The sequence below is a fragment of the Bifidobacterium sp. UTCIF-39 genome, assembly GCF_006408715.1.
In the GTDB taxonomy this organism is placed as follows: domain Bacteria; phylum Actinomycetota; class Actinomycetes; order Actinomycetales; family Bifidobacteriaceae; genus Galliscardovia; species Galliscardovia tissieri.
In genome coordinates, this window is record NZ_JEOG01000001.1 from 1 (window position 1) to 57,671 (window position 57,671).

Genomic DNA, 57,671 nt, shown 5'->3' on the forward strand with positions numbered 1-57,671 from the left:
GGGGGAAGACGCCCCCTATACGAGCCCCCAAAACCGAACATTTCTCGTGAGGCAATGTTCGCTTCCCGTGTTCACTCGCACATCGCGTCCAAAATTTCGAATATTACCGTTCAAAAGAGCTTGAGATTCCCGAGAATTACTGAAATTCCGCCGTTTGCGGAGTAGTCTGACACACAATGACTACATTCTCGCATAACGTGGAGGACTTATGACCGACGTCAACGGCACCGTGGCTGCCATCCGTACCGGACTCGAATCGAATCTGATCGTGCACGACGAGCAGGTTGTGTTCCAGGGCGACGATGAGGCCCATTTCACCGTGATTCAGGCCAACGTGAGCCTGGGCAACGTCGAAGACGGCAATGCGGCCGGCCTTATCGATACGAAGTCCGAGCTTGATGAAGAGGCCAAACTCGATGCGGAGTCCGTTGAATCCGATGTGGATCGCGATGCCGAGGGCAAGCGACGGGTGCATCCCATCTTCTTCGCGCAGGTCAACGGCGGACAGCCCGGTGCCGTGTGCATCGCCGTGCATGACGGTCGTCTGCTGCTCGCCCGCCACTGGCGCATCGCCACCGATTCGTTCGAATGGGAGTTCCCGCGCAGCATGGGCGCTCCCGGCGAAGTCTCCGGCGCCACCGCGGAACGCGAACTGGAAACCGAAGCCGGCGTGAAGGCCACGTCGCGCCGCCTGCTCCAGATGATGCATGCCGACACCTGCAAGCTGCGCGATTCCATCGCCGTGGTCGAGCTCGCCGTGGACTCCGAATCGCTTGACGAAGCGGGCGTACTCGCCGACGGCAGCCTCGCCGGCCTGGACGACCTCGATGGAGCCACCCTCGCATGGCTCACCCCCGAAGAAATCGACACCATGATCGCAGAAGGCAACATCATGGACGGCATCACGCTCGCCTCCTATCTGATCTGGAAGACCCGCCGCGAAGCGGATGAAGCCGTAGAAGAGGAGTAATCGCCGCCGCAGTGCGGCGTCTCAGTGCCCCTGACGTCGATACTTCTCCTCGGTGGCGGCCTTCGCGGGGCGCCACCACTCCTCATGCGAGCGATACCACTCGATCGTCTCATCCAGACCCCGCACAAAATCCGCGTGCTGCGGTCGCCAGCCCAACTCCCGCATGATCTTCGACGCATCGATTGCATATCGGCGATCACCACCCGGCCGATCGTTCACATGATCAAACGCATCCTCCGGCAGGCCCATCCGTTGCAGAATCATGCGCAGCACATCGATGTTGCTGCGCTCGCCGTCAGCGCCGATCAGGTACGTCTCGCCAACCCGACCATGCGTGAGGATCCGCCACACGGCATCGCAATGATCATCCACATGAATCCAATCGCGCACGGCCAGTCCCTGACCATACAGCTTCGGGCGAATCCCGGCGAGGATGTTCGTGATCTGCCGCGGAATGAACTTCTCCACATGCTGATACGCGCCGTAATTGTTCGAACAATTCGAGATCGTCGTCGCCAATCCATACGTGCGGTGCCACGCGCGAACCAGATGATCGCTTGCCGCCTTCGACGCCGAATACGGGCTCGACGGGTTGTATGCCGTGGCCTCCGTGAACTTGCGCGGTTCGTCGAGGGCGAGGTCACCGTACACCTCGTCGGTGGAGATGTGGTGGAAGCGGATGTCGTGGGTGTGGGGGCTGTTGGTGGTGTTAGCGGTGTGGGCGCTGTTGGGGTTGTGACGCTCGTCGTATGGTTCTGGGCCGCATCCTAGGCCGCTGCACGCACAGTGCGCGTTCCGTTCATCCCGTTCGTGGCGCACCGCTTCGAGCAACGTGTACGTGCCGGTCACATTGGTGGTGAGGAAGGGTGATGCGTCGAGGATCGAATTGTCGTTGTGCGATTCCGCGGCGAAATGCACCACCGTGTCGATGTCGTGATCGTGCAGGATGCGTTCGACGAGCGGACGGTCGCAGATGTCGCCGTGGATGAACGTGAGCTGGTTCGGATCGATGCCGTTGAGGCTGGCGCGATTGCCGGCGTAGGTGAGCGCGTCGAGCACCACCATGTGCGCGTCCGGATGATGGGCGGCGGTCCAATGCGCGAAGTTCGCGCCGATGAAGCCTGCGCCGCCGGTGATCAGCAGATTGTGGGGTGTGTGCGTGGGAGCCATAGCCATGAGGTCCATGATATTCGTTGGGGTGCGATGGGTGCCGGGTGAGGGATGAGTGTGGTGCGGGCGATGGGGCTGGGATGGGGGCGGCATCGGCGAGACTGCTGCATCGTCCATCGGAAATCGTGCGTTGAGACGTTGAGGCTGAGACATCGAGACAATATATGGCATCGTTGGTTACCGGAACGATCACGTCAGGGGATACGAGGGTATATTGGGCACTATACGTCCGATTTCGGGGGATGCGGCGGGCTCCTGTGAAGGTGCCCGGCTCGCGAGGATCGGAAGATCGATCAGAGAGATCGAGAAGGTCAAGTGTCAACGGAGGTTACCATGACCGAGGTCAACGGCGGTGCGGACGATGCCATGACGGCTATTCGCTCCGGACTGGAATCACAGATGATCGTGCACGACGAGAAGGTCGTGTTCCAGGGGGATGACGAATCCCAGTTCACCGTGTTCCAGACGGATGTGAGCGTGGATGGAGAGTCGGGTGACGGCGATGGTGAGGGTGAGCGCGAGGGCGATGGCGCGCCCCGGACGCATTCCGTCCTGTTCGCACAGGTGCGTGGCGGGCAGCCGAGCGCGGTGTGCATTCCCGTGCGTTCGGACGGTCGTCTGCTGCTGGTGCGGCATTGGCGTATCGCCACTGATTCGTTCGAATGGGAGTTCCCGCGCAGCATGGGCGTGCCAGGTGAGGTTTCCGGTGCCACTGCCGAGCGCGAGCTGTTCGCCGAAGCCGGCGTTGGTACGGACGGGCGTCGCCTGCTGCAGATGATCCACGCTGATACGTGCAAGCTGCGTGACTCCGTGGCCGTGGTTGAGGCGAAGGTGAGCGACGAGGAGATTCAGGCGGGGGCTGAGGCTGCTGCCGATGGCGCGCAGGGTGCGCAGCCGGTGCGGGCGGTCGATGATCCCTTCCGCGCCGATGCCGATGACACCGATTCCCGTCTCGCATGGCTCACGCCTGAGGAGATCGACACGATGATCGTCGAGGGCAACATCATGGACGGCATCACGCTCGCCGCCTACCTGATCTGGAAGATCCGCCGCTAAAGGTGCGTGGTCCGGTCGGCTGGCCAGACGGGGTGGTCGGGCCGGCTGGCTGGGCGGTCGGCTGGGCTGGGCAGGGTGGTCGTCGGACAGGGGGCACGCGGAATGTGGAACCTGCCTGACCGTCGATGCCCGACGAGGACGCGACGGTGAGGGCGGGCGGAATGTGGAACCTGCCTGACCATGTCCGTCGGTCGTCCTCCGGTGTCGGCTGCCCAGCCGCTCGTTGACGTTGAACCTCATCTATTTGTTGGTCCGTAGGTCCGGAGCCAAACGTCAACTATCGAACTCCGCTGCTCGGGCTATCCATCACCGCATCTCATCACTTAAATCTTTGCCCACATACTGAGCACCCGTATTCCTTAGTGTGATCACACTAAAAAATATGGGTGTTGAAATTTCAACGTTTTGAGGGTGTGGGACGTTAGTGTGAGCTCACACTAACGGGGGCTCACACTCGCGAAAGAACGGCGGCAGTATCCTTGTGAAAACTCGCGCGATCAGTCCGTGAATTCGATGCGCAGGATGTCGGCGATGGCGTCGGCCAGGCGGGCGTGGTTCTCGGGGTCCATGTGCAGCTTGTCGACGTCGCTGGCTTCGGCCACGGTGGCGGCGTCGAGGAACATCCAGTCATTCCGTTCCGCGACCTCGCGATAGAACGGTGCCAGACGATGCGAGCGTTCCACGGCATCTTCATCGAAGCCGACGTACGGACTGCGGGAGATTCCCGGCTTCACGGCGATCGGCGACACAAGCAGGATCTTCGGGGCCGGACCGCAGCCGCCATACGGATAGTCGCGGATTGCAGCGCATACCTGTTCGGCTGCGGCGGCGATGGTGCGCGGCGACGCGTGGAAGATCTCTTTGAGATCATTCGTACCGAGGCTGACGATCGCGCAATCGAGCGGACGATGAGATTGCAGCACGATCGGCAGGGCCTGAATGCCGGCGCGTTGCGGCTCCAGTGGATTGTCGAACACCGTGGTCCTGCCGCCCATACCTTCTTCGATCACGCGCCATTCCGGGTTGAGCATGGTGGCGAGTCGACCGGTCCAACGCACGCCGAACGGGTGGCGGGTGCCTGGCTGGGCGGGATTGGTGCCGAACGTGTTGGAGTCGCCGAAGCAAAGTAGGTTCTTCATGCTTCACACTGTACTGGCCGGCAAGTGGATCTGCCGCTGTTGCCCGTGTTTGGGCCGGGTTCGGATCTTATTTGGGTTTGGGCTTGGGGAGGAGCGTAGGGCGTGTGACGGATGATTCGGCTTGAGCTTCAGCAGAATCATTTTCGTTTGATGCTGGCTTGAGCTTCATCAATGCCACGGCTGAGCCCCGTCTCATTCCGTCTGGACTGGTCTGATCCTATCTAGATTCCACCGATTTGCCTAACCCGGCTTCGCTGGGCAGATATGGCCTCCTGCTGACATCTAACCATGCTTCGGTAGGTCTTCCCCAACGTAGACCTATCCGAGTATGAGCAAACATGGATATCTATATGCTCAAACCTATCCAGGGCACCCCGATTTTCGGGCATTGTCGTGAATGGTGTATTTTGCCGAGTGCCCAGCGAGGCGTGGTTAGATGTCTGCGGCGGTCTCTATCTGCCTGGCGAAGGGCACATAGGATTTGTATGTAGGTAAAGCTGAGGAAATTAGAGCCGTGGGCGAGAGCTTCGCCGGGAAAAGAAAATGGGGCAGGGGGCATTGAGTGGTCCGGTCCGATTCGGGCCAGAGACCGGGGGCATGTTGTGTTCTGCGTGGCGGTTCATGAGTTCTTGGGACGAGGCATCGGGCGTGTGATGTGCAACAGATTTGAATGTCCGAACAGAACTTTCGGAGGCCTATCCGCCGACCGGCGTGAGGAACAGGATCTGCGGGCGTCCGGATCGAACTCGTCCGGCGGCAACCCAGACCCTATCCTGGACTCGGGCCGCCGCCGGACGAGTTATTGCAGGCCGCCCTAGCTCGGCGTCGCCCTCCTCACTGCTGGCGGTAGACCTTGGTGTAGGAGCCTTCGGCGCGCGGCCGCACCACGATCTGGTCCACGTCCACGGTGTCGGGCTGCTCAAGCGCCCAGCGCACGCATTCGGCGATGTCCTCGGCCGTGAGCGGATCAGGCACGCCTGCATATACCGCCGCGGCCTTGGCCTCATCGCCGTGGAAGCGCTTGACGGAGAACTCGTCGGTGTACACCATGCCCGGCGCGATATCGATCACACGCACGGGCTCGCCGATCAGCTCCAGACGCAGCACACGAGCCATCACCCGTTCCGCGAACTTCGACGCGCAATAGCCGGCTCCGCCCTCATACGGTTCGATGCCCGCAGTGGAGGAGATCACCAGCACGCTGCCGGACGACTCCTTAAGCGCGGGCAACAGCTTCTGCGTGATGCGCAACGTCCCGAGCACATTGAGCTCATACATGGCACGCCAATCGTCCAGATTCGCCGTGGCGACCGGATCCTTGCCGATCGCACCGCCCGCGCAGTTGACCAGCGCCTTCACCGGTCCCGCCGCCAGAATCCGGTCGACCGCGGACTGTGTGGATTCCTCGTCGGTGATGTCGGTGGCGATCGGCGTGCAGCCGGTTTCTGAGGCGAGCGCGTTGAGCTTGCTTTCGCGGCGGGCGAGCGCGAACACCGTCCATCCTTCGGCGGTGAGCTTGCGGACCGTTGCGGCGCCGATGCCGCTGGACGCGCCCGTCACCACGGCGGTGCGTGCGGTGTTGGTTGCGTTGGTGAGTTCGGATTCCTGTGTCATTGCGGTCTCCTTCGGCAAGAGTTCCTTTGCGGGGGTTGCATTCGCTTCCGATTCTAGTGTTGCGAGGTTGCGATGCCGATATCCCCGTTGCAGTGAATGCGCCTAATCCCAATCAATGGGACCCGCATTGACGACGCGGTCAGTGTCGCCGGAGCGCCCTCGAATGAGGGGCCGGGCCGTTCTGGCGTGTGCCGATGTGCCCTATGCGTCCAATTCCTTCGATTACATGTCGATGCCCACGACTCTCCGTGTAACTACGTTAATTTTTGAAAAACTACGTAGAAATCAACGTTTTTTGTCGTACGATGAAAGAGCGCCGCGCGGCATCGCTGCACAATCTCACGATTGGATGTCGTGCGGTTGCTTTTGCATCATGCCGAGTTCTCACGCTGGCGAGGCTACTTGCCGACGGCTACTCTGGGTCATATGAGGATTCTCCATACTTCGGATTGGCATATCGGCCGGCGCTTCAAAGGGGTTGACCTTGTCGAATACCAGCGTCGGGCGCTCGACTGGCTGATCGACACCGTGCAACGTGAGCATGTGGACGTGGTGTGTGTGTCCGGCGACGTATACGATTCGCCGATGCCATCCGCCGCGTCGGTTGATCTTCTGGATGATGCGCTGACACGTCTGACCTCGATCATTGGCGATGAGGGACGCCCGGCAGTGGATGTGATCGTGACACCCGGAAACCATGATTCCGCGCGCAAACTCGGGTTTGGGGCGCGAATGATGCGCCCGAATCTGCACCTGCGCTGCGAGATCGCGCAGATTGCGGACCCGGTGATCGTGACACGTGGGGGAGCGGACGGCCGGGAAGATCGGCTGGCCGTGTACGCGCTGCCGTATCTGGACCCGGACGTGGCGCGGCCCGCGCTGGAGAAACTGCTGGAGTACGAGAACGCCGAGGATTTCGTCCAGCTGGATTCCTGCGCTGTGTCTCAGGAGGAAGTCGAGCATGTGGGACGAGAGGATGGGGACAACCCGCGCAACTCTGGGGATAATCCGGAGACGATGGATGGCGTCACCCCACGCCTGCGAATCCCGCGCTCGCATGAGGGCGTGATGACCGCCGCAATGCGATTGATCCGCATGGATCTGAACCGTCGCCGGCAGCAGGCAGAAGCCGAAGGCGCATCATTCCACGCGGTGCTCATGGCCCATGCCTTCGTTTCGGGCGCGGCTCCCAGCGATTCGGAGCGCAACATCACCATCGGCGGCGTGGACAGCGTGCCGGCCGCGGTGTTCTCGAACAGCGGTCTGGATTATCTCGCGCTCGGACACTTGCACCGCGCCCAGCAGGTGCGTATCCCCTCCGGCAGCGCCGTCGTTCCTGATGGACTCGATGATGACCGAGATTCGACGAACACAGAAAATGAGAAGACTTCGATTGCCGCTCATGTCGCGAACCCCAATGCATCCAAGTCCGGCGATCCCGCCGACATCGTACCCATTGAGCCGCACAAGTCCATCGGGTCTGTCACGGCTCCGCAGCGCTCCAAGACCTCGATGTTCAAGGGCGGAAATTCCGCTCCGCCTTTCGCACGGTATTCGGGATCCCTGCTCGCGTACTCGTTCTCCGAAGCATGTACGCCGCCGGTCGTGGGCAACGGGAAAAGCGTGGTGATCGTTGACATGCCGTACGTATCCGCATCGACTTCGTCAGTGGCGGCACCTTCATCGGCCCCGTCGTCCTCGCAAGCTCAGCCAACCGCGCAGACTCAACCTGACGTGTCCTCATCGACCCAGACAATCCGTCCGTCCCTGCGCACAATCCCCGTGGAATCAGGCCAGCCTGCGTTGGTCCGACTTGCCGGCTCGCCCGAGGAACTGCTCGGCGACCTCGCCGAATCGCACCGCCACGACTGGGTGTCACTCACCGTGGTATCCGACATCTACCCGCACGGCATGTATCAGAAACTCGACGCCGCGTACGAGCACGCGTTGGAAAAGAACTTCAAGATCACGCAACGATCCGCCGGAACCGCCGACTCCGCAAATGGCAGCGGACCGGATCGCGCGATGGCCAATCTCCACGAGACTCGCAGCGAACTCGACGTGCTCACAGGGTTCGTTCGCTACACGCTGGGCCGCGAGCCGAATGACGGTGAGATCGCCGTGCTGCGCGACGCCGTGGAACGCGTACATGCCACCGACGATGAGAAAGCCGATACGACTACGTCAACGGCAGCCACAACACTCGGCGCGCCCGCGCCCGTCGCAACCGACACCGCGACCGTCGAAACCGCTACGCCAGCGAACAGGAAAGGAGCCCGCGCATGAGACTGATCGGCATGCGTTTCCAAGGCATTGGCCCGTACGAAAAGGAATACTCCATCGATTTCGCGGCGCTCAACCGGTCTCGTATGTTTCTGATCGAAGGCGAGACCGGAGCCGGCAAATCCACGATCCTCGACTGCATCAGCTTCGCGCTGTACGGCGACGTGTCGGCGGACGTGGCCAGCAAGGACCGTCTGCGCTCGCGATTCCTCGGCACCGAGCAGACGCCGTCGTATGTGGATCTGATCTTTGAGCTCAACGACGCGTTCTATCGTGTGCGCCGCGAGCCGGCCTATGAGCGTCGCAAGCGTCGCGGCGAAGGCACGACGGCGGTGAATCCCAAGGGTCTGCTGTGGCAAGTGGATGATGGGATCGCCGCGCTGCTGCCGGCCGGATGGGGGTCGGATGATCGCAGTGATCATGACGTCGATAGTTCCAATCAGATCGTGGATGATTCCGATCAGGTTGCGCTTGATGGCACCGCCACGCGATATTTCGAGTACGCCGACGACGCCGATCACGCCAAGGTCCTGGCGAGTCAGGCGCGCGACACCGGCACGGAGATCCTGCGGTTGCTGCATTTGTCGCGCGACCAGTTCTCCAAGACCGTAATGCTTGCACAGGGCCAGTTTTCCAGTTTTCTGCGGTGCAAGCCGGAGGAACGTACGCAGCTGGTCAAGAGTCTGTTCGAGGCGGACGTGTACGAGTCGATTCAGAAAACGCTCGATGAGATGCGGAAAACACAATCCGATCAGGTGGCCGCGCAACGTCGTGATGTGGTGAGTGCGGTCCGCGATGCGCGCACCAACGCTGAAGAGATCGAACGACGTGGTGATGAGATACGTGATGCTGGCCAAAACGTTGTGAATCAGGATTCGGATTCGATTGATAAAACCGCCGATGGTCATGATGATGAACGCGATGCCGGTAAGGATGCCTGGGATGTCAACGATGTCAATGCACCCGAGGTTGTGAAGGACAACCCCGACCCCCTTTCCGTTATCAAGGCGAACTGGTGCCTGGACGAGCGCGGGGATCTGGCCGAACCGGCCCTGAGCCCTTCGGACATCGCAGCCGCGCTCGACGACCATTTGACCGCTGCCGGAACCGCGGCGGCGCATTTGCTCGCCCACAGCCACGACGCATTAACGGCATCGTCCACGCGACTCGACGACGAGCAGCGAAAACTCGACGCCATGCGACAGCTGTCGGCAGCCGACACGGCGTATCGGACCGCGGTCGGTCAACGTGACGAACTGGAACAGCGTCGGCCCGACGTCGACGACATCCGTGAACGATTGCAGAAATCCGCGGCGGCGGAGCCCGTGGCGCGTGCGCAGCGCGAATGCGAGGCTGTGCAGAAACGTCGTGCGCAGACCGATGCCGCATTGCGTGCCGCCAATGAGGAATTGGCCGCATGCGAATCCGCGGAGGCGTTGACCGCATCACGTGACAAGGCAAATGCCGTGGCTGCCGGACGACCCGCCGCCGAAGCCGCGTTGCGCGCCGCGCAGGAGTTGGAATCCCGTGCCGCTTCGGCCCGTGCCTCGTGGAAGAAGGCCGAGCGTGCCGATAGTCAGGCGCGATCGCAGGCCGCGGCGACGGATGCGGCCCGTGACGCATTGTCTGCGTTGGAACGAGAGCACAGCGAGTCGGATCTGCGGCAACAACTGGAGGATGTGATTCGTCGCGAGGCGGCGCAGCCCGGCCTGCAGGACCGCTTGCAGGCTGCGCGAACCGTGCTCGATCACGCGCGCAAACGACAGGCCGAGGAATCGTCTCTGGAACAACTGCAGGCCGCCGTCGACCAGGCGTTGCGGAACCAGCGGCATGCGGACGACGAGTACGAGCAGGCTCGGCGTGCGTTTTTCGCCGCGGGGGCCGCGCGGCTGGCCGGGGAACTCGTCGACGGGTGCCCGTGCCCGGTGTGCGGCAGCGTGGATCATCCGCATCCGGCCGCCACGCCATCGGATGCCTTTGCTCTGCCGGATGATGCCACTGACAATGTGGTCGCCGCTCCCGACGAGAACCGTCTGAACGAGCTCGATCAGTCCGCCCGTCAGGCCGCGCAGCAGGTGATCGCAGCCAATGCCGCCGTCGACCTGTGCAAGGCGCGCATCGCCTCGGAAAGCGAGCAGTCCCAAGGGCTGAGCGTCGAGGATGCCGAGGCTGCGGTGGCTCAGGTGCGCAAGGAATTGGACGAAGTACGCGCACTTGGCAAGACGCGCGATCAGCTGAACGCGCAGCTGCAGGCGTTGCACGATGCCGCCAAACAGGTCGACGACTGCGCTCGCCGGTTGGACGTGGCCAAGGCCGAGGCGTCTGGAGCCCTGGAATTGGTTCGCGCCGCCGTGGAGTCGTGCGTGGCATCCGCCGGTCTGTCCGAATCCGATGCCGATTCGGATGACGTGATTGATGCCGTCGGCGATTCCGGCGATTCCAATGATGCCAGCGATTCCACTGATGAACTGGCCGCGCTCGCCGTGCGCATCGACGCCGTCGAAACCCGCGCATCCGACGACGAACGAGCCGCGAACGACGCCATCGCCGTGTGCGATCGTGCGGTTCGTGAAGTCGCGCGCATCGATCGGGATATCGCGCAGCGGACCGCATTGGAACAGCGGATCGGCGAGGTCGCGGCCGCCCTGCAGGAGATCGACCGACAGCTTGCCGCAATACAGGAGACCCGCGATCAGGCGTTGTCGCACAGTGGATTCGAAACCGTCGAAGCGGCTCTGAACGCCGAACTCGACGCCAGGGAAACGCAACGATTGCAGTCCGCGGTCGAACGATTCGATCGTGACGATCACGCGACCCAATCCGAACTGCAACGCACACTGACCGCGTTGCAAGCGCTGCTGGAGTCGGACATCGTGCGGCTGACGTTAGGCGCATCGGGCGCGGAAGTGCTGACTGCGGAAGTGCCGGCTGGAGTATCGACCGGGGAGCCGTCAGGCGCGGGAACAACGTCCTCGCCCTCCTCCATGCCCTCGCCAGACGGTCTCGAATTGCTTCCCGATACCGATCATCTGCACGCGATCATCCGCGCTCTCGAATCATCCGTACGCCAGGCCGAATCCGAACGCGACGCCGCCATCCGCACGGAGGAACAGGTCAAAACGCTCGACGCGGAACGCATACGAACCGCGGAGACACTGCGAACGGCGGTCCGCACATGGTCCGAATCATCAAGCCGATTCGCACCCATCCGCGACATGGCCCTGCTCGCCGGAGGGCGTGCGGGATCGCTTGCAACCGGCACCGCAAACGAAGGCCTCTCCCTCGTCACCTACGCCGTCACCGAACGCTTCCGCGACGTGCTCGCCCGCGCCAACGAGATCCTCGGCGACATCAAAGGCGGCGTATACGAACTGCGACTCGGCGCGCATGAGGGGCGCACATCCAAAACCGGCCTGCCGATCGAGGTGTTCGACCGTCGCAGTGATCTCACCTGCGAAGCGACCACATTGTCCGGCGGAGAAACGTTCTTCGTGTCGCTCGCGCTCGCGTTGGCGCTCGCCGACATCATTCAGGCCGAGAACGGTGGCATTTCCATGGATACGCTGTTCATCGACGAGGGCTTCGGCACGCTGTCCGAGGAGTATCTTGACGATGTGCTTGATGTGCTGCGGCGGATGAGTCGGCATCGTGACATCGGCGTGATCTCGCACGTCGGGCAGCTCAAGGATCAGATCGCCGAGCGGATCAGCGTGACCCGCATCAACGAGGACTCCGCCAGCCGCATCACCGTCACGGTGTGAGATGGGTGCGAGGCGTGGCTGGCGGGAATTACGCGATCGGGTGGTTGCCCAGTTGGGTGGTTGCCCAGTTAGGTGATCAGTCTGGGTGCTTAGCCGAAGAAGCGGCCGAACAGCGAGCTGGCTGCGTCGCCGAGCGAGCTCTGCGCCTGGTCTGCCACGCCGGACAGGTTGCCTGCGGCATCGCCGAGCGTGCCGCCCAGATCGCCCGTCGCACCCTGCAGCGTGCCGCCCAGATCGCTGCCGGCTGCAGCCAGGCCGTCAAGCGCACCGCTGAAGTTGCCGCTGGTCACGCTCTCCCAGGCACCCTGCGCGGCATCGCCCAGTCCGGAGCCGGCCAGATCGCCCAATGCGGCCTGTCCTGCATCGGCAAAACCGGCACCGGCATCTGCCAGACCAGCGGTTGCGTCGGACAGACCGGCACCGGCGACGTCGGCGAACCCGGCCGTGGCGTCCTGCGCGACCGTACCCAGATCGCCGGCCGCGCCCGTCAGCCCGTCAACGGCGTCCTGTCCGTAGGCACCCAGATCGCCGGCGCCGTTCGACAGTGCGTCCTTAAGAAATCCGAATACCATGATGTCCCCCTTCTTGTCCGTTATCCATGTTCGTTTGTGCGTGGCGTGGCCGCGAATGACAAGCCGCGTCGCGCGTGCATCGCACAACTTCCGTTGTGGTCGTGTTGTGGATTCTGTTGTGATTCTGGTTTGGTTGCGATCATTCCACGCAGATCGGCATCGTTCGTGGCCGCTCTGTCACGTTAGAACGACATTTCTGCATGATCTGTTGAAATAACGACTGATATCCAGATAAACCGATCCGGCTGGGAATCTGCTGAAAATGTAAGGAAGATTACAGCCTTGGTCGTCTTTTTTGGTCGATTTGCGGCCGCCTGTCGGTTTCCTGGCCGTATGTCGAACGTCTATTGGCCGAAGTCCGTGGGGGAGTGTAGATTACGAGAGTTGCCCATTTTGGGCACGCGCTTACACACTCCTGCCATGGACCGTCCATGGCCTTTAGTCCGAAGGAGGTGGGTGATGTCTGCGCACAAGTATGAACTGATGCTCATTGCCGATCCCGAGCTGGATGAACGAGCACTGAAGAAGCTCACCGAGCAGTTCCTCACGGTTGTCACCGATGAGAAGGGCACCATCGACAGCACCGATTACTGGGGCCGTCGCAAGCTGGCTTACGAGATCGCCGGCAAGACCGAAGGCAACTACGCTGTCATCGAGTACACCGCCGAACCGGCCACCAGCGCCGAGCTCGACCGTCTGCTCAACCTCAACGAGTCCATCATCCGTACGAAGATTCTTCGTAAGGACGCCAAGTGATCCTTCGGGCCTGACCCGAAAATCACTTCCCCGTCTACCACGTCTAGAACACCTAGAGCTTAGAACGACACAGTACGATTCCCGGCCGAACCCGAACTCAACGGTCGCATGACCGAAGCCGAGGTGCGGCGGACAGGAAGGCAGAATCATGGCAGGAGATACCGTCATCACGGTCGTGGGCAACCTCACGGCCGATCCTGAACTGCGTACCATCCCGAGTGGTGCCACGGTGGCGAACTTCACCATCGCCTCCACCCCCCGTACCTACAACAGGCAGTCGGGTCAGTGGGAGGACGGCGAAGCGCTGTTCCTCCGCTGCTCGGCATGGGATTCGAACTACAACCCGATCGCTTCCAACATTCAGGCGTCGCTGGCCAAGGGCATGCGCGTGATCGCGCAGGGCCGTCTGACCCAGCGTTCCTACACCGCGAACGACGGCAGCAGCCGTACCGTGGTGGAGCTCCGCGTGGATGAGATCGGTCCCGCACTGTCGCGCAATACCGCACAGGTGACCCGCAACAACAACGGAGGCAACGGCGGCTACCAGGGCGCAGGCCAAGGTGGCGGATTCGCCGGTGCTCCGCGCAACAACGCGGCTTCCTCGCAGGGAGGCTACCAGGGCGGGTACTCCGGAGGATACTCGGGAGGCTATCAGGGCGGCGGTGCCGCTCAGGCCGCTCCCGCAGCTCCGCAGTCCGCGCCGGCCCCCGCGGCCGATCCGTGGTCGAGCGGTGCCGACGCCTCGGGTTCGTATGGTTCGTTCGGTGCCACCAACGACTTCGGTGGCGGAGACGACGAGCCGGAGTTCTAACGCTTACCATCGTCATTTCGTCGTCGTTCCGAGGCATGGCAGGGGCCATGGTTGTCGGCGACGAACAGACATGACGAACACCAGACACATGGTCTGACTCAGTCAGACAACCAGTCAAAGACATCAGTCGTAATTTGTAAGGAGTGCATATGTCACGCAAGAGGCCGCAGCCGCCGGTGAAGCCGTTCAAGAAGAAGCCGAATCCGCTGAAGGCTGCCAAGGTTACCGAGATCGATTACAAGGACGTGGCTCTGCTGCGCAAGTTCATCTCCGATCGCGGCAAGATCCGTTCCCGCCGTATCACCGGCGTCACCGTCCAGGAGCAGCGTGATCTCGCCAAGGCCATCAAGAACGCCCGCGAGATGGCTCTGCTGCCGTACGCCACTTCCGGCCGCTGATAGCTGATAGGAGATTCGCAATGGCTAAGGATACCAAGGTTATTCTCACCACCACCGTTAGCAACCTGGGCCACTCCGGCGATGTCGTCGAGGTGAAGCCGGGCTACGCTCGCAACTACCTGATCCCGCAGGGCCTCGCCTTCGCGTGGAGCAAGGGTGCCGCCGCTCAGATCGAGCAGATGCAGCGCGCTCGTCGTGCCGCCGCTCTCGCCACCCGCGAGGACGCCGTGGCCGCCAAGAACGCCATCGAAGGCACCGTCATCGAGATCGCCGCCAAGGTCTCTGAGTCCGGCAAGCTATTCGGTGCCATCTCCACCAAGCATGTCGCTCAGGAGCTGTCCGCCAAGGGCACCGCCGTCGAGGCCAAGGACATCACCGTGGAGAACATCAAGACCACCGGCGATTTCGCCGCCACGGTCCAGCTCCACCCGGAGATCGCCGCCAACTTCACCATCAAGGTGGTCGCCGCCTGATTGCATTCCGCGCGAATGGCCGCACGGCCAGCGTAGGAATGGCGTCAGTCGATCGACCGACCCGAGCTTAAGCCCAAGGGGGCTCGCAGACTTCACGCCTGCGAGCCCCCTTTTCGTTATGTTGCTAGGTCTTTCGGTTCGCGTTTCGCGCCGTCGTTCGAGCGCGATGTACGAGCGCGAGGTGCCCCAGGAGTTCAGCCTCAGAAGTTGCGACCAGACCAACCCCAGTCCGTCGTCGCCGTGTACCGGATGTACACGCGGTTGGATGCGATGCCGAGAACATCCTCCAACGCGGCGTCGATCTGACGGGTGAGTTCCTCCCAACTTTCGCGCGGCACGGAGCTGCCGAACACGTTCACCTCCACGTAGGCGGCGGGCTTGCCGTCCTCGCCGCCGAAGTAGATCGGCATGTTGTCTTCGAACGGGCACATGAGCCAACCTTCGGACTTGCCGGGAACGGCGGAGATGGCCTTGCCGTACGCGGTTTTGAGGGCTTCGCGCTGCTCGCGGTTGGTGTTGACACTGACATGGGTGTGAATGACGGGCATGATCGCTCCTTTTCTCCGGCCATCTGCCGACCGGTCGTTCATTTTCCAGCGTAGTCTCCCCGCTGGGCGTTCGCTTATGATCCGGAATGATCGCTTCTGTGATTCCGGCATCAAAACGTAAAGATCGGGGAGGGGTTTGCGGCCCCCGTACTTGAGGTCAGAGCGCTTGAGTTAAATAGTGCGAGTGAGAAAACTGATTGAACAGCTTATGAAATTCGGCATCGTGGGTGTCGTCGCCTTTGTCATCGACTGGGGCATTCTGAACCTTCTGGTTATCTTCCTTCATATGCCCAACGTGGTGGCCGCCACCATTTCCTTCATCATCTCGTTGATTTTCAACTATTTGGCCAGTATGAAGTTCGTCTTCAAGCATCGCGAAGATATGGCGCGCTGGATGGAGATGACCATTTTCGTCGTGTCCGCGGTGATCGGTCTGCTGATCAACGATCTGATCATCTGGATGTCCACGTCCATGCTGCCGGCTGACGCGATTCATACGGATCATGGCCGGTACGTGCTGTACACGAACATCGGCAAGCTGATTGCCACGGTTGTGGTTGCCGTATGGAACTTCGTGATCCGTAAGTGGCTGCTCGACGATACGCACACCAACGCGATGAACCGTCTGCGTTCGGGCGATCACAAGCTTACGCCTGAGGAGCTGGAGGCCAAGCGCGAGAAGAGTTTCTCGCACCGCCTCGGCATGTGGTCGATCAAGCACGCCCCGTTCGGCTGGAAGTAGCCACTTCCGTCTACAGCCGCTTGAGCGCCTTAACTGCATATTCGGTGCCTGTCCGACGCATCCACGCGTCAGATAGGCACCGAATCGTATATGGCGTGCTTCTTCGCCGCAAAGGTGCGCCGAATAAGCCCCAATCACACGTGCACTTCGGCGAGGATCGGCGTTTCGGTGCTCGACTTGATCTGCTTGAAGCCCACGAACGCGATCACCAGTGACGCCAGCGCCAGCACGGTCACCGTCATGAATCCGCCGTGCGATCCGTAGCGGTCGATGAACTGACCGGCCACCGCGGAACCGAATGAGGCGCCGATCGAGTTCATTGCGCCCATCCAGGCCACGCCTTCGGTGAAGCGCGACGGCGGCACCAGATGCAGCATGATCTGATTGCCGTTGATCCACGTGGGTGCCTGACACACGCCGCACAGCAGGTAGATGATCATGATCACCCACAGATGGTTGGCAAACACGAAGCAGCTGATGCCGATGTTCACCACCGCGAGGCAGAAGTAGAAGCGCTTCCACAGCGGGATCGTCCAGTTCTTCGCACCATACACCACTGCGCCGCACAGCGAGCTGAACGAGAAGCATGCGAACACGAATCCCGTGAACTGGGCCATGTCCTGCTCCTTGGCGAACGCGATGATCGAGATGGCGGTGGCGCTCTGGAACGCGCCGAGACCGAACCAGGTGACGCATACGGCGATCAGACCCGGTCCCCAGATCGAATCCTTGGCCTTGTCCGAGTCGCCGCCCTGAATGGCCGCCGCGCGTGCCGCCTCCCGGGCGCGATACTCCTTGCGCGTGAGCCCGGCTGCGCGCGCCAGCTGCGTCTGCGATGGCGGTTCGGTGGACAGTTCGGTGAGGAACATGAGCGCGCCGACCAGCACGCACACGCCGGTGAACGAGAACGCGAGCACGCCGGAGATCACGGCGAGAATGGAGGCGAGCGGGTTGCCGATCACCCACATGCATTCGTCGAACACGCCGGACAGCGACAACGCGCGATTGATCTTCTCGCTATCCCCCTTGAGCTGATGCGTCCAGCGGGCGCGGCTCATGGCACCCCACGGTGGGATGCACGCGAGGAACGGCGTGATGCAGTACAGGATCCATTCGGGTACGCGATGCGTGATGCACGTGACGAGCGCAATGGCCGAGATCATCCACAGGATGATCGTGGGGATGGAGACCTGCCGCTGGCCGAACTTGTCGGTGAGCTTGCCGAGCAGCGGCGTGAGAATCGCGAGCGCGATGGCCTGCACGGCGGTGAGCGCGCCGGCAAGTCCGTAGCTGCCGTAGTAGGTCTGCACGGAGATGGTGATGGTCATGCCGACCATGGGGAACGGCATGCAGGCGATGACCGAGCCGATGGCGTATCGCGCGGAGTGTGGCATGCGAAGGAGCTCAGCATAGCCGCCGAATACACGATGGTTGACGTCTTTGATCGCTTGGATGAATGATGACATGCTTCGCTTCTCCTCCTTTGGTTGCTCGTGGTGGCTGCCGCTTCGATGCGTCGGCCGGGGGCGCGGTCCGCTTCGGCCGTGGTCCCCGCCACCCGTGACAGGTGTGTGGATGATTTCGATTATTGTTGGCTGGTTCTGCCGGCGCATTCGTTTCGTTTCGTCTCGTCTGCGTCGCCTATATGCGCACAGCCGGTGGTTACGGCTGTTTGCGCACTGCCGTTGGCCCGGCCGTCTGTGTACTAACCGTTTGGTTAGTGCTTGCAAACTTGGACTAGCCTATACCATTCCCGGACCTCGACACGCAGCATTCGTCCGGAAGCCACATGAATTTTGCGTGACATTCCTGCCCGTCTCCGCGGCGGTTCCATGTCTGGTTCCCGGTACGACTGTCCTGTGATCCCGTGAGGTTCGCCTCCCGATTTTCCTCCCGTCTCCCGCCCGATTCCCACGCGGGTAGACTGGATGCCAGCAATAATGGCGTTCGCCACGACAGCCCGTCTCGGTGATCCGAACTGGACAGTCCAACAGTCCGTCCCGTACGATCCGCTTCGGCCAACGATCCGCTTCGGTCAAGGTCGGCAGACATGTGACGAACGGATCCGAAACCGCGAACCGAACGCAGAACCGAACAAAAGGAGCTTCATCGACGATGCCCGCAACCACTATCCATCTGGTCCGTCACGGCGAGGTGTTCAACCCGAACCACGTGCTGTACGAACGCCTTCCCGACTTCCACCTGTCCACGCGCGGCGTGCGCATGGCTCAGGCCACGGCCCGATACATCGCCGCCCATTCCGGACTCAACCATGCGGCGGCCATCTACTCGTCGCCGCTCGACCGCACGCGGGAAACCGCCGGCGAGATCCTCAAGGCGCTCAACTCCGTACGTGAGGAACGCGGCGAACAGCCGCTCGAACTCTCCACCGACGAGCGCGTGATCGAGGCCGGCAACGAATTCCGCGGCAAGCGCATTGGCCACGGCGACGGTGCGCTGTGGCGTCCGGAGAACCTGCGTCTGATCCGCAACCTGCACAAGCCGTCGTGGGGCGAGACCTACGAGCACATCGGCCAGCGCATGAGCGACTTCGTGTACGAGAAGGTGGACGAATATCCGGGCGAACAGGTGATCGTGGTCAGTCACGAATCGCCGATCTACTCGTTCCGCCACCTCATGGAAACCGGCAACGCCGAGCACTGGATGTGGAAGCGTCACACCGCGCTCGCGTCGGTCACGTCGTTCACCTTCGATTCGGATACGCGCGAACTGCTCGCCATCGCATACGCCGACCCGGCCGCCGGCGTGCAGTGATGTGATCGTCAACGTGATCTTGGTCACGAAAACCGGCTGAACGTGAGCCAACTTGACGAAAACGTCCCGTTTTCTCCGTCAGCACGACCATACTGAAGATATGAGCACTACTGCATGGATTTCTTCCGTGGCCGCACTGAAGCAGCTGCCGGCCACCACTGCTGCCATCGAAGTCGGCAAGGAACTGACTGATCTGTGGCCTCTGCACGATCATGTGCAGATCGACAACGACGTGAAATACGCCGAAACCTTCCAGGTCCGTATCACCCGCCAGTTCGCCATCGCGCTTACCGGCGATGACGTGACCATGCCCGACGCCGAATACGTGTACGAGGGTGCCGACGAGATCCCCGGCCGTCCGCAGAGCCTGGTCGACGCGCTGCTGAACGCCAACGACGCGTACGACACGTCCGTCGACTTCTCCGAGGACTGCGACGTTGAGCGTATCGTGGAATCCGCGTCCCAGCTCGGCGACGTGTGGGATGACGCCACCGTGGCCGCCGCGCGCGAGATCATCGTCGCCGCTGCCGACGCCGGCAAGGCGCTGGACGTCGCCGATCTGCCCGGTCGTTACGCGCTGGGTGCCGCCGCGTTCGCGGACGTGCTCGCGCTCACCGGCGAGACCGCTGACGAGAGCTCCGCGCTCAAGGCGACCCTGCCCGCCGTGCTGTACTTCAACGAGTTCGACGAATGGCTGGGCGTGCCGCGCGTGTTCCTCGATCTGGACACCGTGAAGCAGCTGCGTGAGATCGCCATCGCCGGTCCGGACAACGACGGCGCCGCGAAGTTCATCGACGTGCTCGCAGGTCCGGCCGAGGCCGAGTGGCGCAAGCATCGCGAGGACGTGCTGTGGGATCCAGCCGAGGCCAAGAAGAAGGCGCGCGAGGAGGACGAGGCCAAGAGCAAGGCCGCGCTCGCCGCGAAGTTCGCCCACATCAAGGACGATCCCAGCAAGGAGACCGTGGAGCTGTAACCGGGCATGTAGCCGGGTGGCTGGGCAGCCGGGAATGGCTCGGCGAGAGACGGTCGGCGGCTTGGACGTAGCGACCTGAACAGACTGAGGGGCGTGAACGAATCCATCCACATGGATGATTCATTCACGCCCCTCAGTGCGTGTGCCGTGCGTGTATCGGCGTGTTCCCGTCTGCTCAGACTGTCACGTCAGCCCGATGATGACGAATGACGCTGATGTGGCCGCCGTCACGCGTTCGGCTGATCGAATCGCGCACCCTGCGGGTCGCTCTGGCCCACATACAGCACGATGCTGGCGATGCCGCCTGCCAAGCAGAGCAGGAGTCCGACGATGAACAGACCGACGCTGCCCACGCTGCCACCGACGCCGCCGTTGCCAGTGGCGGTGAGAATGGCCGCGCCGCCACCGATGAAGATGACGATGAGTCCAACCACAGCCAGACCGTACGGCAGCAGGACCCACCAGCCGCTACGGTTCGTATCGTGCAGACGACGAATGGCCAACGCAATGCCGGGAACGAGAATCGCAAGGTTCCAGATTCCCTCCAGACCGGAGATGATCGAGCTACCGTCCGTGGCCGTGTTCAGCACACTGAACACAGAGCTGATGATGACGGTGAACAGGAACCACCACCAGTACTCGCTGCGGGAGGCGCGGCCATGGAAGACCGCGTACTTCTTGAAGAAGCGCACGATCGCGTTCGGGAACGAGATGCCGTACCACGGTGCCCACAGCGGCGGCTCGCCGGCGGTGCTGTAGGAGGCCTGACCGCTGTACTGTGCGGCGGGTGCGGCCGGTGCCACCGGCGGCTGCTGGCCGTATCCTGCGGCAGGCTGTCCCGGCTGCTGGGCGTACGGGTTCGAGTTCGTGGTCTGACCGTACGGGTTCGAGCTCGGCTGCACCGGCTGGGCGTACGGGTTCGACGATCCGGCGGGCTGGCCGTAGGGGTTCCCCGCTGGCTGGCTCTGGCCATACGGGTTGGAGGAAGTGCCGTTGGTCTGGCCATACGGGTTGCTCTGCGTGTACGGGCTGCCGGCGGGCTGACCATACCCCGGCTGCTGGCTGCCGTACGAGTTGGCTCCGTTGCCCGTCTGTCCATAATTCTGGCCGGAGTTTGAAGCCTGACCGTACGGGTTGCTGCCGTTGGGGGTGTACCCGTTGTTGTTCGGATCGGTCATAGATATCCCTTCTCTACGTGCGCGTCGTACCGTAACGTCGTCGTGCGAAAGGATGATCGTCGGCGGCGCCGTGACCGTGCACATTCGTTGATCCGTCTTCATTCTCCCACACTATGTGGTGAAAATGTAGACGGAATCGACAGATTATTGCCCGCTGTCTATTCCCTATTCCTCGGCGTCGGGATTCTCGTCGTCGCTGGCCGGTCCGAGCAGTATGCGCTCGCTGAGATTCACGACGATCAGGAGCACGGCGGTCAGCGCCACGATCACGAACGTGGCGGAGAAGATCAACGGTGTGCGGAACGAGTTGTACGCCGCCTGCAGCCAGATGCCGAGGCCCTTGCGCGCGCCCAGATATTCGGCCGTGGCCGCCGTGGCGAAGATGTATGCGGCGGAAATGCGGACGCCGCCGTAGATCTGTCGTGCCGCCACGCGCAGTTTCACATGCCACAGCGTCCATGTGGGCGTGGCGCCGCAGGTGAGCGCCACGTCGGAGTAGAACTGCGGCACCGAATCGAGTCCGCGCACGGTCTGCACGGCGATCGGGAACAGGCCGAACACGGCCACGATCACGATCTTGCCCGACGTCTCGAATCCGAACCAGATGATGAACAGCGGCGCAATGGTGATCAGCGGCATGGTCTGCGCGGCCGCCAGCAGCGGGAACAGCGCGGCGTTGAGAATGCGCGAGCAGTGGAATCCGATGCCGATCATCACGCCGAGCAGCACGGCCAGCAGAAAGCCGACCACGCCCTCGTACAGCGTGACCGTGGTCGCGGGCCACAGCGTCGGCCAGGTGTCGATGGTCGCCTCCACGATGTCACTCGGCGACGAGATCATCACGGGGGAGACGTTGCCCAGACGGCACCACGCCTCCCAGACCGCTATGAGAATGATCACGGCGATAACCGTGGGAATGTAATGCCGAACCTTGTTCACTTCACCTTGCCTCCTGCGCGCTGGCGCTACGCGGTCGACGGCGGTGAGCAGTAAGGTGAGGAGCCTGCGCGCCAGACGACCGGAAATCAAATGTTTCAAAACCCAGCTACACAGTATGCCCCATGGTATGGAGCTGCAATTTCCGCGTATTCTGTATCCGGCTGTATTCTATACTTGATACGAGAGTTGATACGAGTGATTTGGTATCTTCCCTATGTAACAGCGACAGTTGCAATGACAACCAATAACAACGCCGAGGTTGAAATGTGTTTTGCAAAAAATATGATAAATAACGCATAATTATTGAATTTCATCGATCTTTTTTTGGGGGGGGCATGAACAATAGGAATACGTCGGCAAATACGGCCGCAAATACGGCCACGAAGACCGTGGTGTTTGGTGCAGTTGGTTCGTTTGTTGCGATGATTGCGGGGATGGTGGCGTATGCGGCCGCGTTGCTGGTTGCGCTGGGTATTTCCAACCGAGACGCTTGTGGGGAATCGGCGTTTTCGACCAGACCGGGTATCGACGGTGCCGTCACGGTGTCGACATGGGGAGAGGCCCGGGTGACTGCTCTACGGATCGGTGACTTGGTCGGGGCGGATGCATTGTTGTCATTGCCGTCGCCATGGATTTCCGTGGAATGCGTCATGTATTCCACTGGAAGCGAGTCGATTGAGGCGACTGCGACGACTATCGTCCCCGCGAAGACAGGCGGAATGGTTTCGCTGATCTCCGTTGTCTCCATGACGGTGGTTGCCGTTGCGCTGCTTATTGCGTTCAAAATAATATGCCATTCCGTATGGCAAAACATGTGGCAAAACGTAGAGCAAAAAAGGCAATCCGATTCTGGGATACACGCATTCGCGGTAATACGTCACGGTTGTCATTGTGTATTCTTTGCCGTGGTATCGATACTGATGCTCATGACATTTTCCGCCTATTGCCATGTGATACAGACGGAAGATCACTGCTTGACCGCATGGCAGGGCGAAACGATCATCGACAAGGAATCGTCTCCGGTGGTGTCTGATTCTGCAGAAAAAACAGCGGTGTTGCGGGCCCTGAATGATGCCGTCGGAGCGTCCTCGGCAACCGGTGCCGAGGACGGTGCCGAAGATCAGGCGCAACGACTGGGATCGCGATATATACGGAAACAAGTGAACGCGGCCGGCGACGTCCAATGCGTGTATGGTCCCGGTCCTGGTGCCGCGACCGCGGTCACTTGGCCCATGTATGACCAGCGATCGGCCGTAGGTGATTCCACGGCCGTTATTTGCCTGATCGGTACCGGTCTGATGCTGAGCATCATGATCGCCGACTGCATACTGTCCCTATCGCGATCCTCACGGCGTCGATGACCGGTTGATACCGTCGTGTCGGCGGGGCAGAATAGGACGCATGACTGAAGAGCATTCTGAAAACGCAAAGTCCGAAGCAAAGCCCGAACTTCCCAAGGACGTTCGTGTGCGCTTCTGCCCGTCGCCCACCGGCACCCCGCACGTGGGCATGGTCCGCACCGCACTGTTCAACTGGGCCGAGGCCCGTCACACGCATGGCACGTTCGTGTTCCGTATCGAGGACACCGACGCGCAGCGCGATTCCGAGGAGAGTTACAACCAGATCCTCGACGCCCTGCGTTGGCTCGGCCTCGACTGGGACGAGGGTGTTGAGGTCGGCGGTCCCGACGGCCCGTACCGTCAGTCCGAGCGCGGCGACATCTACAAGGACGTGGCCGCCAAGCTGCTCGAAGCCGGCTACGCCTACGAGTCCTTCTCCACTCCCGAGGAGATCGAGGCCCGCAACGTGGCCGCCGGTCGCCCGAAGGCGTTCGGCTACGACGGCTACGATCGAAACCTCACCGAGGAACAGAAGGAAGCCTTCCGCGCCGAGGGCCGCCAGCCCGCGATCCGTCTGCGCATGCCCGACGAGGACATCGCGTTCGACGATCTGATCCGAGGCCGCATCGAGTTCAAGGTCGGTTCCGTGCCGGACTACGTGATCGTGCGTCCGAACGGTGACCCGCTGTACACGCTCACCAACCCGGTCGACGACGCGCTGATGCGCATCAACGTGGTGCTGCGCGGCGAGGATCTGCTCAGCTCCACCCCGCGTCAGATCGTGCTCTACCGCGACCTGATCGAGCTCGGCATCGCCAAGGAGATGCCGCTGTTCGGCCACATGCCGTACGTGATGGGCAAGGGCAAGAAGAAGCTGTCCAAGCGCGACCCGGAGTCCAACCTGTTCCTGCACCGCGACCACGGCTTCATCCGCGAGGGTCTGCTCAACTACCTGGCTCTGCTCGGCTGGTCCATCGGCGCCGACCAGGACGTGTTCTCCATGGATGAGATGGTCGAGAAGTTCGACGTGCGCGACGTGAAGGCCAACCCGGCCCACTTCGACATCGACAAGGCCATCGCCATCAACGCCGAGCACATCCGTGCGCTCGAGCCGCAGGACTTCCTCAACCGTTCCGTGCCGTACCTGCACCGCGACGGCGTGGTGTCCGCCGACAACTGGGATGCGCTTACCGATCGTGAGAAGACCGTGCTGACTGCCGCCGCGCCGCTGGTGCAGCCGCGAGTGCGTCTGCTCGGCGAGGTGGCCGGCATGGCCGGTTCGCTGCTGTCGACCGAAGGCTACATCGAGCCCGACGACGACGCCCGCAAGCAGCTCAAGGATTCCGCCGGCGAGGTGCTCGACAAGGCCATCGCCGCGCTGGAGGCCGTGGACGAGTCCGAGTGGAAGACCGACTCCCTGCACGAGCTGCTCAACAAGGCGCTGGTGGAGGACGGCGGATTCAAGCCGCGTCTGGCGTTCGGCCCGGTCCGCGTGGCCATGTCAGGCCGCCGCGTCTCCCCGCCGCTGTTCGAGTCGATGGAGATCGTCGGCAAGGATGTGACCGTCGCCCGTCTGAAGGGTCTGCGCGAGCACCTGTGATCCGGTGCGGGCGCGGATGTGCTGGCGTGGTTGGCGTGCTGATGTGTTGATGTGCCGTCAGCGGGATTGATGTGCATCGGTCACGCGCATATTCGCGCGATCGCATACTCGAGTGAGCCGCACCTTCGATCGTCGGACTACATGCTGTAGTTCGTGATCGGGGATGCGGCTTCTCCATACCGGCCATTACGCCTTGCGGAGATCACGAAAACCGGGTTTGTCAACCGAAGGGTCACAATGTGACACGCCGTGGTTGACGGATATGGAATCGTCCCGTACATTATTAATTCGTTGCGGTTCGCGCCGTGACCACTGAAAAGTGAATACGCCCCCATCGTCTAGCGGTCTAGGACTACGCCCTCTCACGGCGCCAACACCGGTTCAAATCCGGTTGGGGGTACCAGCAAGGACTCCGACATGTATGTGTCGGAGTCCTTTTTTGTTATCGCAGACTTAGGTGTGCGCGGTCTGGGTGCGGCGAAGCTCGTGAGGACTGGGCGCGGTGCATGCGGCTTGGGTATGCGGGCCGGGCGTACGGTTGTCGTCGCGAATGAGCGCGAACAATACGGGTTGAAATGGACGATGTCGGCAATTCGTAGTGGTTTACGGACGTCTGGAGGCGTCGAAACGTCCGTAAACCACTACGAATCATGGATTTCGCCTTTTTGGGCCCGTATGTTGACGGCGCAGTCGGGCGAAGGGTGTACGACGGGCATTTTGATTCACCGTGCCGACGCGTATGTTGATGTTGTGAGCCAGTGGAGGAGACGGGTGGTGGCAGAAAGTGTTGGGAAAACGTTGGAAATACTGACGACACGCCGTGAGTTGCGCATGTGTGAGTGCACGCGTATATTAATCACTCGTTGCGGTTCACGCCGTGACCACTGAAAAGTGAATATGCCCCCATCGTCTAGCGGTCTAGGACTACGCCCTCTCACGGCGCCAACACCGGTTCAAATCCGGTTGGGGGTACGACGACAAGACAGTTCGCCAAGGGCTGTTTTGCTTGCCAATTGGGGTATGGTGTAATTGGCAACACAGGTGATTCTGGTTCATCCATTCTTGGTTCGAGTCCAGGTACCCCAGCGAATAACCTCGCAGATCATAGATCTCGCGAGGTTTTTTGTTATTCCGGCACTGGCATAGGTGCCGCCGGATGCCTGTTCGACGTAGGCGTGCGTCCGATGAGCATGGAGTATCCTTCCCGATGCCTGTTTGCCGTGCGTGTGCGTCCGATGGGCACCTTCCCCGGTCGAGGGTGACGCCGGTGCTTCGCAATACGGCGGTATGGGGGCGAGGATGCGGCAGGTTCCGCACCCAGACCGAACAGCCAGGCACCGGACGTGCAATTTGGCCTGTCGCCCACGTCGCGACATCGTTCGGTTGATTCTCAGGTTGAGTGAAGTAGGGTTGTGGGTATGAGTGAACGAATTCAGCGTGGATCGGCCGACGATGAACGACCCATCTCCGTCTCCGCCAAACTCGGACGTCTTCAATTCCACCGTTCCGGCAAGTTTCGTGTGCTGCAACTCGCCGATATTCAGGACGGGCCCAAGGTGTCATCCGACACGATCCGCCTGATCGAGGCCGCCTGCGACGCCGCCCGGCCCGACCTTGTGGTGTTCACCGGCGACCAGATCGCCGGATACGATTCCGCCTATGCCAAGACCTTCCGCAAACGTGCGTGGGATTATCCGAAGGAGGGGGCGACGAACGCGGCGGAGCTCGACCATACGCGCGAACTCGTGCGCGGGTGCATCCGCCAGTTCCTGCAGCCGCTGATCGATCGGGGGATTCCCTTCGCCGTGACCTACGGGAATCATGATTTCCAGTGCGGGCTTGACAACGCCGAACTCGACGCCATCTATCGTGAATTCCCCGGCTGCGTGAACCCGGTCATGGCCGCGCCGGAGCAGATCGGCGCCATCGCGGCACAGCCCGCCGACGCCAACGGTCTGCTCAAGGATCAGACGGCGTACGCGTGCGAACCCGGCACCTTCGCCCTGCCGGTCGCCGACGCGGAACGCAAGCGCAACGTCATGGGCTTGGTACTGCTCGATTCGGGAGACTACGCGCAGTCCGGCGGCTACGGTGCCCCGAGCCAGCGTGCGCTCGACTTTCTCGATGCCGTGCCGTCGGCCATCGAGGCGAAATCGCTGATCTTCCAGCACATTCCCATCCCGCAGTTTTACGACCTGCTCACGCCCGTGCCGCCCACCACCGCGTACGCGATTCAGGGTTACCGCAGCTTCGACGGCTCCTGCTACGTGCTTGACGAGGGCAAGACACTGCCCGGCGGCTATCTGGGCGAGGGGGTGAGCTGCCCCGACGTGGATTGCGGCGAATTCCACATCATGAAGGAGACCGACGGTTACTTCGGCCTGTTTGCCGGTCATGATCATCGCAATGGCTTCGTGGGCACGACCGAAGGCATCATGCTCGGTGCCACACCCACCTGCGGATTCGGCGCGTACGGTCCCGTGCCATCCAAGCGTGCGGCCAGACTGTTCGAATTCGACATCCGTCACCCGTACGAGCCGCGAACGCAGCTGCTCGAGTTCGGGGATATCGTCGGTAAACCGTCGTCGCGCAAGGTGTATACGTTCGCGATGAGCCACGTCCCGACCAATCCGGGGGATGCATGGAACCTGATGCGCAAGCCGGGAACCCTCGCCACGCTCGCCGCCGCCTTCGCCGCCGCAGTGGCGTCGCTGGGCTTTACGGGAAAACGGAAGTAGCGGAAACGCGAAATCCCCGTGCCGAAGCGTTTGCAGCGACACGGGGATTTCGATATAAAGGCGATCGGGCTACGAATGCCCGTCTGCGGATTGGCTGCCGATTACATGCCAGCGCCGGCGTGGGCGCGGATCAGCGCGTCGGATAGATACTTGCCGGCGGCCATGACCAGCGGGGCGAAATGCTGCCCCGGCGTGGTACCCATACGGTTCGTCGGGCCCGAGATCGAGATCGCCGCGATCACCTGACCGGAGGCGTTGCGGATCGGGGCGCTCACCGAAGCTACGCCCGGCTCTCGCTCGTTCACCGACTCCGCCCAGCCGCGCTTGCGCACGGTCGTGAGCTTCGCTACCGTGAACTTCGCCCGGCGAAGGCCCTGATGCATACGCTCCGGATCCTCCCACGCGAGCAGGATCTGCGCCGCCGAACCGGCCTCCATCGACAGGATCGCGCCCACCGGAATGGAGTCACGAAGACCGCTCGAACGCTCCACCGCGGCGATACACACACGCTGGTCGCCCTGACGACGGTAGATCTGCGCCGATTCGCCGGTGCGATCAAGCAGCGTCTGCAGAATCGGACCACATGCCGTGAGCAGACGATCCTCGCCCGCCGCCGCGGCCAATTCCGCGAAGCGAGACCCAAGCACGAATCGACCGTGCTGATCACGTACGATGAAGCGGTGCTTTTCCAATGCGATCGCAAGACGGTGTGCCGTCGGTCGGGCCAGTCCCGTCTCGTTCACCAGTTGCGCCAACGTGGCCGGACCGCCCTCCAGAGTGTCGAGGATCTTCGCGGTCTTGTCGAGCACGCCGACGCCGGAATGCACTTCCTTGCGGCCGTTGATGGTGCGTTCGGCACCCGTCTCATCGGTCTGCGCACTTGAGTTTGAGGCGTTTCGCTGATTTGTCAATACTTTTGCTGAATCTTTTTTCGTCTGCACCGGTCCCACCGTTGAAGTCGCGCCGTTTTCGATTGCCATGATTGGGATTATGCCATCTCAGAATGTGAAATGCAAAAGTCTCGAATTTGGCCGACGCACCATACTCAATGTGACTGGGCTGTTCGTAGGAGCAGCCGACTGAAGAAATCGATGAGGAACCGCCACCGACGGATGCTGTACAGACGTTGGAAACGTTGAAAAACCCTGACTCCAGGAGGTTGTTATGGGAACCACATTGGCCGAGAAAGTCTGGGCCGACCATCTCGTTCGCAAGGGCGAGAACGCCGAACCGGATCTGATCTATATCGATCTCATGCTCATGCACGAGGTCACCAGCCCGCAGGCCTTCGAAGGACTGCGACTGGCCGGTCGAAAGCCTCGTCACACCGACCTGCTCATCGCCACCGAGGACCACAACACGCCGACGGTCAACATCGATCAGCCGAACCCCGACAAGACCTCCGCCACCCAGCTGAGCACGCTCGAGAAGAACTGCAAGGAGTTCGGCGTGCGTCTGCACCCGCTCGGCGACGCCGATCAGGGCATCGTGCATCAGGTGGGCCCGCAGCTCGGCCTCACCCAGCCCGGCATGACCGTGGTGTGCGGCGACTCCCACACCTCCACGCACGGCGCGTTCGGCGCGCTCGCATTCGGCATCGGCACCAGCGAGGTGGAGCACGTGATGGCCACCCAGTGCCTGAGCCTCAAGCCGTTCAAGACCATGGCCGTGAACGTGGAGGGCGAACTGCCCGAAGGCGTGACCGCCAAGGACATCATTCTTGCCATCATCGCGAAGATCGGCACCGGCGGCGGCCAGGGCCACGTGATCGAATACCGCGGCGAGGCCATTCACAAGCTCAGCATGGAAGCCCGCATGACGATCTGCAACATGTCGATCGAGGCGGGTGCGCGCGCCGGCATGGTCAGCCCCGACGAGATCACCTTCGAATACCTCAAGGGCCGTCCGCACGCGCCGCAGGGCGAGATGTGGGATAAGGCCGTCGAATACTGGAAGACACTCAAGACCGACGACGACGCCGTGTTCGACAAGGAAGTGACGCTGCGCGCCGAGGACCTGCAGCCGTACGTGACGTGGGGCACCAACCCCGGTCAGGGCCTGCCGATCACCGCCAACGTGCCCGATCCGGAGACCATCACCGACGAGACCAAGCGCATTGCCGCGGAAAGCGCCATCAAGTACATGGGACTTACGCCGGGCCAGCCGATCAAGTCGATCGCCGTGGACACCGTGTTCATCGGCTCCTGCACGAACGGCCGCATCGAGGATCTGCGCGCCGCCGCCGCGATCATGAAGGGTCATCACAAGGCCAAGAACCTGCATCGCGTGCTCGTGGTGCCGGCCTCCTCCCGTGTGCGCCTGCAGGCGGAGAAGGAAGGACTCGACAAGATCTTCAAGGACTTCGGTGCGGAATGGCGCAACGCCGGCTGCTCCATGTGCCTGGGCATGAACCCCGACAAGATGGTGGCGGACGAGCGCTCCATCTCCACGTCGAACCGTAACTTCGAAGGACGTCAGGGCAAGGGCAGCCGTACGCATCTGGCATCGCCCGCCGTGGCCGCCGCTACGGCCATCCGCGGCACCATCTCCTGCCCGGCCGACCTGTGACCGATCTGACTATCTGACCGATCTGTAAGCCCGGCCTGTAAGGCCTGTCCGTCGGGCGGCTGACGCACGTCGTATACGTGGACGTCGGCGGCCCGGCAGGACTCTGGAAAACGTGAAAGAAGACTGTAAATGGAAAAGCTCACTGTTGTCACCGGTGTCGGTGTGCCGCTTCGTCGTTCGAACGTGGATACCGATCAGATCATCCCGGCCGTGTTCCTCAAGCGTGTGACCAAGTCCGGTTTCGACGACGCACTGTTCTACGCGTGGCGTCGTGATCCTGATTTTGTGCTCAATCAGGAGCCGTATCGCAGCGGCAAGATTCTGGTGGCCGGCCCTGACTTCGGCATCGGCTCGTCCCGTGAGCATGCCGTGTGGGCGCTGCACGACTATGGATTCCGCGTGGTGATCGCGCCGCGTTTCGCCGATATCTTCTACGGCAACACCGCCAAGAACGGCGTGCTGGCCGCGATCATGCCGATGGAGTCCATCGAGCTGCTGTGGAAGCTGCTCGAGGAGGAGCCCGGTCGCGAGATGACCGTGGATCTGGGCGAGCGTACCGTGACCTGCGGCGACGTGACCCTGCCGTTCGAGGTGGGCGACTACGTGCGTTGGCGTCTGATGAATGGCTACGACGACATCGATCTGACGCTGCGCCATGAGGATGACATCGTGGCGTACGAGAAGATGCGTGCGGAGAAGTTCCCGTTCAAGCCGACCACGCTGCCGGCCCGTCATCTGCCCGAAGAGCCCGTCGCATCCGCCCGCGAGCCGGAGTCCGACAACTGGCCGGGACCGTTGGCTGATCGAGACTAGCCGTCTCGATCAGCCTGGGCAACAGTCCAGTGAACTGTTGCCCAGGTCCCGGGCGGAGTCGCGGCCGGATGCCGCGGCGGAGCCAGCAAAGCGCGGCCGTCAGGCCGTCTGCAATTGCCGGGCCGGGACCGTTGGCTGATCGAGACTAGTGCCCCCGTATACGTATATAAACCGCGGCCCACGTAACACCCGACAGCGTTACGTGGGCCGTGTTTCGTTACGTGGGCCGTGCGACCCGTGTAACGCACCTCGAAAAAACGTTGAAATTGCAACGATTTCGTGCACCGTTACGTGGGCCGTGTGCGGCCCGCGTAACGGTGCACGCGTGATACGTAAGGAATGCGAAGGAAACGGGGGAAACGATCAGTATCGATCAGTCGAATCCGTCGCCGCGGGTATCATGACGGGTACGCATATCCTTGGACGGGGATTGGAAAGGAAGACATGGACCTAGAGCGCCTGCGCGGAAAAGCCTGGAAGAGACGAATCGCGGGGATCGTGGCCTCCGTGGCCGCGATCGCGACGCTCGGCCTCTTCTCGACCACGGCGAGCGCGGCGGACACGGTCGCCGAACCCATACAGACGTCGTCGGTGTCGTCTGCATCGTCCGTGACGGCATTCAACCCCACTTCTTCCACGGGATCGTTTGTGGGAACGTCTCTGGTTTCGCAATCCTCAACGTCGGCATCGCAGTCGGTGTCACAGTCGGTGGCGGGATCGTCGTCCGGCGCGCAGACTCAGCAGTCGGCATCCAAGTCCACGCAGTCCGAGCAGTCCGCGCAGTCCACATCGTCAGGTTCGTCGCTGACGTCCGCATCGGCGGAGGCGGAGTCGACGACGCGTATCACCAGCGTGGATCAGCCGTCGAAACCCACGGAGACGAACTCCGGAAACAAGCCGAAACTGCCCTCCAAACTGACCGCGCACTGGTCCGATGGCAGTGAATCACAGACGCCCATCGCATGGAACACCTCCGGCGTGGACTTCTCCAACCGCACCGGCAAGGATCGCACGGTGACCGTGACGGGAACGGTGTGCGTGGGTGACGACTCCGACAACAACGGCGGTGTCGGCAACGCCGACGGTTCCAAGGCAAATGGTTCCAAGGCAAACAGCGCCGGCAGTGATGCGAAATCGTCGAATGGCACGGCGAACAGTGCCGCGAACAGTGCCGCAAACGGCGCCGCGAACGGCGCGTCAGGCAACGCGTCGAACAATAACACGTCGAACAATACGGTTGGCGTGTGCGAAAAACTTCTTTCCGGACAGTCCGGTGATGTCACTGCGTCCGGTGCGTCCGCAAGCGCGAATTCATCAGCGTCCTCTGACGGCGTCGTCAGCGTGAAGACGTCGGTCATCGTGCACAGCGCGGCCGTGACGGGGGTCGTGGTGGATGGCGAGACGAGCGTCACGACCGCGTCCGGCACCAAGCCGCAGCTGCCCGTGAATGCGAAGGTGTCGTGGAACGATGGTGGCGACGACAGTCTTGAACCCATCGACTGGCCACAGTTCGACGGGTATCGCACGCGCGACGGCGGCACGTTCACGCTGGGTGGTCTCGTGGTCGATCGCACCGTGAACGTACGCGTGACCGTCACGCCTGCCGTCGTGAAATCCGTGGACGACACCGTATCCGTGACCACCGTCGTCGGCAAGGCCCCGACCATGCCCGGCACGGTCAAGGTGACGTGGACCAACGGCGATGTGACCGAAGCGCCCGCAACATGGGACGCGATCCCAGCCGATTCCTATCGGAATCCCGGCACGTTCACCGTGTCCGGCACGGTCACGACCGGCAGCGAGCAGGACGGCGATCTCGAGACCCACGCCGTCGCGGCCAAGGTGATCGTGGGTACGATCGCCTACGAAGTGCAGTACGGCGACGATGACGATACCGCGGCGCAGTCGGGCTCGAACGGCACTGGCATCAACATCCCGACCGACAACAAAACCGTCACCACGGACACCCGGCAGACCAGCCAGAGTCAGCTGTCCAAAACCGGTACGGAAGTCGCCGCGATCGCAGTGATCGTGGTCGTGCTTGCCGTGATCGGCGCGGTGGTCGTGATCGTAGTGCGTCGGCGTCGCTAGGCGGCGTTCCGGCCCCCGGACGTACAATCAAACAGATGCTGACATAGTCGACGATCATCGCGTGCGGTCGTGCACATCAGTGGTGGGCGATACGCGAATGACGGCGACGGGAATCACAGGGAGAAACCATGAGCGAGGGAACCACCATCCCGTTCTATGACGTGGATCGTACGTACGAGGACAATTATCGGTTCGGGCCGTTCGGCGCGTTCGCCGAAGTGCTCGGCGGCGATGCGAAGACCGGCGTGAGCGACGATCAGGTGAAGCGCGCGGTGGAATCCGGTGCTGGTGCGAACGTGAGCGCGGCCGGTGCGTGTGAGGATGGTGAGGATCAGGGAACCCCCGCGGAATCGTTCTTCGGCGTGCCCGTCGACCTGCCGTTTGGTATTCCCGCCGGCCCGCTGCTCAACGAGCGCTACACCACCGGCGCGTTCCGCATGGGCTTCGACCTGGCCGTGTACAAAACCGTGCGCTCGCGCGCGTGGGGCTGCAACCCGTTCCCGAACGTGCTCGCCGTGCACCCGACCGCCTCGGACGGCATTCTTTCGCCCGGCAGTGCCGAATGCGACGAGGGTGTGCTCGCCGATCATGAATTCGAAACCCCGATCTCCATTTCCAACTCGTTCGGCGTGCCCTCGCAGGACCCCGACGTGTGGCAGCCCGACATGCAGCGCGCCATGGAACGCGCCTGTCGCGGACAGTTGCTCGTCCCCAGTTTCCAAGGCTCCCGTGTGGACGGCATGACCGCCGAACAGTACGTGGCCGATCACGCCGTTACCGCGCGACTCGTACTCGAGACCGGAGCCAAGGTGATGGAGATGAACACCAGCTGCCCGAACGAGGGGCATAACCGACTGCTGTGCCACGCGCCCGATCAGGTCAGCACCATCTGCGAGGCCGTGAAGAACACGATCGGCGACGTGCCGCTTATCGTCAAACTCGCCTACCTGCCCAGCGACGATGATCTTGAATACATGGTCCGCGTGACCGCCGGACGCGGCCTGGTGCAGGGCTTCGCCACGATCAACACCATCTCCGCGAAGCTTGTCGACGCCAACGGCAACCAGGCACTGCCCGGTGCCGGACGTGATCGCAGCGGCGTGTGCGGTGCGGCGATCAAGCCCAGCGGACTCGATATGGTCCGTCGTCTCGCCGGACTGCGTGAACGCCTCGGTCTCGACTTTGGCATCGTGGGTGTGGGTGGCGTGACCGAGCCGGCCGACTACTTCGAATACCGTGCCGCCGGTGCGGATGCCGTGATGAGCGCCACCGGAGCCATGTGGAATCCGGATCTCGCGCAGCGCATCAAGCAGGTGCGATAGGCTCACCAGCCTCACCGTCGTTTGTGCATTCGTTTGTGCATCCCGCATGTATCCTATGTATCCCATTGGCATACAGTGCGGCATGGTCGACGCATGCCACAAGGGCGTGCCATGGGCGTGCGATCGGCCGGATGCCAAGGGGCACATGCTATGCCAGTGGCGATTTCACTGAGTCGCCACACCTGATATGGCAAACTAAGAGATAGTCTTTCCCCGGGAAAACGGAAGAAGCCGGCGGAAACCAGGAACCAGGAAGAATTTCCGACGACATCGAAGGAGCGGTTCGTGAATTCTGAGAATGATGTGTTGCGCGTAGTTGGTGGCAAGCCGCTGAACGGCAAGATCAAAGTGCGCGGAGCCAAGAACTTTGTCAGCAAGGCGATGGTCGCCGCGCTGCTCGCCCCGGGAGTCTCCGTGCTGAAGAACGTTCCCGAGATTCGCGACGTGCATGTGGTGTCCGATCTGCTGCGTCTGCACGGCGTGAACGTGGACGTGAACGGTGCCGACGGTGTCGTGACCATCGACGCATCCCACGTGGAGCTCGCCAATGTGGCCGACGTGGACACCCTGTCCGGCTCCTCCCGCATCCCGATTCTCTTCTCCGGTCCGCTGCTGCACCGTCTCGGTGAGGCGTTCATTCCCGCGCTCGGCGGATGCGCCATCGGCGGCCGACCCATCGACTTCCACCTCGCCACCCTGCGCAAGCTCGGCGCCACCGTCGACAAGGAGCACGAGGACGGCATCCACATCACCGCGCCCAACGGACTGCACGGTGCCAAGATCCACCTGCCCTACCCGTCCGTCGGCGCCACCGAGCAGACCCTGCTCGCCGCTGTGCTCGCCGAAGGCAAGACCGAACTCTCCGGTGCCGCCATCGAGCCCGAAATCATGGACCTCGTGTCCGTGCTGCAGAAGATGGGTGCCGTGATCTCCGTGGACGTGGACCGCACCTTCCGCATCGAAGGCGTCAAGGAGCTCAAGGGCTTCACCCACACCTCGCTCACCGACCGCATCGAGGCCGCGTCTTGGGCGTCGGCGGCGCTCGCCACCCACGGCGACATCTTCGTCAAGGGCGCGACCCAGCCCGAGATGATGACCTTCCTCAACGTGTTCCGCAAGATCGGCGGCGAATTCGACATTCAGGACGAGGGCATCCGCTTCTGGCATCCGGGTGGCGACCTCAAGCCCGTCGCCATCGAAACCGACGTGCACCCCGGCTTCATGACCGACTGGCAGCAGCCGCTCGTCGTGGCGCTCACTCAGGCCAAGGGCCTGTCGATCGTGCACGAAACCGTGTACGAGAACCGCTTCGGATTCACCAAGCCGCTCGTGCAGATGGGTGCCACCGTGCAGCTGTACCGCGAATGCCTCGGCTCCCTGCCGTGCCGCTTCCAGCAGCGCAACTACAAGCACTCGGCCGTGATCTTCGGACCCACCCCGCTCACCGGGCGCGACATCGACGTACCCGATCTGCGCGGTGGTTTCAGCCATCTGATCGCGGCTCTTGCGGCAGAAGGCCCCTCCACGGTGCGCGGCATCTCGCTGATCGACCGCGGTTACGCGGACTTCCGCGGAAAGCTAGCCGCCCTCGGGGCTGACTTCGAGTAAGGGGTCGAGTAAGGAGTTTCTTCTCGGAGGGGACTTCGGAAGGGGCTCTCGGAGGGGACTCCCTCTCGGAGGGGACTTCGGAAGGGGCTGAGGAAAGCTCTCAGGAAATCAGGGGAGCCGGAAGACGAGGTGTCTTCCGGCTCCCCTTGCGCATACGCGCGTAGGATGGCCCACACCTTGGGGCACAATGGAGCCTATGGTATCTCCCGGAAAGCCGTCACCTCGCTCCGCAGTCAAGCCGTTGAGCGATGAACAGGTGGCCAAACTGTCGCGCGCCCATCATCTCGTCAACCCGATGCATAACCATCCCACCGGGCCGCGGCTCGACAACGTAGCAGAAATCAACGCGCAGAATCCCAAGGCCACGCAACGACTGCTCAACGCCTGCGCGTGGGTGGTGCGATCCCGTTGCAAGCCCAAGGCGTGGGGACTGGAGAACGTGCCGGAGGAAGGCGTGTTCATCACCGCGTGCACGCACGTGACCCTGTTCGACGTGTTCATTCCCATGGCCGCCATGTTCTATCAGGGGCGGCGACCCCGATACATGGCCAAGGCCGAAATGGCCAGCTGGCCGATCATCGGCAAATGGTTCCAGCTCGTGGGCATGCAGCCCGTGCCGCGACGCAAGGGCGAGGCGCTCGCCATCGAGAACGAGTCGATCCGCATCCTCACCTCGGGGCGTCCGCTCACCATCTGGCCCGAGGGTACGCTCACGCGCGACCCGAAGAAATGGCCGATGAGCCTCAAGCCCGGCATGGCGTATATTGCGCTTGAGGCCTGCCGCAAGCTTGGGCACGAGATCCCGATCTTCCCGGCGGCCACGTGGGGTGCGGCGAGCATCAACCACTGGTGGCCGTGGCCTCGCAAGAACGTGGTCATGGGGTACGGTGCCGCCATCGACTACTCCGACCTGCTTGCGGATATGGATTCGTGGGGGAGCACCCCGCCCAAGGAGGCCGTGACCGAACTCACCCGGCGCGTACGTGTGCGGCTTGAGGAGATCGAAGCCGAAATCCGTGGCGAGGAGCCTCCAGCCGAAGGATATTGGGATTATCGCACCATGAAGCGCGTGCCGCGCGACTGACGGTGGTGGTTTAAGGTCCGGGAGCTTGAGGCTTAACGGTTGTTGATCGACGGCTGCATTTGTCTCGAGCATAGGTACAATTGCACTGTTTGTCCATTGGACATATCAGAGAGAACATCACGAATCCAATCCCTCGGAGACCCATGTCTTACTGGGCTTCGAAGCGGCCTGTGGATCGTAAGTTTCAACACCTGAAGGAATCTGAAGGAATAACAGTGGAATATTCGCTTATGACCAAGCTTGCCGCCGAGTTCTTCGGCACAGCAATCCTCATGATCTTCGGCAATGGTTCGGTGGCCAACACCGAGCTCAAGAACACCAAGGGTTATCACGCCGGCTGGCTGAACATCGCCATGGGCTATGGCTTCGGTGTGATGTTCCCTGTGCTGATGTTCGGCGCGGTTTCCGGCGCGCACATCAACCCGGCCATGACGATTGCGCAGGCGGTCAATGGCATGTTCCCGTGGAATGACGTCATTCCCTACATCATCGCCCAGCTGCTGGGTGCGGCCGTCGGTCAGCTCGTGGTGTTCGCGACCTACTACCCGCACTACCGTGACACCGAGGATCCCGAGGCCATCTTCGCCACCTTCTCCACCACCGATGCCGAGGGTTCCCGCTTCAACTACTTCCTCAACGAGTTCTTCGGCACGCTTGTGCTCGTGCTGGGTGCGCTGTGCTGCCTGCTGCTGCCGTGGGGTGCCAAGGATCTTGCCGCCGCTTCGATCGTGGTGGGCTTTATCGTGTGGGGTCTGGTCACCTCGCTCGGCGGCCCGACCGGCCCTGGTCTGAACCCGGCCCGTGACCTCATGCCGCGACTCCTGCACCAGCTCCTTCCGATCGCCCACAAGGGCGGCTCCCGTTGGAATGAGGCCTGGATTCCGGTGGTGGCCCCGATCGCCGGTGCCGTTGTGGGTGCCTTCCTCTTCAAGCTGTTCTTTGCCGCGTGATTCGCACGCATTGAAGATTTGAACTTGAATCGGCCTGACGCCACCCGGCGCCGGGCTTTTTCTTTTGGCGGTGGTTCACAAATCGGCGATACCGCGGAAAATGGGTGGAATAACTGAAAAGTTGTCCACAATTTCGGTCGCCTTGCCGGTGGCGTTGGCATGGAATGGGAGTGTCTCGGTAGGTGTGTGACTGGTCTTGGCTGCCAGTCGCGAGGTCGGCGGAAAGGGGCTCCCGCTGAGGGCCGCGTCGATCGAAGCAGTGACGACATGTGAAAAGACGGTTCCCCGCCTCGGTGCGTATCTGACGCACGTTTGTGACGAACCCGCAGCCAGGGACACGCTCCAGTGCACATTCGACGCACGGTGGAGACGAACCCGCAGTAGGGGACGCGCTTCGGTGCGTATCCGGCATCCATGTACGACGAACCCGCACCGAAGGGCGTGCTTCGCTGCGTATCCGACGGACATCCGAGACGAACCCGCAGTAGGAGACCCGATCCAGTGTGTATCCGACGCACGCATGCGACCAAGACCAGTTGCGCACTTACCGAGATACTCCCCATGGAATTGCAAGTGCGCGGTATCGATTGGAGCAGGGAGCAGGGACGCCCGATTCAGTCCGGCACCGCGGAGAAGAGTCGCCTCCTGCGATTCGGGTACACTCGGGGCGGAATATCGTGATGAAGGTGATGAAGAGAAGGGCGGAGCGCAATGACTGACGGCCGAATCGTTACCAATGACCCCCGGAATGGCTGGAACGGTCAGGGCGTGAACGCCGATGCTGAGACGACTTCGGGTCTTGTGCTTCGCTCCGGAAGTACCTCGGTCCCTGTGTCCCGCGCGGATCGCGGTGTACAGACGCCCGCTTCCGATGCCGGCATCGCCGGTGACTCCAGTAACGTCGATAACTCCAATACTGCCAATATTCCCGGTATCCCCGGTAGCTCCATTGCCCATGCATCCAAGACCGATGCGTCTAGGCTCCCGTCCATCGCCACCGCGCCGACACTGAGCAGCGGCGAAGCTTCAACCGCATGCCGTGTTGGCCGGTTGGCTCCGTCGCCTACCGGCCGCATGCATATCGGCAACGTGTACGCGGCGCTGGCCGCCTGGCTGAGCGTGCGAGCCGAGCGCCCGCATACCGCCGCAGACCCTAATCTCCCCAATCTCCCCAACCATTCCGGCATCCTCCGCCTGCGCATCGAGGACATCGACACCCCGCGCGTGCGCAAGGACGCCGACCGCTGGATCATGGACGACCTCCACTGGCTTGGTCTGGACTGGGACGGCGACCCCGTGTACCAGTCGGACCGCTTCGACCTGTACGATCAGGCGCTGCACGATCTATGCGACGCTGGACTCCTTTACCCCTGCTTCTGCTCGCGCGCGGAGATTCGCGCCGCGTCGGCACCGCAGGAGGGCGATGGATACGTGATCTACCCTGGCACCTGCGCCCGCTTGGATTCCAGCGAACGTGACCGGAGACTCGCGGAGGGACGCCGGCATTCCTGGCGCATTCACCTGCCGCAGGAACGGCTGGGCTTCGACGATGTGGTGTTTGGAGCTCAGGAATTCGATCTCGCCCGGCAGATCGGCGACACCGTGCTGCGCCGCTCCGACGGCCTGTACGCGTATCAGCTCGCCGTAGTGGTGGATGACCTGCTGATGGGTGTGAACGACGTGGTGCGTGGCCGTGATCTGCTGCGTTCCACCGCCTTGCAGCTGTGGATTCGCGACCGTCTGGCCGAGCGAGGCTGGCATCCGCAGCCGTCGATTGCCGCTGCAGCCTCAGTCGACGACGTGCATAACGTGCACAAATCTGGGGATAACCCCGCACCACTTCCCGCAATCCGGTTCGCACACCTGCCCCTGATCGACGACCCGAGCGGCAAGCGCCTAGCCAAACGCGACCGTGCGCTCGACCTCGGCGTGCTGCGCGAGGAAGGTGTGACCCCGGAATCGGTGATCGGCTACTGCGCATGGCTGCTTCGTCTGCGCAATACCCCCGAACCGATCAGTGCCCACGATCTGCTCAAAGACTTTTCCTGGGACCCGTTGCGCGCCGATCATACCGATCGCGCCTGCGATCCGACCGCGTTATTCGCCTGATCCGAACCCGCGAATTGCCGTATTCCCAATACGGGGGTACGCCAAAGACCGTGGCGGCGTTAGGATTATTGCGTTGTGCCACGTGGTTTGGCGATGTTGCGATTTCGTGTTGATGCCGATGCCGCCACGCCACTGACGCGAGGGGTTGCGAATGACTCGATCGAGGCGGACGGTGGAATCGGAACGCGGCTAACGTGAATCTATGGATGGGAGTCGGTATGTTCGGTGGTCGTTCCTCTCGACATGGGAAATCCGGTAGGGGACGGCATGCGGGTGCGGCAGCGCAGTCTGCTCGACTCGGTCAGGCCTCTCAACCCGCCCAGGTCGCCCGGACCGCTCGTTCCTCCCGGCATGCCCGCCCAACCCAGTCCTCCCAACCCACATCCGCAGCCCCGACCTCCACCGCTTCCTCGACTCTCTGGACCCCCACCCCGTTCGCCGAGGCAACCGACATCACCGACCTCGTAACCAATCAGCGTCGCCTGCGCCGCAACCTCATCATCATGCGCGTGATCACCGCGCTGCTGCTCATTGCCGCCGTATGCGTGGCCGGATTCCCCGTGGCCCTGCAATACCAGTCGTCCCAGCGTTTGGCGCAGACATCGAACAACGCCCAGAATCAGGTGGCGAACTGGCCGTACCCCAAGGCCGAAGAGGCGCTCAAAGCGGCCCGCGCCTACAACAAACGCCTCGCCGCATCCGGTCAGCCGGTGCTGGGCGAGGCCATCGACCCGTTCGCCGCTGCGGCCGGCGGCTCAAAGGCGAGCGACGAGGATTCCGCTTCGTCGAAAGACAAGGAATACCAGTCCCTGCTCGACTCCGGAAACGGCGTGATGGGCACGATCCGCATCCCCAAGGTGTCGATCGACCTGCCGATCTACCACGGCACTTCGGAGAAGGCGCTCGCGTCGGGTGCCGGCCACCTGTATGGTTCGAGCCTGCCCGTGGGCGGTGAATCCACGCATTCGGTGATTACCGGGCATCGCGGCCTGGTGGAGGCGATGATGTTCACTCGTCTGGACGAGATGAAGGAGGGGGACTTCTTCTACATCGAAGTGATGGGCGAGACGTTGGGATACAAGGTGGATCGCATCACCGTGATCGAACCGAACGACACTTCGCAGTTGAAGATCGTGCCGGGCGAGGACCGCGTGACGCTGATGACGTGCACGCCGTACGGCGTGAACACGCATCGTCTGCTCGTGTCCGGACATCGCGTGGCGATTCCTGTGCCGGCCCCCGACCCGAGTGACCTGCATGACGGCCGGACCGCGGGAATCGTGACCGGCGTGACCATACTCGCGGTGGGCTGGTTCGCAGTGGCGCTGCTGCGTCGATTGCGTCGCATGCCGTGGCGGTCCATGCACCACGCCGGTGAGTGGCCGCATCGCTGGTAGCACGCGATCGATTCGGCATCGATCGTCGATCATTGACGATGCGGCGACTGATTCTTGATTTACGATCCAGTGGACGTTCTGATCCAGTGGCGTCCTGACGGCTGCCCAATAGACGCTAATGGACGTCGTATGGCAAGATTCCTCATGCGTTGCATGGCATGTTCCGCCGTGAGTGCGGCCCCCGATTGTTGCGGTGAGATGAATTTTGGGGCTTTTCTGAGACTTTTCCCCAACTCGGGGGCACAGGTGTGAAGCACATTTTCCAAGCGGTCACCATCGTGCCAATGGGGGTACGACACGAAAACTGGTGGGCGTTAAAGGGGGGTCGTGGGGTAGGGGGCTTCCGTCTACAGTGCGGTTCTGTTGGCACTGTTATGCGGCGTGGACATGCGTAGGGGTGCGTGGCATTGCTGCAATCTCGCGCTCGGCAAAAGCGCAGGAAGAAGACATGACGAGAATGAAGAAGAACAAGAAGCCCGGAAGGGTAGGGGGAGCAGGCGCTCGCCTCGTGGCGGTGGCGTCCGCCGTGGCGATGTTCCTCGCCGTGGCAGTGGGCGGTTCCGCCATCGCCGCCACGCCGACCAACTCCGCATCGCCGTCCGAGATCACGAAGACGGCTGTTCCCAAGACTGTCGCGACGAACGATGGAGTGTCTCTGGGCGTTCCGCAACATACGAAGATCGTGAACGCGCCGGACAAGGATGGCAAGTACACCGTTTCCTTGAACGTGACCGGTGCCGTCGACAGCTCCACATCCACCACGTCCAAGCCGCTCGACATCGTGCTCGTGCTCGATGAGTCGGGCTCCATGGAGAACTCGATCAGTTACTCGGACAGGACCACCAAACAGCAGGCGTTGGTGACTGCGGTCGATTCCTTCCTTGATATGACGGCGAAAGCTAACGAGCAGTTGCCGGCGAACGCCGAGAAACATCAGGTGTCGTTGGTGAAGTTCGCCAGTGATAAGAGCGATCAAATAGGTAATGACACGAATTGGCGGGGGTACAACTACTCGCAGATCGTCAGTGGCTTCACCACCGATTTCAATGGTCTGAGGAATACCGTAGGTCAGTTGAAGCCCTCGGGTGCTACTCGTGCGGATTACGGTCTGCAGAAGGCCCAGGATGTGTTGCGTAACAAGCGTGCGGACGCGAAGCAGGTCGTCCTGTTCTTCACGGATGGCGTGCCGACCTCTCAGAGAGATTTTGATAATCAGGTCGCCAGTGATGCAATAACCGCGGCTAGGGAGATGAAGCAGGCCGGCACCGACATCTACAGCGTCGGTGTAGTGGATGGAGCCGATCCGGGCAATACCACCGATAAGAGCGTTAACTCGTTCCTGAATGCCGTGTCGAGCAACTATCCCAACGCAACATTGACTAAAGACAACTGGAATCGCTGGAACTGGAACCTCGGTCAGGGCGGCAATCAGGGCTATTATCAGTCCGCGTCCTCCGCTGAGGAACTGAAGAGCGTATTCGACAAGATTCAGCAGCAGATCACGACCACGGTGCTGTATCAGGGCGTCCGCATCGAAGATGCGCTGTCCAAGGACAATTGGGTGACGTTCACGGGCGCAAACAATGCTCCCGAATTCACCTACAGCAAGACCGTCAACGGCAAGACGACGGACTACACGCCAGACAATAAGGCCACGGTCGATGGCAACGGCAAGATCGTCTGGTATCCGGAAGGCCAGAACGGTCAGCTTGAAGCCGGCACCACTTACACGGTGAACTTCACGGTGAAGACAACCCAGAAGGCATACGATGCCGCAGCCGCTAACCACAAGGACGACTCCGCCGCGACTGGCAACAACAACTTCTACACGAACGACAACGACACCGCCAAGGTCTTCTACAAGACGGTGACGTCGGTCAACGGTCAGCCGACCGTGAGCGACGAGAACAACACGCCGTACAACAAGCCGCTGATCACGTTGCCGACCTCGACCATCATCGTGACCAAGACCTGGGCAGACGGCAACGAGCAGCACGGTTCGGATGCCGTAACCGTGCATCTGAAGCAGGACGGCAAGAACTACGGCGATGCAGTCACGCTGAACGCGGCCGATGAATGGAGGCACGACTTCACGGTTCCGGCCGGCCCCGATGGCCATCAGTACACAGTGACCGAACAGTCGGTGGACGGTTACGACTCCTCCGTGTCGGTGTCAGTGTCCACCGCGCCGTCCAGCGCCGACAACGGCGTGATCACGCTCAAGGGACTGGATGAGCAGAAGGGCGCCGCGGCCATCACTAACACCGCGTCGTCGGTGATGCTGCCTGCCGCCGATCTCAAGGTGACCAAGCAGGTCAAAGGCCATGCCGCGGCCAACGATTTCGGCTCCACCCTTGCTTGTGAAACGACGAACGACCAGAACGCCGGATCCTGCAAGAACGTGAGCGGACTGGACAGCAACGGCCAGTTGCGCGCGACCGTGTCTAAGGACGTGCTCGCTAAGTCCAATGACTCCGCGGAAGCGTCCTTCGGCACCACCAACCAGAATCTGAAGTTCAAGGTGCCGTCGGGCAGCGCGAACGAGGTCGTGTACACGTTCAAGATCACCGAAAACGGTGCCGACAATGCACCTGCCGGCTGGCAGTACGACACCGCCGAACACATCGTGACCGTGACCGTGGCCAAGAACGCCGATGGCAAGTGGGCCGCAACCGTCTCCGGTAACAATCCGAAGTTCGTAAACCGCTACGTGGCTGTGGCTGCGCTGCCGTTGACCGGTGGGACCACCGGTCGGGCGTGGATGGTGGCGGCTGGCGTGCTGCTGGCGCTGGCCGGTGGTGCGGGCTATGTGGCGTGGCGTCGTTGCATGACGGTCTGAACTGTCCCTGAAATCCAGAAAATTTGCGGTCGCGGAAGGTGTGAGTCTTCCGCCTCCGCGACCCATAACAAATATCAAGTAAAGGAAAGAGAGGGTTTTCTCATGAAGTTGAGGAAGCTTTTCGCGGGAGTCGCCGCAGCGGCGACCCTGCTTGGTGGCATGGCGTTCGGTGCCGCCACCGCCAGCGCGGCTGAAGTCGTCAACGACAACGCCACGTTCACGTTCACCGCTGAGAACGCCGAGCAGCTGACCGGCCGCAATGTCACCGCCTACAAGATCGGTGACTACGTGAAGTACGGTTCCGACGCGAACACCGCCTACGGTGTACAGACCGTCGCCGACAACGCCGAGGCCGTTAAGACCGCGCTCGAGGCCGCCGGACAGAAGAACGTCCAGCCCGATTACCTGGCCAACGCGCTCTCCGCCGGAGTCCTTGACGTCTCCGCCACCCGTCCATGGGCCGACGGCACTACCCGCAAGTTCGCCGACAACCTCGCCAAGGCTCAGCTCGCCGGCGGCCAGACCGTCAACCTGAGCGCCGCCACTAAGGTCAACGACGCCACCGGTGACGCCACCTACGCCGCCACCGTGAGCCTGCCGGCCGGCATCTACGTGTTCCTGGACAACACCGCCGCGACCGGTGAGATCACCAAGGCCGTGCCGATGATCGTCGCCTCCGGCACCGTCACCAAGGATGGCGTGCTGACCGAGCCGACCGCCGCCGCCACCGTGAACTTCAAGAACTCGAAGAACGAGGACAAGACCAAGACCGCCGACAAGACCAGCGTCTCCGTGGGCGGCTCCATCGAGTACACCCTGAAGGGCAAGGTCGCCAACCCGGCACCTGCCTCCTTCGTGTTCACCGATAAGCCGGGCAAGGGCCTGACCGTCGCCGCCAACACCAAGTTCACCGTGACCGCCGACGGCGAGGACGTTCCCGCCTCCGACTACACCGTCGCCGGCCTCGAGGCCGGCCTGCAGGGCGACGGTGCCAAGACCTTCACCATCACGCTGAACACCCCGGCCGCATACGCCGGTAAGACCATCGTGGTGAAGTACTCCGCCACCGTGAACGCCGATGCCGCCAACCAGGACGGCGTCGTCAACGAGCTGCTGGGCAACAACGACAAGTACACCCAGACCAAGGTCTCCCTGTACAAGTTCAGCTTCGACAAGAAGGACGCCGCTGGCAGCGCAGTCGAGGGCGCCAAATTCGAACTGTCCGTCGCCAAGGACCAGACCGGCAAGCTGCCGACCGTCGGCACCACCGCCACCTCCGGCGACAACGGCAAGGTGACCTTCTCCGGTCTCGCCGCCGGCACCTACACCGTGACCGAGACCAAGGCCGCCGACGGCTACCTGCAGTCCGCCAACAACAAGGTCGTCTTCACCGTGACCATCGCCGAGAACGGCGCCGTCACCTTCGACAAGACCATCACCTCCGATCCGTTCGGCCTGGTGACCCTGAATGAGAAGAAGACCACCGCCACCGTGACCAACGTGAAGAACGTCACCGAACTGCCGAAGACCGGTGCCGCCGGCATCGCCATGTTCGTGGCTCTGGGCGTGGTTCTGGCCGGTGCCGCCGCAACGGTGTACGCCAAGTCCCGTCGCACCAGCGCCGCGCTGCACGCCTGATCGCACGCTGCACGCCTGATCATGAACTGATCAGAACACTGGTGCGATAACCATCTCGAGGGGCTGGGGCTGAACTGATCGTTTGGCTCCGGCCCCTCCCATATCCAGCGACCATATCCATGGATATGCGTATGAACACCAGAGACGCATCCTTGGATCCTTTGACAATACTGACATATCCATTTGGCGGCACGATCGTCAACTCTCCGTCCCCGATTCCCACCTCCCGTCTGCCGACCGGTTTCGCGCTAGGGGAGGATGTCGAGAATGGGGTCGGGGGGGGGGTATATTTAAAGATCTCGATAACATATGGGACGGCGCAGTGAGGCCGTGCCCACATGCCTTTCTTTTCTGACGCGGACCAGCCGTGTCGACATCGCTCCCCGGCGCATGCCCGCGTCCATTTCAACACCGTCATCAGTGACGGATCGGTGCGCGTGGGCGTTTTTTCGTGGCACTGAAGCCGCTGCTGAGACAAACCACGAAGGGGAAACTCATGAGAACCGGGGAATTCACCCAGGAGGAAATCACCTATCTGCGGTCATTACGGGCTGTGGCGCGTGTGTCGAACGGTCGCATCCGCTACACCGAGGAATTCAAACGCGAATGCATGCGCCGGTACGCGGCGGGTGAGTCGCCGGCCCGTATCTTCCGCGATGCCGGACTCGATTCGGCACTGATCGGATACAAGCGCATCGAACGTTGCATCTCGCGCTGGCGCGGCATCGAAGCCGAGGCGGATAACACGTCGCCGAACAAGAGCGGTGTCAATGGTGTCAATGGCGGCAATGGTACCGCCGACGGCCACCATGACCAATCCGACGACGACTATGACAACGAAGCATTCTCGCCACGTCTCGTCGTGCGTTCTGGACGTCGCGATCTGCGCGATCTGCTGATCGCACAACAGGTGCGTCGCATCGCCGAACTCGAGCGTGAGGTGACCGAGCTCAAGGCCGAAGTGGAGGTCACCATCGATCACGGCGATTCCGCAGAGGATGCGGACGGCGTGGTCGGTGCGTTTGGCGAGAATGGCGTGGTCAGCGAGATCGGTGAAACCACGAATCGAATTTCTCGGGGGGGGGGCTTCGATGGGCGATCGCAATCGGCATTCTATCGATGCCGCTGCGTAACCTGTTTGGCGACGTTCCGTTGCCGGTCGTTGTGCATCCGTCGGTATGCGTCCGGAGTCGGTCGGCCTCGGGCCCAGACGGTTCCCGTATCCGTCCGACGTCCGAAATCGGTCGGATCCGCGAGCGCGGCACGATATACAGCGGTGTCGCAAAGCGTACTAGCATAGCGTGCAGTGGTTCCGCCGCCTGTGCGCGATCGTGAATGATTGTGAATGATCGTGAAATTCAGGCTCGGAACGGTTTGCGTGGCATACGGAAGGGAAACGGACGACGATGGTCGCATACATGGATCACAAGGATCTGGCCAATGATACGATCGATGATGCACGACGACAGGAGATCGTCGACGGTGTGCATCGCGTGCTCGATGGCATCGCCGCCGCGGAGTCCGATGCTGGACACGCAGCCGGTTCCGTGCGACTGCTCGCCGCCACCAAGACGCGTGACGTCGGTGAGATCATGGCTGCGATCGATGCCGGCGTGCGCATGATCGGCGAAAACCGCCCGCAGGAGATCGAGGTCAAGGCTCCCGGACTGGTACGGCAGTGCGCCGTCCGCGGATTCGCGCTCGGCGAGGCGGCAAACGACGGCACCGATGATGCGCAGGCCGCTGCCGCCGCGGTGGCGAATGCTGGGGCGGCTGACGCCGCTTCGGGATCCACTGCTTCGGTTCCTGCCGCGCTCGCCCCGTTGCCGTTCCATCTGATCGGCCAGCTGCAGTCCAACAAGATCAACAAGGTGTTGCCTCACGTCACCACCATCGAATCCGTGGACAATCTCGCCCTTGCGCAGAAGATCGCCAAGCGTGCCGAGGCTCGTGGACTCACCGTGGGAGTGCTGCTTGAGGTCAACGAATCCGGCGAGGAGAGCAAATCCGGATGCGAGCCGGCCGAGGCCGCCGATCTTGCCGCGCAGATCGCCGAACTCAAGGGACTGCATCTCGAAGGTCTAATGACGATCGGCGCGCATGTGCCCGACGAGGCCGTGATCCGCCGTGGATTTGCCCATCTGCGCGAAACGCGTGACGCGTTGCTGGCATCCGGCGTCCCGGTGCTCGCCGACTGCCGTGAGCTGTCGATGGGCATGACGCACGACATGGCGATCGCCATCAGTGAGGGGTCCACCATCGTGCGCGTGGGTACTGCCATCTTCGGCGAGCGCGCGTTCATCTGACGGTTGTGGTGGTTTGACGGTTTGGCGGCCTGACGGTTTGGCGGGCTGACTGTCTGCCTGGCTATCTGGTTGCCTGACGGTCTGTCCTACTGCTGTAGTTCCGCGTTGAGGACCGGGCCGTCATGCTCGGATCCCGGACGCGCTGTCCGTATCCGTCGCATGCCGTCGTATGTCATCGTTCCGATACATGGATTCGCTGTCCATGATTCGACGGATGTTTTCGCTTGCCGTACCGGTACGATTTCGGGACGTGACACGCCGTCAAACGGGTGTAATACGTACGTCTTGAACGGATTAAAGGAGTAGGGAAACATCGTATTGCAGACCCCGACGGACACCTTCTGTTCCGGTCATCGATGCGGATGATCGATATGCGAATTCCGCAAAAACACGACGGTAATATACATTTTTTCCATCGTTTGTCGTTTTTTATGCAAAACGGGGGTATAACTGACAATTAAGGAATCGTCTGTGTGTGGTATGTATCGGATGAATTCCCGATGGATGCTGCCGAATGAGACGTGCAGTGGTAGCTAATACGGTAGCGGATGAATTGGCAGGATGCCGGCCCTTGCCGCTTTTGCGGTGGGGGGGGGGGTGATGTTGTCGCAGGGGAAGTTGTTGGTCCCCATATCGAACAGGAGGGGCGTGATGGAACGTAAGAAGTTCACGCGCAAGCAAGCGGCGTATCTGCGTTCGCTGCCGGCCGTGGAACGAGTGGTTGATGGTCGTGTCACCTACTCCGAATCGTTCAAACGCCATTGCATGCGGAGGTACGCTGCGGGTGAGTCCCCCGCGGTGATCTTCCGCGAGGCCGGGCTCGACTCCAGCGTGATCGGATACAAGCGCATCGAACGATGCATTGCACGCTGGCGCAAGACCGTCATGCCGTCCATGAAGGAGTCCGGCGAGCTCACTCCGGAAACCATCGCCGAAGAGGCGTCCGGCGTGGTGAATCCTGAATCCGAGCCGTTCCGCATGTCGTATGAGAAACTGCTGGAGCGGCAGATCAATCGCATCGACGAGCTCGAACATGAACTGAGCTCCCTGCGTCGTCAGCTCATCCGTCAGCAGAAGCAGATGTTCGCCGAGTTCGATCGGGATGCGCATGAACGTGGGGACGCATCGATGGGGCAGTTCCGTGGGGATGATGGAGATGATGCTGAAATCGCTGATAGGGGTTCGGCTCCAGCGGCATCGGGTGCCATGCGTTCGTCTGCGTTGTCACTCTCAGGATCGGCAGAAGCATCTGCCTCCTCGTCGATCTCGCCGTTGGGTTCCCGTTCGATGCCGCTCGACTCGATCATCTTCTCCGCTTGACGGCGTAACCGTCAACGGCGGCATACACTGGACTCATGAGAATCGCACGTTTTTCCCTCAATGACAAGGTCCGCTACGCATTCGTGCAGACCGACCAGAACGACGGCAAGGACTACCTGGTGGCCCTCGACGGATTCCCGCTCGGCCCCCAGGAGGTCAAGCCCACCGGCGAACGCTACGCCGTGGATTCCGACGGCATCCGTCTGCTTGCCCCCGTCATCCCGTCCAAGGTGTTCGGCCTGGCCAAGAACTATCAGGCGCACACCGAATTCATGGCCAACAAGGGCCTGTCCGACATCAAGGTTGCTCCCGAGGAGATGGTGATCTTCACCAAGCCGTCCACCTCCGTGATCGGTCCCGACGATCCGATCGTGATCCCCAGCTTCTCCAACGATATGAACTACGAGCCCGAAGTGGCCGTGGTCATCGGCCGCATCGCCAAGAACGTGCCCGTCGAAAAGGCCATGGACTACGTGCTCGGCTACACCTGCGTGAACGACGTGACGCTGCGCGACGTGCAGGGCTTCGACCCCATGTGGACCCGCGCCAAGGGCTTCGACACCTCCTGCCCGCTCGGACCGTGGATCCAGACCGATCTCGACTGGTCCGACACGCACATCGGATTCAGCCTCAACGGAGAAGTGGTTCCGGAAGCCGCCGGAACCACCGCCGGGCTGATCCACTCCATCCCCGCCCAGATCGCGGCGATCTCCCAGTTCTCCACGCTGCTGCCCGGCGACGTGATCCTCACGGGTACGCCCAACGCGTCCGGCACGCTGCGTCCCGGCGACGAGGCCATCGTGCACGTCGAGGGCATCGGCGATCTGCGCAACGTGGTGGTTCGCGGCTAGGAGGCTGAAGGTGCCTGAGGCGCCGCGTGAGGTGCTTGATGCACCGCGAGGTACTGAAGGTATTGATGACTGTCTGACGGTGCCTATCTTCGAGTTCTGTGCGGATTCGGCACTGGTGCGGACATCAATCGTCGAGTTCTGTGCGTTCCGAATGGAGAATCACGAGTATGAGGATTGGAATTCCAAGGCTTGTACTTCGCGAATCCGACCTAGAGCGCACAGAACTCGAAGATAGGTGTCCGCAAGGCCTGACAATCCGCACAGAACTCGCAGATAGTGGCGCATCGGTGTCGTAGACGGGCCCGGGATGAGCGCGAGAACGCTGGTTCAGCGTTCTTTCAGCTTTCATGGCAACCTTTACAAGCGTTTTGTTCAGTAATGCGGAGGCGGATCGACCGGTTCTTCAAGAAAACGGCGGTTAACTAAGAAATGTCAGCGGATGATACCGATGACGACCACCGATCGGGGTGATCAACCTCACACAGCCTCCCGATCCGTGATCCTAACTGAATACGCATAACTTCAACCTCATAATTGAACCTTCTTCCTCTCTTCCTCTTCGCCCCGGCGGTCTTCTTCCTCCCGCCGGGGTTTCCTTGTATCCAGTTATCGTTTTCATTGCCTGGTATTCATGTATTCACGCGTCCTAGGCGGGCAGAGGGGAGTGTTGTCCTCGTGTCCTCGTGTGCCGTCGGCGTGCTGGCGGTTGGTTTGGGTGCCTCGGCTGCCCTTTTCCGGCTTTCGAAAAACCCGGCCTGCAAAGTCAAGCGCCTCGGCGCATTGATGCCCGAATCGGTGATCACAACCCGACACGTCAAACCGGAGAACGCCTTCCCCTGAATGTAAGGCACACTGTTCCTTACTGAACCGTGCATGTGCATTCATCGTGGAAACCACGACTGTACGGACCTGCCACAATGCCGGACGATCGTTGGGATATCGCCGTCCCGCGGGATTCCACGGCCGCGACATGTCGCCATCTTCGCCATATAATCGTTACGCTTCACGCCAATGTGTGGCAAACCGGACTGAACTTGGATCGGCTCGAATCGCGGTCGCCACCAGTCCGGGGGCATTAGGCGTACGGGAATCGGATCCTCCATATCGTTCTCTGTCCTGTTCCCGTAGGCATTCCCAGAGAACGATATCTGAGGAAGAACTAGGGAATCATCATGACGAATCGTTTCATGGAACGCTTTGGCGGCATGCTGCGCAAGGGCGTGGCCGTGGTCGCCGCACTCGGACTCGCAGGCACGCTCGCCGCATGCGGATCGTCCAACGACGCCAGCGGCAACAGCAGCAGCGCCAGCGGACTGAAGAAAGTGACCTTCATGCTCTCCTGGGCGCCCGACACCAACCACATCGGTGTGTATGTGGCCAAGAACAAGGGCTACTTCAAGGACGCCGGACTCGACGTCGACATCGTGGCCGTGGCGCAGGCCGGCGCCGAACAGGCCGTGAACAACGGCACCGCAGACTTCGCGCTGTCGAACATGACCAACACCGCCGACTACAGCCTCAAGGGCGCCAAGATCAAGCAGGTCATGCAGGTCCAGCAGAAACCCAGCGCCATCTGGTGCGCGCTCGCCAGCAACACCGAGATCAAGTCCCCCAAGGATCTTGACGGCAAGACCTTCGCCACGTTCGGCTCCAACGAATCCGACGCCGTGGTGCGCCGCATGATCCAGTTCGACGGCGGCAAGGGCGAGTTCGACAAGGTGACCGCCGGCACCAACACGTTCCAGACGCTCAGCTCGGGCAAGGCCGATTTCGGCGGCTTCTACGCCACCTGGGAGGGTGTGCAGGCCGACATGTACGGTCCGAAGCTCAACTGCTTCACCGAGCCCGACTACGGCGTGCCCGGCAACGCCGACTCCATCGGCATCATCACCAGCGACAAGACCATCCAGAACGATCCCGAACTGGTGAAGAAGTTCGTGCAGGCTTCGCAGAAGGGCTACGAGTACGCGTACGAGAACCCGGACGACGCCGCGAAGATCCTCGTCACGGAGGCGCCCGACGCCAACCTCAAGGAGGACTTCGTCAAGAAGAGCATGCAGGTGATCGTCGACGGCCAGTACTGGGGTGATCCGGCCAAGATCAAGTCCGGTGAGTTCGTGCTCGGCACCAACGATTTCGTGGAGACACAGAAGTACTTCGACTTCCTCGCCGAGGCCCACACCTACACCGACAGCAACGGCAACACGGTCGACACCACGCCGCAGGCCAAGGACGTGGCGACGAACGACTTCCTGGGTAAGTAGTCACGGCTCGCGGGCTCGCGGCGTGCGGTCGGCTCCGGTCGCGCGTCACACGGTCCGGCTTGCATCACATGGTCCGGGCGGTCCACGTGATACCGTTTTAAAAACGTTGAAATTGCAACGTTTCTAGGCGTGTGTCACGTGGGCCGCCCGGACCATGTGACGTTGTAGGGGCATAAGGAGGAATGACATGGCGGATGGACTCGGGGGCGACGCGGGTAGCGGTACGACACGCATCGTGCTGGATGTGGACACCGGTATCGATGACACGCTGGCGATCGCGTATCTGTTGGGCTCTCCGAACGTGGACCTGCTCGGCGTGATCGGCGTGTATGGCAACGTGACCGCCGAGACCGCCGTGCGGAACACCCGCGATGTGCTGCGACTGTTCGGTCGGCCCGATGTGCCGGTATTGCATGGCATGCCGCGTCCGTCGTGGGCCGACTGCTTCGAGGTGGACGAGGGGTGCGCCCGATTCCATGGTGGCAATGGCCTAGGTAATGTGAACCCCGCGGAGTATGCGGATCGTGATGGAAGTGGTGTTGACGCCGGTGCCGATGCCGGTGTAGCTGGTACGGGGGGCGTCCTCGGCGGAGATGCCGGTATTGGTGTCGGTCCAGATGAAGATGCCGATGCCGACGATGTCGTAAACGGCGGCGTTGACGGCGCCCATGGGGCGAACCTTGCCAGTGTGATTGCTGAAGCTGAAGTCTGCGATTCGTTTGCGGCCATCAAGGGAGATACCGTCACTCCCGATACCGACGGTGCTGTCGTCGATACCGATGCCGCCGCTGAAGCTCATACCTTTGCCGCGTCCGGCCGGGTGAAGTCGGTCGGTGGGTATCGTGCCGATGCCGAGGCGGATCTGGAGGAGGTCGTTGCCGCCGAGCGGGCCGTGCGCAGGGCCGAATCCGAAGGCGTGAGATTCATCATCGACGCCGTGCGCCGATATGGTCGCGATGTAATCGTCCTCGCCACCGGTCCGCTGACCGATGTGGCCGCCGCGATCGACGCCGCCCCGTACATCGTCGACCATCTCCGTGTGGTGATGATGGGCGGCACGCTCACCCAGGAAGGCAACTGCTACGACCTGGTGTGCGAGACGAACATCATCCAGGACCCGGAGGCGGCGAACCGCGTGTTCCGCTCCGGCGCCGATGTGACGATGGTCGGTCTCGACGTGACCCATCAGTGCCTGCTCACCCGCGCCGATGCGCAGTCCTGGCGCGATACCGGCACGGCCCGTGGCCGGTTCCTCGCCGACATGGTGGAGTTCTATATCAATGCGAACGAGGATGCCGATCCCATGTTCCTCGCCGGCAGTCCGCTGCATGATCCGCTGGCGGCGGCCGTGGCGCTCGACCCCTCGCTGGTCAGCTGCTTCGACGTCAACATGATGGTGGAGACTCGCACCGGTGACGGCTACGGCTTCCGCGGCCGTACGATCGGCGATCCGACCCGTCTGCGCACTCCGCGCAAAACCGCGCATGTGGCGCTCGGCGTGGACGCGGATCGCTTCGTGTCGCAATTCCGCGACCGCATGGCCTCGCTCTGCCGCTGAACGACTCGCGACGCGGTCGCCGTACGTGTCCGTCCGCGATTCACACACCGGGGAGAAGGGCGTGCGCCACGGTCATGGCGATCAGACCGATCACGGCGGTGACAGTGAGCGAGAATCCGGCGAGCTTGGCGTTGCCGGTGAGCGAATCGGTGAACTTGGTCGAGAAGATCGTGATCGGGGAGAACGCGGCCAGCACCAGAATCTCGCGGATGCGCATGTCGAACGGCATGATGTACCAGGCCGCCAGCGCGATCACCGCGCTGAACGCCGCACGCCACACGATCACCTTGAGCAGTTCGACGCGATCCTTGCGCTCGGCCGGAATCTCCATCATCAGCCCGATCATGGCCATGGACATGAACGCATTGGCGTTGGCGAACGGCGTGATGAGCGTGACGACCGGCTCGGGGATGGTGATGTGCGCGAACATGAACACCAGCATGAGCATGTAGATGTCGAACGATATCGATCCGAGGAAGTCGTGAGCGATGCCGCGCAGCCGCAGCGAAAGCGGCAGCGCCTTGAAGTTCCCGTCCATGTGCAGCAGCGTGCGGGTGATGGTCAGCGCGCCCGCCGTGGCCACCATGGCGTTGCCGATATCCATCATGATCACGGGCAGACCGGCGGACGGCCCCATGAACGTCTGGATGACCGGCAGGCAGAACGCGCCGAGATTGAGGCCGCTGGCGTTGAGCATCTGGAACGCGCGGTAAGGCTTTTCGTCGCCGTGCGATCCGAAGTACACGATGAAGAGTGGCACAAGACAGCATATGAATCCGAACAGCACGATCCACAGCATGTGCATGTCGTGCTTGTTGGTGGCGAAGGAGAGGATGATGGCGCATGGCAGCGTCATGTTGAAGACGAGTCCCTGCGCCACCTTGTAGTCGCGCGGGCCGAAGACGTGCAGATGCTTGAGTGCGTAGGCGCCGACGATGACCAGCAGCAGCGCTCCCGATTTGAAGATCATGATGACTTCTGACTTTGTTCCTGATGTTCTTGTTCGCTCGGATACGAGTGACGGTATTCCGACTATTCCGTATGGTCCGTATGCCCGTGGTGTCCGTATTGCCTTTCCTGCGTCAGATTCCCCGACGGCGTGACCGGCATGACGGAAGATGCGACGAGCTCGAGTATAGGAATCGCGTGTTGCGCTCGCCTTCCGGGGCCGGATGGTGGAATGAAATCACTGTTTTTAAAAACTTGAGTCGGCGTGGCTCAAGTTTTGGGAATAATATGAATGCGGCACCGGTTGTTCGTATCAGACAACGACTTCAACCGAAGGCGACGCCCGGTGCGCCGCCAACATGATTACGGAGGGAACATCATGGAACAGAACTTCACAAGGATGGCGCAGGAGGCCATCGGAGATGCCATTCAGAGCGCTTCTGCAGCCGGCAATGCGCAGGTGGAGACCCTGCACCTGCTTGACGCGCTGCTGCGTCAGCAGAACGGCGTGGTGCCCGGACTCGTGCAGGCCGCCGGCGGCGACGTGCAGACGATCGGTGCCGCGACTCGCAACGCGCTGGTGAAACTGCCGAGCGCAAGCGGCTCGAGCACCTCGCAGCCGCAGGCCAGCCGTCAGCTGACCACGGCGATCGCCCAGGCCGAAAAGGAAATGAAGGAGATGGGCGACGAATACGTGTCGACCGAGCACCTGCTCATCGGCATCGCCGCATCCGCTCCGAACGAATCCGCTGAGATCCTGAAGAACGCCGGTGTGACGCCCGAGGCGCTGCGCAAGGCCGTGCCGTCGATCCGCGGCGGCCGCAAGGTCGACAGCCCGGATGCCGAAGGCAGCTACAAGGCGCTGGAGAAGTACTCCACCGACCTGACCGCCCGCGCCAAGGACGGCAAGCTCGACCCGGTGATCGGGCGTGATCAGGAGATCCGCCGTGTGATCCAGATCCTGAGCCGTCGTACCAAGAACAACCCGGTGCTGATCGGCGAGCCCGGCGTCGGCAAGACCGCCGTCGTCGAAGGACTGGCCCAGCGCATCGTGGCAGGTGACGTGCCCACCACGCTGCAGAACAAGAAGCTCATCAGCCTCGACATGGGCTCGATGGTGGCCGGCAGCAAGTACCGTGGCGAATTCGAGGAACGCCTGAAGGCAGTGCTCGACGAGATCAAGAACGCCGACGGTCAGATCATCACGTTCATCGACGAGATCCACACGATCGTGGGTGCCGGCGCGGCCGAAGGCTCCATGGACGCGGGCAACATGCTCAAGCCTATGCTGGCCCGTGGCGAGCTTCGCCTGATCGGCGCGACCACGCTCGACGAATACCGCGAGAACATCGAGAAGGACCCCGCTCTGGAGCGCAGGTTCCAGCAGGTGTACGTGGGCGAACCCAGCGTGGAGGACACGGTGGCGATCCTTCGTGGCCTCAAGCAGCGCTACGAGGCGCACCACAAGGTGACGATCGGTGACGACGCGCTCGTGGCCGCCGCCACATTGTCGAACCGCTACATCTCCGGACGTCAGCTCCCCGACAAGGCCATCGATCTGGTGGATGAGGCGGCTGCGCACCTGCGCATGGAGCTCGACTCGCAGCCCGAGGAGATCGATGAGCTGCAGCGCAAGGTCACGCGTCTCGAAATGGAGGAGATGCAGCTCAAGAAGGCTGAGGACCCCGCGTCCAAGGAGCGCCTGGGCAAGCTGCAGGCCGATCTGGCCGACACCCGCGAGAAGCTGAGCGGACTCAAGGCCCGTTGGGATGCGGAGAAGGCCGGTCACAACAAGGTCGGTGATCTGCGCGCCCGGCTCGACGCCAAGCGCGTGGAGGCCGACAAGTTCACCCGCGAGGGCAACCTCGCCGAGGCGAGCCGCATCCTGTACGGCGAGATCCCTGCGATCCAGAAGCAGCTGTCCGCCGCCGAGAAGGCCGACGCCGAAGACACCGAGGCCGGCGACAACAAGCCCGAGCCGATGGTCCCCGACCATGTGGACGCCGACTCCGTGGCCGAAATCGTCGCCGACTGGACCGGCATCCCCGTCGGCCGCCTGATGCAGGGCGAGAACGAGAAGCTCCTCCACATGGAGGACTACCTCGGCAAGCGCGTGATCGGCCAGAAGGAAGCCATTCAGGCCGTGTCCGACGCCGTGCGCCGCTCGCG

42 protein-coding genes and 3 tRNA genes (1 of these 45 running past the window's edge) are annotated in these 57,671 nt (G+C 61.9%); 35 read left to right on the forward strand and 10 right to left on the reverse strand.

Features of this window, described 5'->3' with window-relative positions; all coding sequences use genetic code 11:
- Window positions 1-208 precede the first annotated feature (208 nt).
- The gene (locus EP30_RS00005) at window positions 209-970 is read left to right on the forward strand and encodes an NUDIX hydrolase (RefSeq protein ID WP_094663928.1); all 762 of its coding nucleotides are present in this window, start codon (window positions 209-211) and stop codon (window positions 968-970) included.
- A gap of 21 nt (window positions 971-991) precedes the next feature.
- Here the strand turns inward: EP30_RS00005 and rfbB are convergent, their stop codons facing one another.
- Window positions 992-2,155, reverse strand: a complete 1,164-nt coding sequence (rfbB, locus tag EP30_RS00010; protein WP_258185275.1) for a dTDP-glucose 4,6-dehydratase — start codon at window positions 2,153-2,155, stop codon at window positions 992-994.
- Window positions 2,156-2,473: 318 nt separating this feature from the next.
- On the opposite strand from rfbB, the gene EP30_RS00015 reads away from it, so the two are divergent.
- The gene (locus tag EP30_RS00015) at window positions 2,474-3,196 is read left to right on the forward strand and encodes an NUDIX hydrolase (protein ID WP_140555068.1); all 723 of its coding nucleotides are present in this window, start codon (window positions 2,474-2,476) and stop codon (window positions 3,194-3,196) included.
- 497 nt (window positions 3,197-3,693) lie between these two features.
- Here the strand turns inward: EP30_RS00015 and EP30_RS00020 are convergent, their stop codons facing one another.
- Window positions 3,694-4,335, reverse strand: coding sequence for an SGNH/GDSL hydrolase family protein (locus EP30_RS00020; protein ID WP_140555070.1), 642 nt, complete (start codon window positions 4,333-4,335; stop codon window positions 3,694-3,696).
- A gap of 834 nt (window positions 4,336-5,169) precedes the next feature.
- Window positions 5,170-5,949 carry an SDR family oxidoreductase gene (locus EP30_RS00025; protein ID WP_140555072.1) on the reverse strand — a complete coding sequence of 260 codons (780 nt, stop codon included), beginning with the start codon at window positions 5,947-5,949 and terminating at the stop codon, window positions 5,170-5,172.
- A gap of 426 nt (window positions 5,950-6,375) precedes the next feature.
- On the opposite strand from EP30_RS00025, the gene EP30_RS00030 reads away from it, so the two are divergent.
- Both EP30_RS00030 and EP30_RS00035 read left to right on the forward strand, forming a co-directional pair.
- A complete protein-coding gene (locus tag EP30_RS00030; protein ID WP_140555074.1) occupies window positions 6,376-8,235 on the forward strand; it encodes an exonuclease SbcCD subunit D in 1,860 nt (619 codons plus the stop codon).
- Window positions 8,232-11,993 (forward strand): AAA family ATPase, encoded by a 3,762-nt coding sequence (locus EP30_RS00035; RefSeq protein WP_140555077.1) that lies wholly within the window; start codon window positions 8,232-8,234, stop codon window positions 11,991-11,993. The genes EP30_RS00030 and EP30_RS00035 overlap by 4 nt, the downstream gene beginning before the upstream one ends.
- A gap of 89 nt (window positions 11,994-12,082) precedes the next feature.
- Here the strand turns inward: EP30_RS00035 and EP30_RS00040 are convergent, their stop codons facing one another.
- On the reverse strand, window positions 12,083-12,565 hold the full coding sequence (locus EP30_RS00040; protein ID WP_140555079.1) for a hypothetical protein: 483 nt from the start codon (window positions 12,563-12,565) through the stop codon (window positions 12,083-12,085).
- 459 nt (window positions 12,566-13,024) lie between these two features.
- Here EP30_RS00040 and rpsF point away from each other — a divergent pair, with 459 nt between their 5' ends.
- The 4 genes from rpsF (at window position 13,025) to rplI (ending at window position 15,003) form a co-directional block, all read left to right on the forward strand.
- Entirely contained in the window at window positions 13,025-13,321 is a 297-nt protein-coding gene (rpsF, locus tag EP30_RS00045; RefSeq protein WP_094662089.1) for a 30S ribosomal protein S6, read from the forward strand.
- A 148-nt stretch (window positions 13,322-13,469) separates the two neighbouring features.
- Window positions 13,470-14,132 (forward strand): single-stranded DNA-binding protein, encoded by a 663-nt coding sequence (locus tag EP30_RS00050; protein WP_140555082.1) that lies wholly within the window; start codon window positions 13,470-13,472, stop codon window positions 14,130-14,132.
- Between the two features lie 149 nt (window positions 14,133-14,281).
- On the forward strand, window positions 14,282-14,530 hold the full coding sequence (gene rpsR / locus EP30_RS00055) for a 30S ribosomal protein S18 (protein ID WP_043167349.1): 249 nt from the start codon (window positions 14,282-14,284) through the stop codon (window positions 14,528-14,530).
- A 20-nt stretch (window positions 14,531-14,550) separates the two neighbouring features.
- Entirely contained in the window at window positions 14,551-15,003 is a 453-nt protein-coding gene (gene rplI, locus EP30_RS00060; RefSeq protein WP_094662093.1) for a 50S ribosomal protein L9, read from the forward strand.
- A gap of 200 nt (window positions 15,004-15,203) precedes the next feature.
- On the opposite strand, the gene EP30_RS00065 is transcribed toward rplI, so the two are convergent.
- Window positions 15,204-15,551, reverse strand: coding sequence for a hypothetical protein (locus EP30_RS00065; protein WP_094662095.1), 348 nt, complete (start codon window positions 15,549-15,551; stop codon window positions 15,204-15,206).
- A 184-nt stretch (window positions 15,552-15,735) separates the two neighbouring features.
- On the opposite strand from EP30_RS00065, the gene EP30_RS00070 reads away from it, so the two are divergent.
- Window positions 15,736-16,293 (forward strand): GtrA family protein, encoded by a 558-nt coding sequence (locus tag EP30_RS00070; RefSeq protein ID WP_094662097.1) that lies wholly within the window; start codon window positions 15,736-15,738, stop codon window positions 16,291-16,293.
- Window positions 16,294-16,427: 134 nt separating this feature from the next.
- On the opposite strand, the gene EP30_RS00075 is transcribed toward EP30_RS00070, so the two are convergent.
- Window positions 16,428-17,759, reverse strand: a complete 1,332-nt coding sequence (locus tag EP30_RS00075; protein ID WP_140555084.1) for an MFS transporter — start codon at window positions 17,757-17,759, stop codon at window positions 16,428-16,430.
- A gap of 649 nt (window positions 17,760-18,408) precedes the next feature.
- Between EP30_RS00075 and EP30_RS00080 the strand changes: the two genes are divergently transcribed.
- Window positions 18,409-19,068, forward strand: a complete 660-nt coding sequence (locus EP30_RS00080) for a histidine phosphatase family protein (protein ID WP_094662101.1) — start codon at window positions 18,409-18,411, stop codon at window positions 19,066-19,068.
- Window positions 19,069-19,168: 100 nt separating this feature from the next.
- A complete protein-coding gene (locus EP30_RS00085; protein ID WP_140555087.1) occupies window positions 19,169-20,041 on the forward strand; it encodes a hypothetical protein in 873 nt (290 codons plus the stop codon).
- Window positions 20,042-20,268: 227 nt separating this feature from the next.
- Here the strand turns inward: EP30_RS00085 and EP30_RS00090 are convergent, their stop codons facing one another.
- Together EP30_RS00090 and EP30_RS00095 are read right to left on the reverse strand one after the other, a co-directional pair.
- Window positions 20,269-21,219: a DUF805 domain-containing protein gene (locus tag EP30_RS00090; protein WP_181160711.1), complete on the reverse strand. Its 951-nt coding sequence runs from the start codon at window positions 21,217-21,219 to the stop codon at window positions 20,269-20,271.
- A gap of 165 nt (window positions 21,220-21,384) precedes the next feature.
- Window positions 21,385-22,158 (reverse strand): ABC transporter permease, encoded by a 774-nt coding sequence (locus EP30_RS00095; protein WP_094662107.1) that lies wholly within the window; start codon window positions 22,156-22,158, stop codon window positions 21,385-21,387.
- Window positions 22,159-22,493: 335 nt separating this feature from the next.
- Between EP30_RS00095 and EP30_RS00100 the strand changes: the two genes are divergently transcribed.
- The 6 genes from EP30_RS00100 to EP30_RS00125 all read left to right on the forward strand — a co-directional run bounded on the left by EP30_RS00100 (window position 22,494) and on the right by EP30_RS00125 (window position 27,836).
- Complete coding sequence (locus EP30_RS00100) at window positions 22,494-23,519, forward strand: hypothetical protein (RefSeq protein WP_094662108.1); 1,026 nt, start codon at window positions 22,494-22,496, stop codon at window positions 23,517-23,519.
- A gap of 40 nt (window positions 23,520-23,559) precedes the next feature.
- Window positions 23,560-25,098, forward strand: a complete 1,539-nt coding sequence (gltX, locus tag EP30_RS00105; RefSeq protein WP_140555091.1) for a glutamate--tRNA ligase — start codon at window positions 23,560-23,562, stop codon at window positions 25,096-25,098.
- 327 nt (window positions 25,099-25,425) lie between these two features.
- Window positions 25,426-25,501, forward strand: a tRNA-Glu gene (locus tag EP30_RS00110).
- Between the two features lie 496 nt (window positions 25,502-25,997).
- Window positions 25,998-26,070: transfer RNA gene (locus EP30_RS00115), tRNA-Glu, on the forward strand.
- A 42-nt stretch (window positions 26,071-26,112) separates the two neighbouring features.
- A tRNA-Gln gene (locus EP30_RS00120) sits at window positions 26,113-26,184 on the forward strand.
- A gap of 332 nt (window positions 26,185-26,516) precedes the next feature.
- Window positions 26,517-27,836: a metallophosphoesterase family protein gene (locus EP30_RS00125; RefSeq protein ID WP_140555094.1), complete on the forward strand. Its 1,320-nt coding sequence runs from the start codon at window positions 26,517-26,519 to the stop codon at window positions 27,834-27,836.
- A gap of 101 nt (window positions 27,837-27,937) precedes the next feature.
- Here EP30_RS00125 and EP30_RS00130 read toward each other — a convergent pair whose 3' ends face one another.
- Window positions 27,938-28,681: an IclR family transcriptional regulator gene (locus tag EP30_RS00130; protein WP_223848281.1), complete on the reverse strand. Its 744-nt coding sequence runs from the start codon at window positions 28,679-28,681 to the stop codon at window positions 27,938-27,940.
- A gap of 319 nt (window positions 28,682-29,000) precedes the next feature.
- Here EP30_RS00130 and leuC point away from each other — a divergent pair, with 319 nt between their 5' ends.
- From leuC to EP30_RS00215, 17 genes are all read left to right on the forward strand, one after another.
- Window positions 29,001-30,404, forward strand: coding sequence for a 3-isopropylmalate dehydratase large subunit (gene leuC / locus EP30_RS00135; protein ID WP_094662116.1), 1,404 nt, complete (start codon window positions 29,001-29,003; stop codon window positions 30,402-30,404).
- Between the two features lie 129 nt (window positions 30,405-30,533).
- A complete protein-coding gene (gene leuD, locus EP30_RS00140; RefSeq protein WP_094662118.1) occupies window positions 30,534-31,217 on the forward strand; it encodes a 3-isopropylmalate dehydratase small subunit in 684 nt (227 codons plus the stop codon).
- 444 nt (window positions 31,218-31,661) lie between these two features.
- A complete protein-coding gene (locus tag EP30_RS00145; RefSeq protein WP_181160712.1) occupies window positions 31,662-33,308 on the forward strand; it encodes an Ig-like domain-containing protein in 1,647 nt (548 codons plus the stop codon).
- A gap of 128 nt (window positions 33,309-33,436) precedes the next feature.
- Window positions 33,437-34,630 (forward strand): diguanylate cyclase, encoded by a 1,194-nt coding sequence (locus EP30_RS00150; RefSeq protein ID WP_140555098.1) that lies wholly within the window; start codon window positions 33,437-33,439, stop codon window positions 34,628-34,630.
- Window positions 34,631-34,915: 285 nt separating this feature from the next.
- Entirely contained in the window at window positions 34,916-36,238 is a 1,323-nt protein-coding gene (gene murA / locus EP30_RS00155; RefSeq protein ID WP_094662124.1) for a UDP-N-acetylglucosamine 1-carboxyvinyltransferase, read from the forward strand.
- Between the two features lie 196 nt (window positions 36,239-36,434).
- On the forward strand, window positions 36,435-37,322 hold the full coding sequence (locus EP30_RS00160) for a 1-acyl-sn-glycerol-3-phosphate acyltransferase (RefSeq protein WP_140555101.1): 888 nt from the start codon (window positions 36,435-36,437) through the stop codon (window positions 37,320-37,322).
- A gap of 215 nt (window positions 37,323-37,537) precedes the next feature.
- On the forward strand, window positions 37,538-38,272 hold the full coding sequence (locus EP30_RS00165; RefSeq protein WP_140555103.1) for an MIP/aquaporin family protein: 735 nt from the start codon (window positions 37,538-37,540) through the stop codon (window positions 38,270-38,272).
- Between the two features lie 1,008 nt (window positions 38,273-39,280).
- Complete coding sequence (locus tag EP30_RS00170) at window positions 39,281-40,381, forward strand: glutamyl-Q tRNA(Asp) synthetase (RefSeq protein ID WP_258185287.1); 1,101 nt, start codon at window positions 39,281-39,283, stop codon at window positions 40,379-40,381.
- A 218-nt stretch (window positions 40,382-40,599) separates the two neighbouring features.
- Entirely contained in the window at window positions 40,600-41,778 is a 1,179-nt protein-coding gene (locus EP30_RS00175; protein WP_094662131.1) for a class C sortase, read from the forward strand.
- A gap of 448 nt (window positions 41,779-42,226) precedes the next feature.
- The gene (locus tag EP30_RS00180) at window positions 42,227-44,617 is read left to right on the forward strand and encodes a Cna B-type domain-containing protein (RefSeq protein ID WP_140555107.1); all 2,391 of its coding nucleotides are present in this window, start codon (window positions 42,227-42,229) and stop codon (window positions 44,615-44,617) included.
- Between the two features lie 102 nt (window positions 44,618-44,719).
- Window positions 44,720-46,255 carry a SpaA isopeptide-forming pilin-related protein gene (locus EP30_RS00185; RefSeq protein WP_140555110.1) on the forward strand — a complete coding sequence of 512 codons (1,536 nt, stop codon included), beginning with the start codon at window positions 44,720-44,722 and terminating at the stop codon, window positions 46,253-46,255.
- A 496-nt stretch (window positions 46,256-46,751) separates the two neighbouring features.
- Complete coding sequence (locus tag EP30_RS10805) at window positions 46,752-47,555, forward strand: HTH domain-containing protein (protein WP_181160713.1); 804 nt, start codon at window positions 46,752-46,754, stop codon at window positions 47,553-47,555.
- A 106-nt stretch (window positions 47,556-47,661) separates the two neighbouring features.
- Window positions 47,662-48,561: a YggS family pyridoxal phosphate-dependent enzyme gene (locus EP30_RS00195; protein WP_140555112.1), complete on the forward strand. Its 900-nt coding sequence runs from the start codon at window positions 47,662-47,664 to the stop codon at window positions 48,559-48,561.
- 651 nt (window positions 48,562-49,212) lie between these two features.
- Window positions 49,213-49,881 (forward strand): HTH domain-containing protein, encoded by a 669-nt coding sequence (locus tag EP30_RS10810; protein ID WP_181160714.1) that lies wholly within the window; start codon window positions 49,213-49,215, stop codon window positions 49,879-49,881.
- A gap of 35 nt (window positions 49,882-49,916) precedes the next feature.
- A complete protein-coding gene (locus tag EP30_RS00205; protein ID WP_140555114.1) occupies window positions 49,917-50,732 on the forward strand; it encodes a fumarylacetoacetate hydrolase family protein in 816 nt (271 codons plus the stop codon).
- A 1,205-nt stretch (window positions 50,733-51,937) separates the two neighbouring features.
- Complete coding sequence (locus tag EP30_RS00210) at window positions 51,938-52,996, forward strand: ABC transporter substrate-binding protein (protein WP_375137723.1); 1,059 nt, start codon at window positions 51,938-51,940, stop codon at window positions 52,994-52,996.
- A gap of 187 nt (window positions 52,997-53,183) precedes the next feature.
- Window positions 53,184-54,554 (forward strand): nucleoside hydrolase, encoded by a 1,371-nt coding sequence (locus EP30_RS00215; protein WP_140555116.1) that lies wholly within the window; start codon window positions 53,184-53,186, stop codon window positions 54,552-54,554.
- Between the two features lie 40 nt (window positions 54,555-54,594).
- Here the strand turns inward: EP30_RS00215 and EP30_RS00220 are convergent, their stop codons facing one another.
- Window positions 54,595-55,524, reverse strand: a complete 930-nt coding sequence (locus EP30_RS00220; RefSeq protein WP_140555118.1) for an AEC family transporter — start codon at window positions 55,522-55,524, stop codon at window positions 54,595-54,597.
- A gap of 357 nt (window positions 55,525-55,881) precedes the next feature.
- On the opposite strand from EP30_RS00220, the gene clpB reads away from it, so the two are divergent.
- On the forward strand, window positions 55,882-57,671 hold the 5' portion of the coding sequence (gene clpB, locus EP30_RS00225) for an ATP-dependent chaperone ClpB (RefSeq protein ID WP_140555121.1). Its footprint extends 880 nt past the window's final position; the window shows 1,790 of its 2,670 coding nt (coding positions 1-1,790); its start codon is at window positions 55,882-55,884; the stop codon falls past the right edge of the window.

What these genes read in the sequence shown, in the direction of transcription:
- EP30_RS00005 (WP_094663928.1), top strand. Translation starts at nt 209, where the DNA reads ATGACCGACGTCAACGGCACCGTGGCTGCCATCCGTACCGGACTCGAA.
- rfbB (WP_258185275.1), bottom strand. Translation starts at nt 2,155, where the DNA reads ATGGACCTCATGGCTATGGCTCCCACGCACACACCCCACAATCTGCTG.
- EP30_RS00015 (WP_140555068.1), top strand. Translation starts at nt 2,474, where the DNA reads ATGACCGAGGTCAACGGCGGTGCGGACGATGCCATGACGGCTATTCGC.
- EP30_RS00020 (WP_140555070.1), bottom strand. Translation starts at nt 4,335, where the DNA reads ATGAAGAACCTACTTTGCTTCGGCGACTCCAACACGTTCGGCACCAAT.
- EP30_RS00025 (WP_140555072.1), bottom strand. Translation starts at nt 5,949, where the DNA reads ATGACACAGGAATCCGAACTCACCAACGCAACCAACACCGCACGCACC.
- EP30_RS00030 (WP_140555074.1), top strand. Translation starts at nt 6,376, where the DNA reads ATGAGGATTCTCCATACTTCGGATTGGCATATCGGCCGGCGCTTCAAA.
- EP30_RS00035 (WP_140555077.1), top strand. Translation starts at nt 8,232, where the DNA reads ATGAGACTGATCGGCATGCGTTTCCAAGGCATTGGCCCGTACGAAAAG.
- EP30_RS00040 (WP_140555079.1), bottom strand. Translation starts at nt 12,565, where the DNA reads ATGGTATTCGGATTTCTTAAGGACGCACTGTCGAACGGCGCCGGCGAT.
- rpsF (WP_094662089.1), top strand. Translation starts at nt 13,025, where the DNA reads ATGTCTGCGCACAAGTATGAACTGATGCTCATTGCCGATCCCGAGCTG.
- EP30_RS00050 (WP_140555082.1), top strand. Translation starts at nt 13,470, where the DNA reads ATGGCAGGAGATACCGTCATCACGGTCGTGGGCAACCTCACGGCCGAT.
- rpsR (WP_043167349.1), top strand. Translation starts at nt 14,282, where the DNA reads ATGTCACGCAAGAGGCCGCAGCCGCCGGTGAAGCCGTTCAAGAAGAAG.
- rplI (WP_094662093.1), top strand. Translation starts at nt 14,551, where the DNA reads ATGGCTAAGGATACCAAGGTTATTCTCACCACCACCGTTAGCAACCTG.
- EP30_RS00065 (WP_094662095.1), bottom strand. Translation starts at nt 15,551, where the DNA reads ATGCCCGTCATTCACACCCATGTCAGTGTCAACACCAACCGCGAGCAG.
- EP30_RS00075 (WP_140555084.1), bottom strand. Translation starts at nt 17,759, where the DNA reads ATGTCATCATTCATCCAAGCGATCAAAGACGTCAACCATCGTGTATTC.
- EP30_RS00080 (WP_094662101.1), top strand. Translation starts at nt 18,409, where the DNA reads ATGCCCGCAACCACTATCCATCTGGTCCGTCACGGCGAGGTGTTCAAC.
- EP30_RS00085 (WP_140555087.1), top strand. Translation starts at nt 19,169, where the DNA reads ATGAGCACTACTGCATGGATTTCTTCCGTGGCCGCACTGAAGCAGCTG.
- EP30_RS00090 (WP_181160711.1), bottom strand. Translation starts at nt 21,219, where the DNA reads ATGACCGATCCGAACAACAACGGGTACACCCCCAACGGCAGCAACCCG.
- EP30_RS00100 (WP_094662108.1), top strand. Translation starts at nt 22,494, where the DNA reads ATGAACAATAGGAATACGTCGGCAAATACGGCCGCAAATACGGCCACG.
- gltX (WP_140555091.1), top strand. Translation starts at nt 23,560, where the DNA reads ATGACTGAAGAGCATTCTGAAAACGCAAAGTCCGAAGCAAAGCCCGAA.
- EP30_RS00125 (WP_140555094.1), top strand. Translation starts at nt 26,517, where the DNA reads ATGAGTGAACGAATTCAGCGTGGATCGGCCGACGATGAACGACCCATC.
- leuC (WP_094662116.1), top strand. Translation starts at nt 29,001, where the DNA reads ATGGGAACCACATTGGCCGAGAAAGTCTGGGCCGACCATCTCGTTCGC.
- leuD (WP_094662118.1), top strand. Translation starts at nt 30,534, where the DNA reads ATGGAAAAGCTCACTGTTGTCACCGGTGTCGGTGTGCCGCTTCGTCGT.
- EP30_RS00145 (WP_181160712.1), top strand. Translation starts at nt 31,662, where the DNA reads ATGGACCTAGAGCGCCTGCGCGGAAAAGCCTGGAAGAGACGAATCGCG.
- EP30_RS00150 (WP_140555098.1), top strand. Translation starts at nt 33,437, where the DNA reads ATGAGCGAGGGAACCACCATCCCGTTCTATGACGTGGATCGTACGTAC.
- EP30_RS00160 (WP_140555101.1), top strand. Translation starts at nt 36,435, where the DNA reads ATGGTATCTCCCGGAAAGCCGTCACCTCGCTCCGCAGTCAAGCCGTTG.
- EP30_RS00175 (WP_094662131.1), top strand. Translation starts at nt 40,600, where the DNA reads ATGTTCGGTGGTCGTTCCTCTCGACATGGGAAATCCGGTAGGGGACGG.
- EP30_RS00180 (WP_140555107.1), top strand. Translation starts at nt 42,227, where the DNA reads ATGACGAGAATGAAGAAGAACAAGAAGCCCGGAAGGGTAGGGGGAGCA.
- EP30_RS00185 (WP_140555110.1), top strand. Translation starts at nt 44,720, where the DNA reads ATGAAGTTGAGGAAGCTTTTCGCGGGAGTCGCCGCAGCGGCGACCCTG.
- EP30_RS10805 (WP_181160713.1), top strand. Translation starts at nt 46,752, where the DNA reads ATGAGAACCGGGGAATTCACCCAGGAGGAAATCACCTATCTGCGGTCA.
- EP30_RS00195 (WP_140555112.1), top strand. Translation starts at nt 47,662, where the DNA reads ATGGTCGCATACATGGATCACAAGGATCTGGCCAATGATACGATCGAT.
- EP30_RS10810 (WP_181160714.1), top strand. Translation starts at nt 49,213, where the DNA reads ATGGAACGTAAGAAGTTCACGCGCAAGCAAGCGGCGTATCTGCGTTCG.
- EP30_RS00205 (WP_140555114.1), top strand. Translation starts at nt 49,917, where the DNA reads ATGAGAATCGCACGTTTTTCCCTCAATGACAAGGTCCGCTACGCATTC.
- EP30_RS00210 (WP_375137723.1), top strand. Translation starts at nt 51,938, where the DNA reads ATGCTGCGCAAGGGCGTGGCCGTGGTCGCCGCACTCGGACTCGCAGGC.
- EP30_RS00215 (WP_140555116.1), top strand. Translation starts at nt 53,184, where the DNA reads ATGGCGGATGGACTCGGGGGCGACGCGGGTAGCGGTACGACACGCATC.
- EP30_RS00220 (WP_140555118.1), bottom strand. Translation starts at nt 55,524, where the DNA reads ATGATCTTCAAATCGGGAGCGCTGCTGCTGGTCATCGTCGGCGCCTAC.